Source organism: Gordonia sp. YY1, from assembly GCF_009872315.1.
Taxonomy (GTDB): domain Bacteria; phylum Actinomycetota; class Actinomycetes; order Mycobacteriales; family Mycobacteriaceae; genus Gordonia; species Gordonia amicalis.
Map to the genome: position 1 here is coordinate 1 of NZ_WXYI01000009.1, position 57,671 is coordinate 57,671.

45 protein-coding genes, 1 tRNA gene, 1 rRNA gene and 1 pseudogene (1 of these 48 running past the window's edge) are annotated in these 57,671 nt (G+C 68.2%); 11 read left to right on the top strand and 37 right to left on the bottom strand.

All coding sequences use genetic code 11. The features are described 5' to 3' along the window. Positions 1-73: ribosomal RNA gene (locus BPODLACK_RS13250) — 16S ribosomal RNA — on the bottom strand; the annotation flags it as partial. A 728-nt stretch (positions 74-801) separates the two neighbouring features. On the opposite strand from BPODLACK_RS13250, the gene mftM reads away from it, so the two are divergent. Continuing rightward, positions 802-1,677, top strand: a complete 876-nt coding sequence (gene mftM / locus BPODLACK_RS13255) for a mycofactocin oligosaccharide methyltransferase MftM (RefSeq protein ID WP_024497353.1) — start codon at positions 802-804, stop codon at positions 1,675-1,677. On the opposite strand, the gene BPODLACK_RS13260 is transcribed toward mftM, so the two are convergent. From BPODLACK_RS13260 to murA, 8 genes and pseudogenes are all read right to left on the bottom strand, one after another. Then, positions 1,670-2,341 (bottom strand): MadR family response regulator transcription factor, encoded by a 672-nt coding sequence (locus BPODLACK_RS13260; RefSeq protein ID WP_024497352.1) that lies wholly within the window; start codon positions 2,339-2,341, stop codon positions 1,670-1,672. The two genes, mftM and BPODLACK_RS13260, sit on opposite strands and share 8 nt — an antisense overlap. Beyond that, positions 2,338-3,723 carry a MadS family sensor histidine kinase gene (locus tag BPODLACK_RS13265; protein ID WP_024497351.1) on the bottom strand — a complete coding sequence of 462 codons (1,386 nt, stop codon included), beginning with the start codon at positions 3,721-3,723 and terminating at the stop codon, positions 2,338-2,340. Before BPODLACK_RS13265 ends, BPODLACK_RS13260 begins: the two co-directional genes overlap by 4 nt. Then, entirely contained in the window at positions 3,723-4,367 is a 645-nt protein-coding gene (locus tag BPODLACK_RS23915) for a hypothetical protein (protein WP_442903273.1), read from the bottom strand. The genes BPODLACK_RS13265 and BPODLACK_RS23915 overlap by 1 nt, the downstream gene beginning before the upstream one ends. A 33-nt stretch (positions 4,368-4,400) precedes the next feature. Further along, positions 4,401-4,802 (bottom strand): annotated as a pseudogene (locus BPODLACK_RS23920) (iron-containing alcohol dehydrogenase); the annotation flags it as partial. 166 nt (positions 4,803-4,968) lie between these two features. Continuing rightward, positions 4,969-6,510: a MadC family VWA domain-containing protein gene (gene madC, locus BPODLACK_RS13275; protein WP_159405452.1), complete on the bottom strand. Its 1,542-nt coding sequence runs from the start codon at positions 6,508-6,510 to the stop codon at positions 4,969-4,971. Then, positions 6,507-7,598: a MadB family AAA-type ATPase gene (locus tag BPODLACK_RS13280; RefSeq protein WP_024497348.1), complete on the bottom strand. Its 1,092-nt coding sequence runs from the start codon at positions 7,596-7,598 to the stop codon at positions 6,507-6,509. Before BPODLACK_RS13280 ends, madC begins: the two co-directional genes overlap by 4 nt. A gap of 99 nt (positions 7,599-7,697) precedes the next feature. Further along, positions 7,698-8,969, bottom strand: a complete 1,272-nt coding sequence (mdo, locus tag BPODLACK_RS13285; RefSeq protein ID WP_159405453.1) for an NDMA-dependent methanol dehydrogenase — start codon at positions 8,967-8,969, stop codon at positions 7,698-7,700. A gap of 150 nt (positions 8,970-9,119) precedes the next feature. Continuing rightward, positions 9,120-10,376 (bottom strand): UDP-N-acetylglucosamine 1-carboxyvinyltransferase, encoded by a 1,257-nt coding sequence (murA, locus tag BPODLACK_RS13290; protein WP_006437302.1) that lies wholly within the window; start codon positions 10,374-10,376, stop codon positions 9,120-9,122. A gap of 56 nt (positions 10,377-10,432) precedes the next feature. Between murA and BPODLACK_RS13295 the strand changes: the two genes are divergently transcribed. Beyond that, on the top strand, positions 10,433-11,047 hold the full coding sequence (locus BPODLACK_RS13295; RefSeq protein ID WP_024497346.1) for a cob(I)yrinic acid a,c-diamide adenosyltransferase: 615 nt from the start codon (positions 10,433-10,435) through the stop codon (positions 11,045-11,047). 37 nt (positions 11,048-11,084) lie between these two features. Here the strand turns inward: BPODLACK_RS13295 and BPODLACK_RS13300 are convergent, their stop codons facing one another. From BPODLACK_RS13300 to rpmE, 16 genes are all read right to left on the bottom strand, one after another. Continuing rightward, positions 11,085-11,543, bottom strand: a complete 459-nt coding sequence (locus tag BPODLACK_RS13300; protein ID WP_024497345.1) for a DUF2550 domain-containing protein — start codon at positions 11,541-11,543, stop codon at positions 11,085-11,087. Between the two features lie 206 nt (positions 11,544-11,749). Next, positions 11,750-12,130, bottom strand: coding sequence for a F0F1 ATP synthase subunit epsilon (locus BPODLACK_RS13305; RefSeq protein WP_024497344.1), 381 nt, complete (start codon positions 12,128-12,130; stop codon positions 11,750-11,752). A 9-nt stretch (positions 12,131-12,139) separates the two neighbouring features. Further along, positions 12,140-13,588 carry a F0F1 ATP synthase subunit beta gene (gene atpD / locus BPODLACK_RS13310; protein ID WP_006437298.1) on the bottom strand — a complete coding sequence of 483 codons (1,449 nt, stop codon included), beginning with the start codon at positions 13,586-13,588 and terminating at the stop codon, positions 12,140-12,142. A gap of 68 nt (positions 13,589-13,656) precedes the next feature. Continuing rightward, positions 13,657-14,580, bottom strand: a complete 924-nt coding sequence (locus BPODLACK_RS13315) for a F0F1 ATP synthase subunit gamma (protein WP_006437297.1) — start codon at positions 14,578-14,580, stop codon at positions 13,657-13,659. Between the two features lie 45 nt (positions 14,581-14,625). Beyond that, positions 14,626-16,254 (bottom strand): F0F1 ATP synthase subunit alpha, encoded by a 1,629-nt coding sequence (atpA, locus tag BPODLACK_RS13320; protein WP_006437296.1) that lies wholly within the window; start codon positions 16,252-16,254, stop codon positions 14,626-14,628. A gap of 70 nt (positions 16,255-16,324) precedes the next feature. Next, entirely contained in the window at positions 16,325-17,674 is a 1,350-nt protein-coding gene (locus tag BPODLACK_RS13325) for a F0F1 ATP synthase subunit B/delta (protein WP_024497343.1), read from the bottom strand. After that, a complete protein-coding gene (locus BPODLACK_RS13330) occupies positions 17,675-18,169 on the bottom strand; it encodes a F0F1 ATP synthase subunit B (protein WP_024497342.1) in 495 nt (164 codons plus the stop codon). It lies immediately after the preceding gene. A 46-nt stretch (positions 18,170-18,215) separates the two neighbouring features. Continuing rightward, the gene (locus BPODLACK_RS13335) at positions 18,216-18,473 is read right to left on the bottom strand and encodes a F0F1 ATP synthase subunit C (RefSeq protein ID WP_006437293.1); all 258 of its coding nucleotides are present in this window, start codon (positions 18,471-18,473) and stop codon (positions 18,216-18,218) included. Positions 18,474-18,556: 83 nt separating this feature from the next. Then, positions 18,557-19,330 (bottom strand): F0F1 ATP synthase subunit A, encoded by a 774-nt coding sequence (atpB, locus tag BPODLACK_RS13340; RefSeq protein ID WP_024497341.1) that lies wholly within the window; start codon positions 19,328-19,330, stop codon positions 18,557-18,559. Continuing rightward, positions 19,327-19,740, bottom strand: coding sequence for a hypothetical protein (locus BPODLACK_RS13345; RefSeq protein WP_024497340.1), 414 nt, complete (start codon positions 19,738-19,740; stop codon positions 19,327-19,329). The genes atpB and BPODLACK_RS13345 overlap by 4 nt, the downstream gene beginning before the upstream one ends. Before the next feature lie 319 nt (positions 19,741-20,059). Next, a complete protein-coding gene (locus BPODLACK_RS13350) occupies positions 20,060-21,259 on the bottom strand; it encodes an MraY family glycosyltransferase (RefSeq protein ID WP_006437290.1) in 1,200 nt (399 codons plus the stop codon). A gap of 57 nt (positions 21,260-21,316) precedes the next feature. Continuing rightward, positions 21,317-22,540 carry a serine hydroxymethyltransferase gene (gene glyA, locus BPODLACK_RS13355; RefSeq protein WP_159405501.1) on the bottom strand — a complete coding sequence of 408 codons (1,224 nt, stop codon included), beginning with the start codon at positions 22,538-22,540 and terminating at the stop codon, positions 21,317-21,319. Position 22,541: 1 nt separating this feature from the next. After that, complete coding sequence (locus BPODLACK_RS13360) at positions 22,542-23,195, bottom strand: L-threonylcarbamoyladenylate synthase (protein WP_159405454.1); 654 nt, start codon at positions 23,193-23,195, stop codon at positions 22,542-22,544. Between the two features lie 12 nt (positions 23,196-23,207). Further along, complete coding sequence (prmC, locus tag BPODLACK_RS13365) at positions 23,208-24,122, bottom strand: peptide chain release factor N(5)-glutamine methyltransferase (RefSeq protein ID WP_159405455.1); 915 nt, start codon at positions 24,120-24,122, stop codon at positions 23,208-23,210. A gap of 5 nt (positions 24,123-24,127) precedes the next feature. Further along, a complete protein-coding gene (prfA, locus tag BPODLACK_RS13370; RefSeq protein ID WP_024497337.1) occupies positions 24,128-25,204 on the bottom strand; it encodes a peptide chain release factor 1 in 1,077 nt (358 codons plus the stop codon). Positions 25,205-25,338: 134 nt separating this feature from the next. Beyond that, positions 25,339-25,551 (bottom strand): 50S ribosomal protein L31, encoded by a 213-nt coding sequence (rpmE, locus tag BPODLACK_RS13375; RefSeq protein ID WP_006360515.1) that lies wholly within the window; start codon positions 25,549-25,551, stop codon positions 25,339-25,341. Between the two features lie 287 nt (positions 25,552-25,838). Here rpmE and BPODLACK_RS13380 point away from each other — a divergent pair, with 287 nt between their 5' ends. Together BPODLACK_RS13380 and BPODLACK_RS13385 are read left to right on the top strand one after the other, a co-directional pair. Continuing rightward, entirely contained in the window at positions 25,839-27,062 is a 1,224-nt protein-coding gene (locus BPODLACK_RS13380; RefSeq protein WP_024497336.1) for a sulfite reductase subunit alpha, read from the top strand. Positions 27,063-27,084: 22 nt separating this feature from the next. Continuing rightward, the gene (locus BPODLACK_RS13385) at positions 27,085-28,026 is read left to right on the top strand and encodes a heme transporter (protein ID WP_024497335.1); all 942 of its coding nucleotides are present in this window, start codon (positions 27,085-27,087) and stop codon (positions 28,024-28,026) included. 250 nt (positions 28,027-28,276) lie between these two features. Here the strand turns inward: BPODLACK_RS13385 and rho are convergent, their stop codons facing one another. The 6 genes from rho to argS all read right to left on the bottom strand — a co-directional run bounded on the left by rho (position 28,277) and on the right by argS (position 37,200). Then, positions 28,277-30,280 (bottom strand): transcription termination factor Rho, encoded by a 2,004-nt coding sequence (rho, locus tag BPODLACK_RS13390; protein ID WP_159405456.1) that lies wholly within the window; start codon positions 30,278-30,280, stop codon positions 28,277-28,279. 446 nt (positions 30,281-30,726) lie between these two features. Next, positions 30,727-31,731 (bottom strand): homoserine kinase, encoded by a 1,005-nt coding sequence (gene thrB, locus BPODLACK_RS13395; RefSeq protein ID WP_024497333.1) that lies wholly within the window; start codon positions 31,729-31,731, stop codon positions 30,727-30,729. Next, complete coding sequence (gene thrC / locus BPODLACK_RS13400) at positions 31,712-32,797, bottom strand: threonine synthase (RefSeq protein ID WP_024497332.1); 1,086 nt, start codon at positions 32,795-32,797, stop codon at positions 31,712-31,714. Before thrC ends, thrB begins: the two co-directional genes overlap by 20 nt. Further along, positions 32,790-34,133: a homoserine dehydrogenase gene (locus BPODLACK_RS13405; RefSeq protein WP_024497331.1), complete on the bottom strand. Its 1,344-nt coding sequence runs from the start codon at positions 34,131-34,133 to the stop codon at positions 32,790-32,792. Before BPODLACK_RS13405 ends, thrC begins: the two co-directional genes overlap by 8 nt. After that, entirely contained in the window at positions 34,130-35,551 is a 1,422-nt protein-coding gene (gene lysA / locus BPODLACK_RS13410; RefSeq protein WP_024497330.1) for a diaminopimelate decarboxylase, read from the bottom strand. The genes BPODLACK_RS13405 and lysA overlap by 4 nt, the downstream gene beginning before the upstream one ends. Further along, positions 35,548-37,200: an arginine--tRNA ligase gene (gene argS / locus BPODLACK_RS13415; RefSeq protein WP_159405457.1), complete on the bottom strand. Its 1,653-nt coding sequence runs from the start codon at positions 37,198-37,200 to the stop codon at positions 35,548-35,550. Before argS ends, lysA begins: the two co-directional genes overlap by 4 nt. Before the next feature lie 155 nt (positions 37,201-37,355). Between argS and BPODLACK_RS13420 the strand changes: the two genes are divergently transcribed. From BPODLACK_RS13420 to BPODLACK_RS13430, 3 genes are all read left to right on the top strand, one after another. Further along, positions 37,356-38,180, top strand: a complete 825-nt coding sequence (locus BPODLACK_RS13420) for a DUF3105 domain-containing protein (RefSeq protein WP_024497328.1) — start codon at positions 37,356-37,358, stop codon at positions 38,178-38,180. Positions 38,181-38,197: 17 nt separating this feature from the next. Then, entirely contained in the window at positions 38,198-38,953 is a 756-nt protein-coding gene (locus BPODLACK_RS13425; RefSeq protein ID WP_024497327.1) for a DUF305 domain-containing protein, read from the top strand. Positions 38,954-39,122: 169 nt separating this feature from the next. After that, positions 39,123-39,491, top strand: a complete 369-nt coding sequence (locus tag BPODLACK_RS13430; RefSeq protein WP_024497326.1) for a VOC family protein — start codon at positions 39,123-39,125, stop codon at positions 39,489-39,491. A 15-nt stretch (positions 39,492-39,506) separates the two neighbouring features. Here the strand turns inward: BPODLACK_RS13430 and BPODLACK_RS13435 are convergent. The 5 genes from BPODLACK_RS13435 to BPODLACK_RS13455 all read right to left on the bottom strand — a co-directional run bounded on the left by BPODLACK_RS13435 (position 39,507) and on the right by BPODLACK_RS13455 (position 46,090). Beyond that, a tRNA-Arg gene (locus tag BPODLACK_RS13435) sits at positions 39,507-39,582 on the bottom strand. Between the two features lie 56 nt (positions 39,583-39,638). After that, entirely contained in the window at positions 39,639-42,614 is a 2,976-nt protein-coding gene (locus tag BPODLACK_RS13440; protein WP_159405458.1) for an AAA family ATPase, read from the bottom strand. Positions 42,615-42,627: 13 nt separating this feature from the next. After that, positions 42,628-43,827, bottom strand: a complete 1,200-nt coding sequence (locus BPODLACK_RS13445; protein ID WP_159405459.1) for an exonuclease SbcCD subunit D — start codon at positions 43,825-43,827, stop codon at positions 42,628-42,630. A gap of 47 nt (positions 43,828-43,874) precedes the next feature. Then, positions 43,875-45,422 (bottom strand): DHA2 family efflux MFS transporter permease subunit, encoded by a 1,548-nt coding sequence (locus BPODLACK_RS13450; RefSeq protein ID WP_159405460.1) that lies wholly within the window; start codon positions 45,420-45,422, stop codon positions 43,875-43,877. Between the two features lie 2 nt (positions 45,423-45,424). Further along, positions 45,425-46,090, bottom strand: a complete 666-nt coding sequence (locus BPODLACK_RS13455; RefSeq protein ID WP_159405461.1) for a PadR family transcriptional regulator — start codon at positions 46,088-46,090, stop codon at positions 45,425-45,427. Between the two features lie 121 nt (positions 46,091-46,211). On the opposite strand from BPODLACK_RS13455, the gene BPODLACK_RS13460 reads away from it, so the two are divergent. The 4 genes from BPODLACK_RS13460 to BPODLACK_RS13475 all read left to right on the top strand — a co-directional run bounded on the left by BPODLACK_RS13460 (position 46,212) and on the right by BPODLACK_RS13475 (position 55,920). Continuing rightward, positions 46,212-47,288 (top strand): glutathione S-transferase family protein, encoded by a 1,077-nt coding sequence (locus BPODLACK_RS13460; RefSeq protein ID WP_024497321.1) that lies wholly within the window; start codon positions 46,212-46,214, stop codon positions 47,286-47,288. Next, positions 47,285-48,010, top strand: coding sequence for a hypothetical protein (locus BPODLACK_RS13465; protein WP_024497320.1), 726 nt, complete (start codon positions 47,285-47,287; stop codon positions 48,008-48,010). The genes BPODLACK_RS13460 and BPODLACK_RS13465 overlap by 4 nt, the downstream gene beginning before the upstream one ends. After that, entirely contained in the window at positions 48,007-51,963 is a 3,957-nt protein-coding gene (locus tag BPODLACK_RS13470; protein WP_024497319.1) for an ABC transporter ATP-binding protein, read from the top strand. The genes BPODLACK_RS13465 and BPODLACK_RS13470 overlap by 4 nt, the downstream gene beginning before the upstream one ends. A gap of 192 nt (positions 51,964-52,155) precedes the next feature. Continuing rightward, a complete protein-coding gene (locus BPODLACK_RS13475; RefSeq protein WP_051349544.1) occupies positions 52,156-55,920 on the top strand; it encodes a multifunctional oxoglutarate decarboxylase/oxoglutarate dehydrogenase thiamine pyrophosphate-binding subunit/dihydrolipoyllysine-residue succinyltransferase subunit in 3,765 nt (1,254 codons plus the stop codon). A gap of 74 nt (positions 55,921-55,994) precedes the next feature. On the opposite strand, the gene BPODLACK_RS13480 is transcribed toward BPODLACK_RS13475, so the two are convergent. Then, a protein-coding gene (locus BPODLACK_RS13480) for a glycosyltransferase (RefSeq protein WP_159405462.1) crosses the window boundary here: on the bottom strand, positions 55,995-57,671 show its 3' portion. The gene runs 1,056 nt beyond the window's last position; the window shows 1,677 of its 2,733 coding nt (coding positions 1,057-2,733); the start codon falls outside the window, past its right edge; its stop codon occupies positions 55,995-55,997.

A 57,671-nucleotide genomic window follows, 5' to 3' on the forward strand; every position in this document is an offset into this window, starting at 1 on the left:
CTTTCCGTTCGACTTGCATGTGTTAAGCACGCCGCCAGCGTTCGTCCTGAGCCAGGATCAAACTCTCCATGAAAAAATAGCGAAACAAAACCAACACCCAAAAAGTGTCAGCGTTTCAACACAATCAGGAAAGCAAAACCTGACCAATCCAAAACTAGCAAAAACATGTGACACCCAGACGGGGCCGAGCGCCACACACAATAAACATCTACATCCATAAAGAATGCACGATGCCAAAATGGCATCAGACAATTCATCATCACACTATCGAGTTCTCAAAGAACACACACCCACCAGATACTCACCCCCACAAGGGCTTTCACCAGCAGACTTTGTCCTGACTTTCCGCGTCAACCCCGTCTCCGGGGCAACTCTTCCATCCTACCAGACCCGATCCTCAGTCCGCAAATCCGAAGTTTTTCGAACTCAGGGGATCTGGCAACCCCGCACACCTCGTCCAAGACACGAAGTCTCGAACTCGAAGTTCGGGGGCGGTCTGCGCAAAGCCCGGTCTCCACTCCCCGGCCGGACCCTCTCAGGTCTTCCGGGGCGGCGCCGTGGCGCGCTGACTTGAAGAAAGTTACGCAACCGAATCGTCAGGGTCAAATCGCCTGGTCACGCTTCCCCGAGTCGGACATCGCCGCAGGTCACGGGTTGCCGGGCGACACCGAAACGCTCTGTCGCGTGCAGATTCTCGCCGGGCCGGTCACTGTGACGTGCGCCGCAAACCGTCCGTTCGGACAGGTACTCACCCCCGCTCGGACAGTTATGCGCAGGTCAGGATGTTTCTACGGTCGGTCCATGACGACCATCGATCAGTCGACGACCTTCCCGGCTGCGCTTCTCGACCCATCACCCGTACGCGGGCGTGTGCCTCGGGTACTCCGATCCGGGCTCGTCCCCAGGGGGTTCGCCCGCTGCGGGCTCCTGTCGTGGCGTCGAGTGGCCGGCGTCCTCCAGATCGCTCATCCCTTCGACGAGGAGACGATCTCCGACTCGGTGGTCGTCGACGGGCTGGTCTCGCTGGTGGAGGCCGGCGTGTTGTCGGGTCAGGAGAACTTCGAATCCGCGGCGGTGGGCATCATCCGGACCTCCGCAGCCACCTCGGCGGACGCGTGGTCGGCGTTCTACGACAACTCGATCCGCGAACTTCGTTGCGGGGCTTCGGCCTTCGCTCCCGTGCACCGGCGCGCACGCTCACTCGCCACCGGTTCGTCGATCCTCGAGGTGGGCTCCTGCTTCGGATTCTTCGCGCTGGCCTGCGCGATGGACGGGTACGACGTGTCGGCCTGCGACATCTCACCGGGCGCGGTGTCGCTGCTCGCGTGCGCGTCGCGGCGACTCGGTGTACCCGTCGACGCCGTGGTCGGCGACGCGACCGCGCTCCCCTTTGACGACGATTCCGTGGACATGGTCTCGCTCATCCACCTGCTCGAGCATCTCGACGCCCGCGGTGTGGAGGCAGCGCTGTCCGAGGCGCTGCGGGTGGCGAGGCGCCGGGTGGTCGTCGCGGTGCCCTTCGAAGAGGAGCCCAGCCCCCACTTCGGTCACCGTCTCCGGCTGACCGAGAAAGATCTGCACAGCTGGGCGAACAGCGTCGCCCACTCCGGGGCCGAGGTGTTCGTCGACCACGGCGGCTGGCTGGTCCTCACCCCCTCGGACCCGCCGGTCAGATGAGCCCCCGTTTGCTCGCCGTGTAGACCGCATCGGTGCGCTTGGTGACCCCGAGCTTGCGGATGATGTTGCGGATGTGGAACTTCACCGTCGACTCGGAGATGTACAGCGTTTCCCCGATCCGCTTGTTGGACATGCCATCGGCGAGCAGTCGCAAGACCTCACGTTCTCGGTCGCTGAGGGTTTCGGTGGTCTCGGCCTCCCCGGAGACGGTCCGCAACACCACCGCCGCGCTGCGCGGATCGAAGGCACTGCCACCCGTCGAGACGGCCTGGATCGCGCGCACCAGTTCGGTGGTGTCGACATCCTTGACGACGTATCCCCGCGCGCCGGCGCGAACAGCCCGCACCACCAGGTCGTCGTCGAGGAATGTGGTGAGCACCAGCGCCGCGACCTCCGGGTGACGCTGTGCGATGTCCTTGATCACGCGCAGTCCCTCGTATTCGGTACCCGCGGACAGTTTGAGATCGACGACCACCACATCCGGTCGGCACGCATTGACCTCCGCGAGCGCGGCGTCGTGCGAGTCGGCTTCGCCGACCACCTCGACGACGTCCTCGCGTTCGAGGAGCGAGCGCATCCCCTCCCGGAGCAGGGCGTGGTCGTCGACCAGCAGTGTGCGGATGGGCCTGGCCTGCTTACCGGTGCTCGTCTTGTCGGTGCTCACGGCAACTCCCTGGTCGTGGCTCCGGAATCGGACGCGGATGGCGATCCCGCACCCGTCGGCAGGGTCGCGGTCACTCGGATGCCACCCGCCCGTGACCGGCGGATTCGGATCTCGCCGTCGAGCTCGGCGGCCCGCGAGGCCATGTTCGCCAGGCCGCGGTGGCGGCCGGCGGCGAGGTCGCCGAGCGACGCGGTCCGCAGGACGCGCCGCAGATGTTCGGGGTCGCCGACCCCGTCGTCGTCGACCGACAGCGACACCTGCTCCGGCGCATAGGTGAGGGTCACCGTGACCTCGTCGGCCCGCGCATGGATCGCGGCGTTGAACAGTGCTTCCCCCGCGATCCGGAGCAGCGCGTGCTGGACGTCGCCGGTCAGGTCGCGGGAGCGTCCCCGGATGCGGACCGCGGTGGTCAGGTCGGGCGGCATGTGTAGGGAGCACAATTCGGTCAAGACCTCCCGGACACTCGGCGACGGGACGCTCGCGGCGTTGTTGAGCGTGTAGATGAACGCCCGCAGCTGCTCGACCGCTTCTTTCGTGAGACGGCCGGCCATCTGCAGCCGTTCGAGTGCCGCACCGTCGACGAGGTCGCGACACAGCTCGATCTGCACGCCCGCCGAGAGCACCGACTGGGTGACCGAATCGTGCAACTCGCGCGCGATCCGCGACCGCTCCTCGTTGAGGACGGTGGTGCGCATCGCGGCGGACAACTCACGCTGGGCACGCTCGAGCTCATCGTTTCGTTCGGCCAATTCCGCGGCGTGCCGATGTGTTTCGGAGAACAGCTCGGCGTTGAGCAGGGCGACGATCGCCTGGCTGGCCAGGATCCGCAGGACCACGACGTCCGTCGGGTCGACGACGCGCTCGGACGGGGTCCACGCCGACAGGCCGCCGACGACGCTGCCGTCGAGTTCGACCGGGACATGGACGTGGTCGGTGGACAGGATCGGGCGGTGCAACAGCGGCTCGTGGCCGCGCAGGATGTCGTTGAGCCGGTTCAGCACCTGGTCGGGCAGCCCGTCGGGCGGAGAGGCGGTCGACGACCCCTCGAAGGCGTACAACCTGCCGCTGCCGGAGCTGATCAGGTGACGCGGGGCGGATCGCTCCAGGCGTCCGTCGGCGAGCCCGAACACCACCCACTCCGCACCCAGATGGTCACGCGCGGCCTCGACCACCGAGATGACCAGCGCCTCGGGCCCTTCGGCGGTGCGGACCAGCGCCCGCGAGATCCGTTCGAGAGCGCCGACCACCCGGCTCAGCCGGGCCTCTACCCCGCGGTACTGCGCGTAATGACTGCCCTTGACGCTGCGCAGACCGACGAGGCTGTCGAGATCGGACCGGTCGGGCTCCCGTTCGGGGTCGGGCCCCCGCGCGGCGCCGACCATCACAGTGCCGCCGCGTACAGGTCACGAATCCCCGCCGCCTGCGGACGGCGCGGATTCGTGGTCATGCACGAGTCCGCGAGAGCGTGCGTGGTGAGACGATCGAGATCGCCGAGGCGAACGCCCAACGGCTCCAGGGACTCCGGCATCCCGACCCGTGCACCCAGGCCCGCCACGGCATCGGCCAGACGGTCGGCGACCATGCGCGCATTCCCGTCGGTGGACAGGCCGATCGCCCCGGCGAGGTCGACGAATCCGTCGGCGCACACCTCCGCGTTGTAGCGGATGACATGCGGCAGCAGCACCGCGTTGATCGCACCGTGGGGGGCGTCGCAATGCCCGCCGACCGGGTGGCTCATCGCATGGGTCGCGCCGAGGATCGCGTTGGTGAACGCCATCCCGGCCCGCAGCGACGCCAGCGACATCTCCTCCGCCGCGACCTTGTCGAGCGGGTCGTCGACCAGTCGCTCGAGATGCGTCCAGACACCGCTGATCGATTCCAGTGCAAGCGAATCCGTCATCCGGCCGTGCGCGAGCGAGACGTAGGCCTCGACGCAGTGGGTCAGCACGTCCATCCCGACCTGTGCGGTGACCTCGGCCGGCACCGTGGTGAGCAGTTCCGGATCGCTCACCGACAGGTCCGGCACCAGCGACCGGCCGATGATGGTGACCTTGGTGCGGCGCTGGCCGTCGTTGATGATGCAGAACTGCGAGACGTCGGCACCGCTCCCGGCGGTGGTCGGCACGGCGACGAGCGGCGGCAACGGCCGGCGGGCACGATCGATTCCCTCGTATTCCAGGATGTGACCGCCGTTGGCGGCGAGCACCGCGACCCCCTTCGCCGCGTCGATGACCGATCCCCCGCCGAGCGCCACGAGCCCGTCCGCATCGTGCGCCTTGTAGGCCAGGAACGCCGCGGTGACCTCGCCGGCACGCGGGTTGGGCGACACGTCCACGAACGAGGTGGCGTCCAGCCCCGCCGCGGCCAGACCCGACATCAGCTGCGCGTACCAGCGGGTGCCCTCGAGACCGCGATCGCTCACCACCAGCGGGCGGCGCATCCCGAGGCCCGACGTGGCGAGCGGCACCTCGCCGAATGCGCCCGGGCCGAGCACGATCTCGGGGGCGTGGAACTTGGCGACATGACCGGGGCTGCGTCGGCGCGTGCCACCCTGCATCCGTTGACCTCCGATCACCGCGGGCCGATGATGTCGTCGTGCGCCACCGGCATTTTCGACGCTACCCACCTCACCTGAGCGCTGCACCCAGTTCATCACAGCGCGCAAGCATCTCGGCCCCGTCCCGGACGCTGACGACACCGCTGCAGTGTTCGGCGTAGTCGGCCATCGCGCACCCCGTCTGCGACCAGTAGCGCGACGGTTCGGGGGTCACCCAGGCGAGGCGGTGTGCGCGCCGGCCGATCTCGGCGACCAGGTCGGTGCGTGCGTCGAATCCGTTGCTGCGCGCGTCGCCGACGACGAGCACCGAGGTACGCGGAGTGACGAGGTCGCCGAACTCGCCGAGTAGTCCGGCGAACATCCGTCCGTAGTCGCTCGTCGCGGCCAGGTCGAGGCCGTCGGCGGCGAGCACAGCGGCCAGCGCGGCGTCGGCGGACGCCGCCCGGAGCGCGGCGGTGACGCGCACCGGCCGGTCGACGAAGGCGACGACCTCGCACCGGTCGCCGAAACGGTGCAGCGTCTGCGCGAGCCGCAGGATGAACCCGGTGACCGGCCGGACCGACAACGAGACGTCGACCAGGACCAGCAACCGCACGGGGCCGGGCCGCGGACGTCGACGCCACAGTTCGGCCGGCACCCCGTCGGTGGCGACCGCCGCGCGCATCGTGGCGCGGATGTCGAGGGTCCCGCGATCTCCGCGGCCGATCACCCGTCGCGGTGCTCCGCGCATGCGCTGGACGAGCCGGTGGCAGGCACGGTCGATGTCGGCTTGTTCGGTCCGCACCGGGGCCGATCGACCGGGTGCGTCGCCCTCGGTGAGCCCGGCCGCCTCGAGGCGCGCGGTGAACACGTCGACGAACGCGGCCAGGGCACGTTCGAGCTCGATGCGACGCGCGTCGTCGAGGTCGGCGTTCCCCTCCGTTCCGTACGCTCCCCGGGGGTCGTAGGCGTCGAGAGCCGCCAGGATCGCGGCGGCGCCGGTCACCCCCAGGGGTGTGCTCTCCACCCGGGCGGCGGCGCCGGTCAGCTCGCCGACCGACGCCGAATCGGCGGAGTCGATCTCGACCGTGTACGTCACTCCGCCGCTGACCGATCCGCTGTCCGGGTCGACGCCGAGCTGTTCGGCGCCGGCCGACACGGTGAAGTCGTTCTCTTCGCGATGGGCGCTCTCCCCGTGTCGCTCGCCGGCATCGGGGTTGGGTGCCATCAGATCGCCGATCTCGTCGGTGTGCTCGTCGGCGCCGATTCGGCGGGCCGCCCCGTCGAACTCGTCGTCCCAGACGACGTCGTCGGGCAGGTCCGCGGCGGCACCCCGCGGGCGGGGCAGGTCCTCCTCGCGGTCGGGCCCCGTGTCGGCACCCAGGAAGAAGACGTCGAAGGCGTGCTCGAAACCTGCTGTCTCGTAACCGTATTTGACGGAGACACTGCGCAGCGCGGCCCGCAGCACCGCGAGGTCGGCGGCCCCGACGATCGCCAGTGTCCGCCGCACCTCGATCACCTCCGCGGGCGACGCGGCGATCCCTGCACCGCGCAGGACCTGCCCGAACAGAACCGCGACCAGGTCGAGGATCTCGTCGCGGACGGCCCCCGTCGGCGGCGTGCGCACGGTCATCGGCCCGCGCGTACCCCGGCACTGCGGGCCCGCCCGGCCCCGAACGCCCGGGCCGTGACCGACCCTGACGGCGTCGACCCGTCGACACCGACCTCCGCGGCGGCGGTGTCTGCGGGGGGCGTCGACAGCGCATGACGGGCGAGGTCGAGGTCGGTGCCGAACTTGACCAGCACGGAGAGCAACGCGGCGTCGGCCGGACCGGATCCGGGACGGGCGTTCCGTGCCGGTTCGGTGGTCCTGAGATACGACGCCGCACGAGCAGCGTCGATGACCTCCGCGATCGAGGGACTCTTGCGCAGCGGCAGATCGCGGAGTCGCCGGGCGAGGTCGACGACCTCGCCGATGACCTCGTCCTCGATGTCGGGAGCCCGCACCGCGACGATGGCGCGCTCGGTGTCCGGGTCGGGGTAGCCGACCTGGAAGTGCAGGCACCTGCGCTTGAGGGCCGGCGAGAGCTCACGGGTGTCGTTGGAGGTCAGGATCACCCACGGCGACGACCGTGCGGTGAACGTCCCGAGTTCGGGTACCGACACCTGGCGTTCGGCGAGCACCTCGAGCATGACCGCCTCCATCGCCTCGTCCGTACGGTCGATCTCGTCGACGAGGAGCACGGTGGGGGTGGTCGAAGTGATCGCGGCCAGCAGCGGCCGGGCCACCAGGAAGTCCTCGGTGTACACGCCCACCTCGGTACGCGCCAGGGCCGCCGATGCCTCCGAAAGACTTGCCTCCGAGGCCAATTCGATACTGATGCGGTCTCGCAGCATCTGCACGTGGAGCAGTTGGCGGGCGTAGTCCCACTCGTAGAGGGCACGCGAGTCGTCGAGCCCCTCGTAACACTGCAGGCGGATGAGCTCACGCCCCGACGCCGCGGCCAGCGCCTTGGCCAGTTCGGTCTTGCCGACACCCGCCGGCCCCTCGAGAAGCAGCGGCCGGTCCAGCAGCGTGGCGAGGTGCACGACGATCGCCAGTTCCGGTCCGATGAGGTATCCCTGCTCCCCGAGCGCAGCGGTCAGTTCCTCTGCGGAGGCGAAGCGGGCGGTCTCGTCGGCATCCGTGAGGCGGGCGAGGGCGGTGGAGGTGTGCGTCATCGGATCGTCAGACCTTCCGTCGACGGGGCGGTGGACTGGGGCGGAACCCGCGCGTCCGCGAGGGATTCCCCTCCCGGGCACGGGGTTCCGGCCGGGTGATCAGTAGCTGCCGGTGAAGGCGTGCGTCACCGTGGGGATCAGCGATTCCACGGTGCTCTCCCGGGGGTTGCCCGGGGTGCACCAGTCGCCCATCATGTGCTCGGCGATGGCGCGGATCTGCTTCTCGGAGGTGTCGATGCTCTCGCCGCGCCCCTCGTACTTACCGGTGTTCATCCGGTTCTTCTCGTAGCTGTTGGTCGACAGCTGTCCGAAGTTGTCCGGGATGCCGAGGTCCTTCGAGAGGCGGATGGCCTCCTCGACCGCGGCGTCGGCGGCCTGGACGGTGGTCATCGTGGAGGTGTCGACGCCGAGCAACGCGGCGATCTCCGCGTAGCGCTCGAAGCGGGACGGCAGGTTGTACTCCCACACGCGCGGCAGCGCGATGGCGTTGTTGAGTCCGTGGTGGCTGTCGTAGAAGGCGCTCACCGCATGGGACAGGCTGTGCACCAGCCCGAGACCACCCGAGTTGAATGCCTGCGCGGAGATGTACTGGGCGTACATCATGCCGGTACGGGCCGCGAGGTTACGCGGGTCGTAGACCGCGGTGCGGAGGTGATCGCGGATGAGCTCGATCGAGTACTTGGCGTTGCCGAGCGACGGGGCGAAGTCCAGGCGCGAGACGTACGGCTCGCTGGCGTGGGCGAGCACGTCGAAGCCGCAGAAGGCGGTGAAGTGCTCGGGGCACGAGTAGTAGAGCAGCGGATCGTCCATCGCGAGGTCCACAAGACAGGTGTCGTCGAACGCCACCCACTTGTGCGGATTGTTCATGTCCGAGGTGTCGGTGATGACGTAGGCCCAGGAGGTCTCCGAGCCGGTGCCCGCGGTGGTGGAGACCGCGATGTGCTTCGGGTTCTCCTTGTTGGTGGCCTTGGAGAAGCCCTCGAACTCGTTGATGTTGCGGCCGTCGTGGGCGATCACCATCCGGGCGCCCTTGGCGGCGTCGTGGCTCGACCCGCCGCCCACCGAGATGATGCCGTCGCACTTCTCCGACTGGTACAGCGCCGCGGCATCCATGACGTTGTAGTCCTTGGGATTGGACTCCACCTGGTCGTAGAGCACCACGTCGACGCCCTGGTACTCGATCTTGCCGATCAATTCCTCGATGATGCCCGAACCGCGGAGGCCGGTGGTCATCAGCAGGGCACGCGTGATGCCCAGTTCCTTGGCCTCGACACCGAGCATGTCGTGCGCACCGACACCCAGCTTCGCCTTCGGGAACGGGTGGAACTCCTTGATCGGGAAATCCCAGATCTGGTTCAGCTCAATGGCCATGGGGTGAACTCCTTGTGACGGTTGGGTCTGTCACAACGAGAATGTCGCTCAGATCACAACGCCCACAAGGGGTCCTGACCCTCGGCGGGCAGGGTCGGTCCATCAGGACGGGGGTACCACCTGTCCGATCGGACAGGTGGGGCCGACATGTCAGTCGGTGACGCGCTCGATCTCGCCGCCGAGGCTGCGGAGGATCTCGACGAAATGCGGGTAGCCGCGATCGATGTGTTCGACGTCGTGCACCTCGGTGACGCCGTCGGCGACGAGGCCGGCGAGCACGAGGCCGGCGCCGGCACGGATGTCCGAACACCAGACCGGTGCGCTCGAGAGTCGCTCGATACCGCGGATGACGGCGTGGTGGCCGTCGGTGCGGGCGTCCGCGCCCAGGCGCACCATCTCCTCGACGAAGCGGAAACGGGCCTCGAAGACGTTCTCGGTGATGACGGACATGCCCTCGGAGATGGCGGCGAGTCCGATCGCCATCGGCTGCAGATCGGTCGGGAAACCGGGGAACGGCAGCGTCGAGACGTTCACCGCGACCGGCCGGCTGTCGTGGCGCACCCGGAAGCCGTCGCTGAAGGTGTCCACGCGGGCACCGGTGTCGACCAGCTTGTTGAGGACCAGCTGCAGGTGTTCGGGCTGCACACCGCGAACCGTGACGTCACCGCGCGTCATCGCGGCAGCGATACCCCAGGTCGCACCGACGATGCGGTCCCCCACCACCCGGTGGGTCGTCGGATGCAGCCGGTCGACGCCGTTCACCGTCAGCGTCGACGTGCCGGCGCCCTCGATCTGGGCACCCATCTGCTGCAGCATCACGCAGAGGTCGACGATCTCCGGTTCGCGGGCCGCGTTGTCGATCGTCGTCTGGCCCTCGGCCAGGACGGCAGCCATCAGGATGTTCTCGGTGGCCCCGACGGAGGGGAACTCGAGCGCGATGGGAGCACCGACGAGGGCGTCGGCTTCGGCCACCACGCAGCCGTGCTCGATCGAGCTCGTCGCTCCGAGAGCACGCAGGCCCGCCTGATGCATGTCCAGGGGTCGCGAACCGATCGCGTCACCACCCGGCAACGCCACCACCGCTCGATGACACCGGGCCATCAGCGGTCCGAGAACACACACCGAGGCGCGGAACTGACGGACGGCGGCGAAGTCCGCATGGAACTTCGGTTCGGCGGGGGCCGTGATCGTCACGGTGTCGCCGTCCATCTCCACGACGGCACCCAGACCACGTACGACATCGGCCATCAGCGGGACGTCTGCGATCTCCGGCGCGTTGGTCAGCACCGTCGTGCCCTCGGCCAGCAACGCTGCCGCCATCAGCTTCAGCACGCTGTTCTTGGCGCCACCGACAGACACCTCACCGGACAAACGTGCCCCGCCCGACACCAGAAACCGATCGCTCACGCCTGCCACCTTATCCGCCGCCCCCCGGCGCTCATCGCACGCAGTACATTCAACGCATGGCCGTTCATCTGACGAGGATCTACACCCGCACCGGCGACGACGGTTCGACCGGTCTGAGTGACTTCTCGCGCGTCCCCAAGACCGATCCGCGCGTGGTCGCCTACGCCGACTGCGACGAGGCCAACGCCGCGATCGGCATGGCACTGGCCCTCGGCGGCGACGTACCCGAGGACATCGCCGCCGTGCTGGCCACGGTGCAGAACGACCTGTTCGACGCCGGTGCCGACCTGTCCACCCCGATCGTCGACGACCCCGAATACCCGCCGCTGCGCATCGCCCAGGAGTACATCGACGCCCTCGAGGGCTGGTGTGACGACTTCGGCGCCGACCTACCGCCCCTGGACTCGTTCATCCTGCCCGGCGGAACACCGCTGGCGGCCCTGCTCCACCAGGCGCGGACGGTGACCCGCCGCGCGGAGCGTTCGGCGTGGGCCGCGGTGACCGCCCACCCCGACGACACGAGCGTCCTGCCGGCGAGATACCTCAACCGGCTGTCCGACCTGCTGTTCATCCTGTCGCGGGTGGCCAATCGGGCACCCGACGGCACACTCGGCGACGTGAAGTGGGTTCCGGGCGGCAACCGAGCACGACCAGCCACTCCGGAGAACTGATAGCCCGGAACGGGAAATCCCGCTCCGACCGGCGGGATCAGGCGCTCTTGCGCCGTTCTGAACGCGCGGACTGCCGAGACTCCAGCCACGACTGGAACGCGGTGACCGCACCCGGGCCCATCGCGAGCTCGTAGCCGTCCTTGCCCTTACCGGTGATCGGGTTCTTGCCGGAGGGCTTCACCTGCAGAATCAGCATGCCCTCGAGGATCTCGGTCTCCGTCCCCTCCGGGCGGCGTCGGCCGGTGATCTCGATGCCCTGCCGGACAAGGGTGACGTTCGGTCCGGGACGCAGGGACGCCAGGCGGTAGTAGCGCAGCGAGTCATCGCTGTAATGCGCCGTCCCGTGACGCCAGCCGTGGTCGACCTCCGCCGGGATGGTGCGCAACAGGATGGGGGTGCCGACGCGCCTGAGCTGCGCCAGGCGGACCGCGAGCAACACGCACACGATGACGGCGACCGCCAGCAGCACACTGAGCAAGACGACCGGCAGCGACATCACCTACTCCTTCGTGCAGTCTCCGCGTATGTCCGGACGACCGTCGGATTTCCAACGAGGAGGACCGACGCCGTGACACGACTTGCGAGACAGGGGCTGTGGAACACAGCATGCCAGATCGCCCACACCCGACGCGAAACGACCTCGGCCGGCCACCGGATGGAAATCCGATGACCGGCCGAGATGACCGCCGCGAATGCGGGGTGTTACTTCGAAAGCTGCTGTGCCGCAGTCAGACGCGCGTGAGCACGGTGGTACTCCGGCGAATCCGCCTCAGCCCGCTCGAGCGCGGTCTTCTCCGCATTGATGTCGACGTCGTCGGCCCAGTCGGCCGACTCCGCCAGCACCGTGACGGTCTCGCCGGTGACGGACAGGAATCCGCCCTCGACCGCCGCCGCGCGGCGATTGCCGTTCTCTTCGACGATCACCACGTAGCCACCCGGGACCAGTTGGCCCAGCAGCGGCTCGTGATTGGCCAGGACTCCCAGCTCGCCGACGGTCGTCTGCGCGATCAGGAACGTGGCCTCGCCCGAGTACAGGCTCGAATCCGCGGAGACAACCTCCACGTGGAAGGACTTCTCAGCCATGGATTACCGCTACTTTCCGGCGATCTTGGCGGCGGCGGCCTCCACGTCGTCGAGTCCACCGCAGCTGTTGAACGCCTGCTCGGGCAGGTGGTCGAACTCGCCCTTGGCGACACGGTCGAATGCCTCGATGGTGTCCGCGAGCGGGACGACCGAGCCCTTCTGACCGGTGAACTTCTCGGCGACCAGGAAGTTCTGGCCGAGGAACTTCTGGATACGGCGAGCACGCTGCACCGTGACCTTGTCCTCTTCGGAGAGCTCGTCCATACCGAGGATGGCGATGATGTCCTGCAGCTCCTTGTACTTCTGCAGGATTCGCTTCACCTCGTTGGCGACGCGGAAGTGCTCGTCGCCCACGATCGAGGCCTCGAGGATGCGCGAGGTCGACGTCAGCGGGTCCACAGCGGGGTAGATACCCAGCTGCGAGATCGGACGCGAGAGCTCGGTGGTCGCATCGAGGTGCGCGAAGGTGGTCGCCGGAGCCGGGTCGGTGTAGTCGTCGGCGGGGACGTAGATCGCCTGCAGCGAGGTGATCGAGCGGCCCTTGGTCGAGGTGATGCGCTCCTGGAGCTCGCCCATCTCGTCGGCCAGGGTCGGCTGGTAACCCACCGCGGACGGCATACGGCCGAGGAGGGTCGAGACCTCCGAGCCCGCCTGCGTGAAGCGGAAGATGTTGTCGATGAACAGCAGCACGTCCTGGTGCTTCACATCGCGGAAGTACTCCGCCATGGTCAGCGCCGACAGAGCCACGCGCATACGCGTGCCCGGCGGCTCGTCCATCTGGCCGAACACCAAGGCGGTGTCCTGGAGAACGCCCATCTCCTCCATCTCGAGGTGGAGGTCGGTGCCCTCACGGGTGCGCTCACCGACGCCGGCGAACACCGAGGTGCCGGAGAACTCACGCGCGATACGCGTGATCATCTCCTGGATGAGGACGGTCTTGCCGACGCCCGCACCACCGAACAGACCGATCTTGCCGCCCTTCACGTACGGGGTCAGCAGGTCGATGACCTTGATGCCGGTCTCGAGGATCTCGGTCTTGCCCTCGAGCTCGTCGAAGGCCGGCGGCTTGCGGTGGATGCTCCACTGCTCGCCGTCGCGACCCAGGCCGGGGCTGTCGAGGCAGTCGCCGAGGGCGTTGAAGACGTGGCCCTTCACGACGTCGCCGACCGGCACGACGATCGACTTGCCGGTGTCGGAGACGGACGCGCCGCGGACCAGGCCGTCGGTGGGCTGCATCGAGATGGTGCGCACCAGGTTGTCACCGAGGTGCTGAGCGACCTCGAGGGTCAGGGTCTTGGCGACCGAGGAGAGAGTGACCTCGGCGTGCAGGGCGTTGAACAGTTCGGGGATCGAGCCCCGCGGGAACTCCACGTCGACCACGGGGCCGATGATGCGGACAACCCGCCCATCGGCGGAACCCGCCGACTGCGCGGAGGGGGTTTCTACTGCTGCGGTCATGGTGCTTGGGTCACTTCCTCTTGATCGAAGTATTGGGTCTCGTCGTCGTGCTTGGTCGGCGCATCCGGCTAGTTCGCCAGGGCGCTCGAACCGCCGACGATCTCGCTGATTTCCTGGGTGATCTGAGCCTGGCGGAGCTGGTTGGCCTCACGCGACAGCGTCTTGGCCAATTCCTCGGCGTTGTCGGTGGCCGCCTTCATGGCGGTACGGCGAGCCGCAGACTCCGACGCGGCCGAATCCAGCAGCGCCGCGTAGACCCGCGTGGTCACATACTTCGGCAGCAGAGCGTCGAGAAGGGTCTCGGCGCCCGGCTCGAAGGTGTAGTTGCGCGACGGCTTGTCGTCGGAGGAATCGGTGTCCTCCGAGACGACCAGAGGCGCCACGCGACGAACCTCCGGCACCTGCGACAGCATCGACTGGAACCGGGTGTACACCAGGTGCAGTTCGTCGACACCCTCGAGGCTGCCGTCCCCACCGGGACGCTCGACCTCGACACCCGAACCCGCCACGAACAGGTCCACGAGGAACCCGGTCGCGGTGGAGGCGTCGGAGTACTTCGGCGACTCGGAGAAGCCGGTCCAGGAATCCTCGACGGTGAGGCCGCGGAAGTTGAAGAATCCGACGCCCTTTCGGCCCATCACGAACAGGACGGCTTCTTTGCCCTCGTCGCGCAGCAGCGAGATGAGTTCCCGCGTCGCCTTGAGGACGTTCGCGTTGTAACCACCGCACATGCCGCGGTCGCTGGTGACCACCAGGATCGCCGCACGCTTGGGGTTTTCACGCTCGGTCAGCAGCGGGTTGTCCAGTGTCCCCGCGTGACTCGCCAACTCGGAGAGGACCGTGGTCATCTCTTCCGAGTACGGCTTGGCCGCGGCGACACGACCCTGGGCCTTGGTGATGCGCGAGGTCGCGATCAGTTCCTGAGCCTTGGTGATCTTCTTGGTCGACTGGACCGACCGGATGCGTGAGCGCAGCTCACGAATGCTGGCCACGAGCCCTCACCCCTTCCTTAGCGCAATGTCCGTTGACGTCTGAGATCACTTGCGGATCTTGATCTCTTCGTTCTCGACGTCCTCGGCATCCATTGCCTCGGCCTCGGCCTCGTTGACCACGCGCTTGCCGTCGTGGGTGAGGTAGCTGTTCTTGAACTTGTTGGTCTCGGCGACGAGGGACTCCGCCTGGTCGTCGGACAGCACCTTGCCGCCGGCGATCGAGTCGTAGACACCCTTGGCTGCGTGATGCAGGTGGCTGAGCAGCTGCGTCTCGAAGTTGCGGACGTCGTCGACCGGGACCGAGTCGTAGTGACCCTCACCGCAGAGGTAGATCGAGACGATCTCGTCCTCGACGGAGAAGGGGCTGTACTGGTCCTGCTTGAGCATCTCGACCCAGCGGGCGCCGCGCTCGAGCTGAGCCTTGGACGCATCGTCGAGGTCGGAGGCGAAGGCCGAGAAGGCTTCCAGCTCACGGAACTGTGCGAGCTCCAGACGCAGCGAACCCGAGACCTTCTTCAGGCCCTTGGTCTGAGCGGCACCACCGACACGCGACACCGAGGTACCGACGTTGATGGCGGGACGGACACCCTTGTTGAAGAGGTCCGACTCGAGGAAGACCTGACCGTCGGTGATCGAGATGACGTTGGTCGGGATGAACGCCGAGACGTCGTTGGCCTTGGTCTCGATGATCGGCAGACCGGTCATCGAACCGCCGCCCATCTCCTCGGAGAGCTTGGCGCAACGCTCCAGCAGACGCGAGTGCAAGTAGAAGACGTCACCGGGGTATGCCTCACGACCCGGCGGACGACGCAGCAGCAGCGAGATGGCGCGGTAGGCCTCGGCCTGCTTGGTCAGGTCGTCGAACACGATGAGGACGTGCTTGCCCTGGTACATCCAGTGCTGGCCGATGGCCGAACCGGTGTACGGAGCCAGCCACTTGAAGCCGGCCGAGTCAGAGGCCGGGGCCGCGACGATGGTGGTGTACTCCATCGCGCCGGCCTCTTCGAGAGCGGTCTTGACGCCGGCGATGGTCGAGCCCTTCTGACCGATCGCGACGTAGATGCAGCGAACCTGCTTGCTCGGGTCGCCGGTCTCCCAGTTGGCCTTCTGGTTCAGGATGGCGTCGATGCAGACCGCGGTCTTTCCGGTCTTGCGGTCGCCGATGACCAGCTGGCGCTGGCCGCGGCCGATGGCGGTCATCGCGTCGATGGCCTTGATACCGGTGGCGAGGGACTCCTCGACCGGCTGGCGCTCGAGCACCGAGGCGGCCTGGAGCTCGAGGACGCGCTGCTCCTCGGCCTCGATGTCACCGAGGCCGTCGATCGGCGCACCCAGCGGGTCGACGACGCGGCCCAGGAACTTGTCGCCGACGGGGACCGAGAGCACGTCGCCGGTACGGCTGACCTGCTGGCCCTCTTCCAGCGACTCGTAGTCACCGAGGATGACGGCGCCGATCTCGTCCTCGTCGAGGTTCAGGGCCACGCCGAGCACGCCGCCCTCGAACTGCAGCAGCTCGTTGGCCATCGCGCCGGGCAGTCCGCTGACGTGCGCGATACCGTCCGATGTGTCGGTGACGATGCCCACCTCCTCGCGGGAGGCATCGGCATCGAACGATGAGACATACTGCTCGATCGCTCCCTTAATCTCGTCTGGTGAGATCGTCAACTCCGCCATTGGTACTCGTCTTTCTTGCTCAGTCCGGCTGGTGTTTGGGGGGTATTCGCTGGATGTGGTCGGGCAGGGTCTAGCTGGGCAGGCTCTCGGCCGCCTTCGCCAGGCGTGTGGCCACATCGGCCTCGATCACCTCGTCGCCGACGGCGATCCGGAGGCCGCCGAGGATGTCGGGATCGATCTCGGTCTGCACCGAGATGGTGCGTCCGTAGATGGTGCCGAGCACGGAGGCCAGACGCGTGGTCTGGGACTCCGACACCGGGGCTGCCGAGACCACGTGGGCCACGGACTCGCCACGGCGTGCCGCCGCCAGCTCGGCGAGCTGATCGAAAGCCACATCGGCCGGCTGGCCCTGTAGCAGTTCGACGGAGTGGGCCAGCAGGATCCAGGACAGTTTCCCGACCTTCTCCCCCACCAGCGAGCGCAGCAGCTCCGCGCGCTTTCCACCATCATGGCTGTGGTCGGAGAGCAGCGAGGCCAACTGCGGGTTCTGGTCGATCAGTCGAGCAACGGAGAACAGTTCGTTCTCGGTCTGCTCGATGACTCCGTCACGCTCGGCGGCGGCCAGCACGATCAGTGCGTTCTGACGACGCAGAGCGGCGGAGAAGTCGGCCGACGACGACCAACGCTGTTTCACCGCGGCACTCAGGACCTCGACCACGATCGGCGAGACCTTGCCGCCGAAGAGGTTCTCGACCAGCTTGACCTGGCCGGTGGTGTTGTCCTCGTCCTCGGTGAGTCGCTTGCGCAGCACCGGGTTGGTGTCGAGCAGGCGGATGACCTCGGTCAGCTCGTCGCTGGCCTTCACCAGGGCGTCGCTGTCGAGCGACGACGCCGAGGAGTCGAACGCCGACGAGACGGCGAGAGCGGCCTCCCGGCTCGTGGCGCGCATCGAGTGCAGGCCGATCAGGTCCACGCGGCGGGTGACCAGGTCCGAGGGCCCGCCGGCCGACATGGACTCCAGTTCCTCGATGACCCGGTCGATGCTCTCCGACTGTGCCTTCGAGTCCGCGAGGTGGGACCGGACGAGCTTGGACGCCCCGTCGATCGCGGTCAGACCGAGATCGTTGCGCAGCGACCGCACCAGCGAGGCGCGGTTGAGCTCGGTCTGCGAACGACCGTGCTCGGTGATCCGCTTCACCTCGGAATCGATCTGGGCGACGAGATCCTGCTTGATGTTCTCGGCGTCCCGGACCGCGCCCTTGTGCAGCTCCTCGGCCTCGGCCTTGGCCTCTGCCAGCGCTCGCTCATGAGCGGCCTGTGCATCGGCGACCCGGGCCTTGGCTGCCTCGCTCTCGGTGACCTGCTCAGCGATGGCTTCCTTCTGCGCGGTCACCGCCTTCGAGAGCACGGGTCGCACGAACTTCCAGAAGAGGAAGACGATGATCGCGAGCCCGATCAGGTTTCCAATGACGATGTCCACTTACTTCACCGTTCCTGTCGACTCGTACGCCGCCGACTGCGAGGACGGCGACACATTGGTACCGAGCACACGGCTCGCGAGCACGGCCGACAACGAGTCGACGTCGCGACGAGCGGTCTCCGCGGCCCGCTCTCCTTCCGCCTTCAACTGCTCGGCGGTCTTGGCGATCGCAGCGTCGGCTTCTGCCGTGGCACGCTTCCTTGCCTCGGACAACTGCTCGTTGCCCTCGGCACGTGCCTGATCCCGAATACCGGTGGCGTCCGCCCGCGCCTCCTTGAGAGCGGCCCGGTATCCGGTGTCGGCATCCTCGTAGCTCGCCGCAGCGGCCCGGTTGTCCTCGGCGGTCTTCGCGACCAGGGCCTCACGGTCCTCGAGCACCTTGAGGATCGGCGGCACGACCATCGTCCGAATCACGAGGAAGACGATGACGAAGATGGCCAGGCACACGAAGAACGTGCCATTGGGGATGAGGAAGTTTCCTGCGGCGAGATTCATTGTGCGGATGTTCCCTTGATCCTTGGGACCCGGTCAGCGACCGGGATTAAGACTGGCCGGTGATCGGGGTGGCGAAGACGAAGAGCGCCATGAACGCCAGGTTGATGAAGTACGCAGCCTCGACCAGACCCACAGTGATGAAGAACGGGGTGAACAGGCGGCCCTGTGCCTCGGGCTGACGTGCGATGCCCGCGATCAACTGAGCGCCGGCGAGGCCGTCACCGATACCGGCACCGATCGCGCCGCCACCCATGATGAGGCCGCCACCGATCAACGCACCCAGACCAATCAGATTGGGATCCATTGAGAACTTTCCTTTCGGGTGAAACTGACACTGCACGTGTCAGGTCTTTGCTCCCGGCGCGGCAGACACCGGCCGGGTTCGTACTAGTGGTGGTCTTCGTCCAGCTCCATGGCCTGACTGAAGTACAGGACCGTCAGCAGCGAGAAGATGAACGCCTGGATCAGGCCGACGAACAGGTCGAAGGACTTCCAGAGTGCATTCGGCGCCCACATGATGTAGGCGGGCATCAGCGCGATGAGCGCAACCATGATGCCGCCGGCGAACATGTTGCCGAAAAGACGGAGGGAGAGCGAGACGGGCTTGGCGATCTCCTCGATGATGTTCACCGGGGCGATGGCGACCGAGTGTCCCTTCACCAGCTTCACCGGGTGACCGATGAGACCGCGTCGCTTGACGCCTGCCGCGTGGTACCAGACGAAGACGAAGAGTGCGAGCGCGTAGACGAAGTTCGCATCGCTGGCCGGCGGCTTGAGCCATTCACTGGTGCCGTGCTCGGTCCCGTACTGCGACGGGATGATCGACAGCCAGTTGGCGACCAGGATGTAGGTGAACAGCGTGACGGCCAGCGGCAGGACGAAGCCCGCGATCTTCATGCCGATCGCGCTCTCGATCTGGTTGCGCATCTGGACAGTGATGACCTCGAAGTACAGCTGAACAGAGTTCGGCTTGTTCGAGGTCATCTTGAAGCGCACGAAGAAAGCGAGGGCGATGACGATGACCGCCGCAACGGCACTGCCGATGACCGTGTCGAGGTTGACGGTCATCCCGAACCACTCGACCTCGATGTGGTGGCCGACCTCGATCGCCGACTCTGACGACTCCTCTGCCGACTCGGCCAGGTAAGACAAGACGGTCATAGCTGCTTACGAAGTCCTTTCATCACCGGAATCACCGTGCTCAGCACCAGGATGACCTGGCCGATGGCGAGTCCGAACATCGCGCCCAGCCCGTCGGGCCGGACCAGGAAGGCCGCCACCAATGCGAGGAGCGTGATAGCCCCGAGGCGGTATGCCGAATTGAGAGCGAGCAGTTTTTTACGGGGGTTCTCTGCGGTCGCCACGTTGTCGACCGCGCGGATGACCAGCTTGGTGTTGACGAACACCAGCACGACACCGGCGAGGAAGAACACGGCGAACCAGGGGTGGCCCAGAACGACGGCGAGCACACCCACCACGACGGTCGCAACCGCCGCGATGATCCCGGGCCGGACGAGACCGGTCGGGGCAGCGGGATAGTACGACGTCGAGTCGGGGACGGTGGTGCTCATTCGCCTCTCCTCAACTAGGGGATCCTCTAACCCGCAGGCACAGGGCAACGCGCGTGCGATCAGCTGGTATGGCCGAACGTAAGCTCGCGGTTTTCTGTGACACTACCAACACCGGATGACGCGCAGCCCAGGGGGTGTGCACCTCGCCGGGGAGGTGGAGCGCCGACGGCGTCACGGCGTTCGCCCTCCGGAGCTCCGAAGTGCCACCCGCCAGACCGACGTCGACCTACTACACGAGATAGTACACGAGTTTTACTGTCCCCTTACCAAGGGGCTGTCAGTGCTGGATGCGCCTCGCGCACAGCGGCATACGCGCACGTCAGCGGAAGGCTTTCGTCGCGGTGCGCAGCTCCGCGAACCGGCGATGCAGACGAGGCGCCATGGTCACCAGCAGCGCCACCACCAGACCCGCCCCGAACATCGGCGCGACCACCGAGAGGGGGAACAGCGTGCTCGCCGCGGCGGAGAACGCCAGGACGCCCACCCAGAGATAGATGATCAGCGCGACGCGCCGCTGGGAGTGTCCGAGCTCGAGCAGCCGGTGGTGCAGGTGCATCTTGTCGGGGGTGTAGAAACCGACGCCCGCCCGCGTCCGTCGGATCACCGCGAGGAGCATGTCGAGCATCGGGATGAAAACCACGGCCGCCACCAGGATCAGCGGTGACAGCAGGGTGAAGATGTCCGCCGGTCCGTAGGCGTTCACCGCGATGCGACCCGACGCGCTCGTCGACGCGGCGGCCAGCATCAGCCCGATCAGCATCGCACCCGAGTCGCCCATGAAGATGCGGGCGGGCGAGAAGTTGTGCGGCAGGAATCCGAGGCAGGCGCCGGCGAGGGCGACGGCGATGAGCGCCGGCGGATAGTAACTGACGTCACCGCCCTGGTCGCGGAGCAGACCGAGGGAGAACATGCAGATCGCCGACGCGGCGATGAGTCCCAGCCCGGCAGCCAGACCATCCAGGCCGTCGACGAAGTTGATCGCGTTGATCGTCGCCACCGTGACGGCGACCGTGAGCAGGCCAGCCTGCAGTGGATCCAGCACGAGGGTCCCGATGTCGGCGAACGGCACCGGCACCTGGATCCAGGAGATGCCGAGGAGCACCAGGACCCCGGCGGCGGTCAGCTGTCCGACGAACTTCGTCAGGGCGTCCAGACCCCACCGGTCGTCGACGACACCGACGAGGACGATCACGGTCCCCGCGGTGATGACCGCGGTCAGGTCCGTGGTGTAGGCGAAGCCCCGATTGAGTGCGGGCAGGTTGGCGGCGAGCGCGATACCGGCCACCACCCCGCCGAACATGCCGAGGCCTCCGAGTCGCGGGGTCGGGATGACATGGACGTCGCGCACACGCGGCACGGCGACCGCACCGGCCTTGATCGCGAACACCCGCACTGCCGAGGTCAGCAGATACGTCATCGCGGCGGCGGTGAGACCGACGAGCAGCAACTCGCGCAGCGGGACACCGGCCCCTCCCCCGTCGGTCGCGGCCGCGAGCACCACCGGGGCGGCCTCGATCATCGGCTCACCACCCGGTCTGTGGAGGTCGCTCGGGACGTCTCGGACACGCGGACAACGCTACCCGCATGCGAGGTCGCTGATCTCACGGTGGATCCGATCGTGCGTCGAGAGGTCCTCGGTCGACAACGCTGCCAGCATCGCGTCGGCGACGGCCGGGATCATGTCCGCCGTCAGGCCCCGGGAGGTGGCCGCGGGGGTCCCGATCCGGATGCCCGATCCCTCTGAGACGGAACGTTCGTCGAACGGCAGGACCGCTTTGTCGACCACGATCCCGGACCTGTTGAGCCGATCCTGCGCCGCCGACCCCGAGATGCCGAGCGCGGACACGTCGACCACCGCAAGATGGGTGTCGGTGCCCCCGGAGACGACGCGCAGCCCTCGTTCCGTCAGGGCGTCGGCGAGCCTGCGCGCGTTGTCGGCGGTCGCCCTCACGTAGGACGCGAAGTCCGCGGTGCCCGCGTCGTGGAAGGTGACCGCCTTGGCGGCGATCGCGTGCATGGACGGACCGCCCTGGACGAACGGGTGAACGGCCTTGAGCAGCGCGTCGGAGTGCTCGGCGCGGCCCAGGATGACGCCGCCGCGCGGTCCGCGGAACACCTTGTTGGTGGAGAAGGTGACGACGTCGGCGTACGGAACCGGCGACGGGAGGAGACCGGCGGCCACGTGACCGGCGAGATGCGCCGCGTCGACCAGCAGGATGCACTCGGCCTCGTCGGCGATCGCCCGCAGGAGCGGGTAGTCGAAGGACCGCGAATACGACGTGGCGCCCGCGACGAGGATCCGCGGGCGGTGCACCAGGGCGAGTTCCCTGACCTGGTCGTAGTCGATGTACTCGTCCTCGCGGCGGACCTCGTAGTGCAGGGGCGAGAACCATCGTCCGGAGAAGTTGGCGCGCGAACCGTGGGTCTGATGACCGCCGTGCTCGAGCCGGAGGGCGAGCACCGGATCGCCGGGCTGGGCGAACGCGGCGTAGACGGCGAGATTCGCCGCACTCCCCGACAGCGGCTGGACATCGACGTGACCGGCCCCGAAGAGGTCCCGTGCCCGGCCGATCGCGAGTTCCTCGAGTTCGTCGGCGACCTCGCATCCGCCGTGATAGCGCGAGCCGGGCCGTCCCTCGGCGTACTTGGCGTCGAAGGCCGAGGCCATCGCGGCACGTACGCCCGGCGTGGGCTCGGTCTCGCTCGCGAGCAACTGCAGCCACGAGCGCCGCCGCGTCGACTCTCGGTCGATCAGAGCGTCGACCTGCGGGTCACCCGTCGATCCGGTGCCCGGCAGCATCTCACCCACGCAGCGAGGCGGGATCGACGTCGAGGACCTCGGCCACGGCCTCGGCCGTGATGGCACCCTCGCGCAGGATGCGCGGCTGTGCCCCCGAGACGTCGACGATCGTCGACGCCTGTGCGACCGGCGCGGGTCCGCCGTCGAGGTAGACCGAGATCTCGTCGCCGAGTTGTTCACGGGCCTCGTCGACGGTGGTGGCGGGCGGACGGCCCGACACGTTCGCGCTCGAGACCGCCATCGGTCCGACCTCGCGCAACAGCTCGATCGCGACCGGATGCAGCGGCATGCGCAGCATCACTGTGCCATCGGTGTCACCGAGATCCCAGGCCAGCGAAGGAGCTTGTCGGACAACGAGACTCAGACCGCCCGGCCAGAACGCCTCGATCAGGTCGCGGGCGGCCTGCGGGACGGACAGCACGAGCCCGTCGATCGAGTGCCAGGAACCCACGAGGACCGGCACGGGCATGTCCCGGCCACGGTTTTTGGCCGCGAGCAGCGAGCCGACGGCGTCGGAATCGAAGGCGTCGCAACCGACTCCGTACAGGGTGTCGGTGGGGACCACCACCAGGCGTCCCGCCTTCGCCGCTCCGACGGCCGCGCGAATGCCCGCCGAACGGCTCTGCGGATCGTTGCAGTCGAAAACAATGCTCACCCGACCATCCTGTCATGCCGACGGTCGGGTTCCCCCGCGAGACGCGCCTGCGCCGATCCGGCGCGCGGTCACGAAGCGAGGACGGCCCGCCAGATCGGTGTGGGCGGTCACCTCGTCGAATGCGCCATGGGCGCGCAGACAGTCGACGACGGCGTCGGAGGTCGTGTCGTCGTGTTCGATCCCGACGACACCACCCGCGGTGAGCATGGTCGCGATGACCGGCACCATCGGGACGATCACGCTCATGCCGTCGTCGCCGGCGAAGACGGCGCGCTCCGGATCGTGGTCCACCTCGGGACCGACCGCCGACCGCCGCGGCACGTAGGGCGGATTGGTCACCACGACCGAGACACTCCCCGCCGGTATGACCCGGCCGATCTGCGCAGCGTCGGTGACGTCCGCGGCGAACACGTCGATCCGCTCCCGGACCGCCTCCGGCGCATCGGACACGTTGCGCCGCAGCCACTTCAGGGCGTCATGGGACATCTCGACGGCCGCCACTCGGGCGGACCCGACCATCGTCGCCACGGCGATGGCCAGGGCACCGCTACCGCTGCACAGATCGACGATCCGCAGCGGAGCCGGCATTGTCGCGGCGGCCGACACCGCCCACTCGAGCAGGAACTCGGTCTCCGGCCGCGGGATGAACACCCCCGGCCCGACGGCGAGCTCGACCGGACCGAAGGCCGCGGTACCGACGATGTGCTGCAACGGGATTCGCCGCGCCCGCTGATCGATTGCCGCCCGGAACTCGCGCACGTGCGCGTCGTCGATCGTGTCGATGACGATCAGCCGCCCCGGGTCACACGCGAGGACGTGCGCCATCAGCCATTCGGCGTCCCGCCGCGCCGAGTCGATCCCGGCCGCCGCCAGTTGTGCGGTGGCGCCGCGGATTTCGTCGGCCACCCGGACCGGCGCGGGCGACATCGGGGTTATTCGGCTTCCATGCGGGCCTGGCGCTCGGCGGTGACGAGCGCGTCGAGCAGGTTGTCCATGTCCCCGGCGAGTACGGCATCGAGATTGTTCGCCTTGTATCCGATGCGGTGATCGGTGATGCGGTTCTCGGGAAAGTTGTAGGTACGGATGCGCTCGGAACGGTCGACGGTGCGGATCTGCGCGGCGCGACCCTCGGCGGCCGCGGCCTCGGCCTCCTCCTCCGCCGCCGACTGGAGACGGGCGGCGAGGACCTGCATCGCGCGGGCCTTGTTCTGGAGCTGCGACCGCTCGTTCTGACAGGTCACGACGATGCCGGTGGGCAGGTGGGTGATTCGCACCGCCGAGTCGGTGGTGTTGACGCCCTGACCGCCCTTGCCCGACGATCGGTAGACGTCGATGCGCAGGTCGGATTCGTCGATCGCGACCTCGGCCACCTCTTCGGGCTCGGGATAGATGAGCACCCCGGCCGCCGAGGTGTGGATACGTCCCTGGGACTCGGTCACGGGCACTCGCTGCACGCGGTGCACGCCGCCCTCGAACTTGAGGCGCGACCACACGCCGTCCCGGACCGTCTCCTTGGACTTGATCGACAGGGTCGCCTCTTTGTAGCCGCCCAGGTCGGATTCGGTGACGCCGAGGATCTGCACCTTCCAGCCGTGCCGCTCGCAGTACTTGAGGTACATGCGTGCGAGGTCGGAGGCGAACAGCGCCGATTCCTCGCCGCCGGCGCCGGACTTGATCTCGAGCACCACGTCGTCGCTGTCGTGCGGATCCCGGGGGGCGAGGAGATCGGTGAGCGTCGCGTCGAGCTCCTCGACGGTCGCCTCGAGGGCGGGGACCTCGGCGGCGAACGACGCATCATCCGCGGCGAGTTCACGCGCCGCCTCGAGGTCCTCGCGGGCCGCCTTGAGCTTGTTGTAGGTCGCCATCACCGGGGCGAGCTCGGCGAACCGCTTCCCGACACGGCGAGCGGCGGCCGGGTCGTCGTGCAGCGAGGGGTCGGACAGCTGACGCTCGAGACCGGAGTGCTCGGCCAGGATGTCATCGATGGCCGACGGACTCTGCGTACTCACTGCGAACCTCACTTGTAGAGACGGAACTCACCGCCGAAGACTGCTTCGGCCCGAGACCTGGAAATCGGGTGATGACGACCAAACACAAACGACGCCCGTCCCGACTGGGCGTCGGGCGGGCGTCGCAGCGTGGTCTACTTGGCGCGCTTGCCGTAGCGCTTCTCGAACCGGGCGACACGGCCGCCGGTGTCGAGGATCTTCTGCTTGCCCGTGTAGAACGGGTGGCACTGCGAGCAGACTTCGACGTTGATACGACCGTTGGCAGCGGTGCTGCGGGTCTCGAACGTGTTGCCGCAGCCGCAGACGACGGTGGTCGCCGCGTACTCGGGGTGGATTCCCTGCTTCATGTCTGGCTGTCCCTTTCTATGGTCGCCGGGTCACCGTCGCCTGTCGACGGTGTGAACCGGAACCGGACTCGACCGCTCAGTATGCCATGTGCGCCGTTCACGACGGAAATCGTGGACGCAGCGGCCGCAGGTTGGTCAACGGCATGGCCACCCGATTGATTCCCGGGCGAATATCACATCCCGAGGGGGTCGTGAGGGTGCCCTGAAGATAGTACGGTGGCCGACGGCCAGCCCTGTGCGCCCCACCCCTCTGCGCCCCACCCCTCTGCGACCACGAAGGATCCTCGATGTACGACGCCGCTCCGGCCGGTACCGGCACGCCACTGCGCACCACCCCGGATGAGTCGTCGACGTCGCGGACCGCGCCCGCACGGCGCAAGCCGGCCCGGTCGCCGTGGAACCGCCGGAACCCGTACCCCGCGACGATCCTGACCAACACCCTGCTGTCGGGTCCGGGATCGGCCAAGGAGGTGCGGCACCTCGAGATCTCCCTCGGTGACAGCGGGATCACCTACGAGCCGGGCGACGGCATCGGCATCACCCCGGTCAACGACCCCGCCCTGGTGGATCTCCTCCTCGAGCGCCTCGGCGCGGCCGGCGACGAGATCATCGCTGACCGCAAGGGCACCTACAGCCTGCGTGAGTCCCTCGCCACGCGCTACGAGATCGGCTGCCCGTCGAAGTATCTCGCCAAGGCGGTGGCCGAACGCACTGGCCATGAGGAGCTGACCCGTCTGATCGAGGGCGGTGACGCACAGGCGCTCGACACGTGGCTCCGCGGCCGCGACGTCCTCGACCTGCTGAACATCGATCCCACTCTGACGTTCGCACCCGAGGAACTCCTGGAGGAGCTCAGCCCCCTCGCCCACCGCGAGTACTCGATCTCCTCCAGCCCGACGGTCCATGCGGGAACCGTGCACATCACGATGGCGACCGTGCGCTACGTCGCCGACGATCGCGAGCGCGGCGGCGTGTGCTCGACGCACCTCGCCGACCGCTGCGCCCCCGGCGACACGGTGAACGTCTTCATCACCCCCAACAAAACCTTCCGCCTCCCCGAGGACGAGGCGCCGGCGATCATGATCGGCCCGGGGACCGGCATCGCGCCGTTCCGTGGCTTCCTCCACCACCGTGCGGCCAGTGGTTCGACCGGACAGAACTGGCTCTTCTTCGGTGACCAGCACCGCGACACCGACTACCTCTACGCCGACGAGATCGATCGGTTCGTCACCGACGGTCTGCTGGACCGCCTGGACCTGGCGTTCTCCCGGGACCAGGACCACAAGGTCTACGTGCAGGACCGGATGCGCCAGAACGGTGCGGATCTGTTCGCCTGGCTCGAGAAGGGCGCCCACGTGTACGTGTGCGGTGATGCCGCCACGATGGCCGGCGACGTCGACGCCGCCCTGCACGAGATCGTCGCCCAACACGGCGGTGTCGACTCCGACGGCGCTCGGGACTACGTCGACGCGCTCCGCGCCGCGGGTCGCTACGCTCGCGACGTCTACTGAGCCGACGCGAGATCGACGCACAGTGCCCGACCCCACCGACCCGACACGACCGAGCGACCTCGAAACCCTGCTCGGCACACCTGGTTTCGGCAACTCCTCGATCAGTTCAGACATCGACGGGATCGCCGGCCGACTCCCTTCGCTCGCCGAGGTCGTCGGTGTCACCGTCGCCGGACCGGTGATCATGAACGCGATCGGGGTGCACGGGGTGCCGACGTCGCTGGGCGGGCCACTCCACGTCGGTGACGAGCAGATCTCCTTGCGACTCAACCCCTCCCGGTTGTCCTCGACCCTTCGGACCGACCCGTCTGCGCTTGTGCCGCCCACGCTGCGACTGTTCGACTCGCTCGGCAACACCGCGCACGCGACGTACCTGACCGAGAACTCCGACCGTCTCGCCTTCGAGTCGTTGTCCCTGTCCACATCGGTATCGGCCGGCCACCGCCCGGAACCCGCTGCCGCGCCGGCGTTCGTGGGGCCGGAGTACATCCCGGCCGCCCTGCCCGACCGCCACGACGACCAGATCGGGCTCTTCGACTCGATTCTGCTCGACGGCGGCACCACCCGGCTTCGTTCGCTGACGCAGGGACATGGCGCGCACGGCATCCGTGTCGACACCCGCCGCGTCATCGGCGCGCTGGAACACGCCGCCCTGCTCGGGATGACGGTCACCGTCGCAGCCGCGGCTCCGGGATGCATGCAGATGCGCCAGGACCGGCTCGACGGCGCTCGCGAACACCGCGGGCAGATGGTGCTCGCGTCCGGCAGGTCTCGGGTGATGGTCAACTTCAACCACGTCGAGCAGTGCTGGGTCACTCGGTCGCAGGGCGCGTGCGGCCCGACCGCAGCAGTCGAGATCTACGACCGGCGCGCACACTGCTGCCTGGTCGTCACGCACACGGGAGCCGTTCCCCGCGCAGCGTCGGAATCATGGGATCACCTGACCGGCGACCTGGCCTCCTGACCCTTCGATACGCTCGCTACTCAGGGAGCAAGCACACGCTCGCACGCTCGCTACTCAGGGAACAAGCACACGCTCGCACGCTCGCCACTCAGGGAACAAGCACACGCTCGCACGCTCGCCACTCAGGGAACAAGCACACGCTCGCACGCTCGCCACTCAGGGAGCAAGCACACACAAACCAGACGGGCCCCGTCCCGCGTGATGCGAGACGGGGCCCGTCGGTCGGTTGCTGTTCGCCGACTGCTCGTCGTCAGTCGTCGTTGCCACCGGCTCCCGGCGCGGTCTTCTGGACCGACATCAGGAACTCGATGTTCGTCTTGGTCTTCTTGAGCTGACTTATCAGAAGGTCGATCGCCTGCTGCGAATCGAGCCCGGACAGCAGACGACGCAGCTTGTGCACGATCGCGAACTCATCCGGCGAGAGCAGGAGTTCGTCCTTGCGGGTACCCGACGGATTGACGTCGACCGCGGGGAACACACGACGCTCGGAGATCTTGCGATCGAGCTTGAGCTCGGCATTGCCGGTGCCCTTGAACTCCTCGAAGATGACCGTGTCACCGGTCGAACCGGTCTCGACCATCGCGGTGGCGATGATGGTCAGCGACCCGCCGTTCTCGATGTTGCGCGCCGCACCGAGGAACCGCTTCGGGGGATACAGGGCGGTCGAATCGACACCACCGGAGAGGATTCGGCCCGACGCCGGCGACGCATTGTTGTACGCGCGACCCAAACGGGTGATCGAGTCCAGAAGAACCACAACGTCTTTGCCGCTCTCGACGAGACGCTTGGCGCGCTCGATGGCGAGCTCGGCGACCGAGGTGTGGTCTGACGGCGGACGATCGAAGGTCGAGGCGATGACCTCACCCTTGACCGAGCGCTGCATGTCGGTGACCTCTTCGGGACGCTCGTCGACGAGGACCACCATCAGGTGACATTCCGGATTGTTCACCGTGATCGCGTTGGCGATGTCCTGGAGGATCGTCGTCTTACCGGCCTTGGGCGGCGAGACGATCAGTGCGCGCTGGCCCTTGCCGATCGGCATGATCAGATCGATCACACGCGTCGACAGCCGATCCGGGGTCGTCTCGAGGCGCAGTCGCTGATTGGGGTACAGCGGGGTCAGCTTGTTGAACTCCGGACGGCGCTTGGCGGTCTCGACGTCACCGCCGTTGACGGTGTCGAGGCGCACGAGCGGGTTGAACTTCTGGCGCTGGTTCTGCTGGTCACCCTCCCGCGGCACCTTGACCGCGCCGGTGATGGCGTCGCCGCGTCGAAGTCCGTTCTTGCGCACCAGGTTCATCGACACATAGACGTCGTTGGAGCCGGCGAGGTAACCCGAGGTCCGGACGAACGCGTAGTTGTCGAGCACGTCGAGGATGCCGGCGACGGGCTGCAACACATCGTCTTCGGAGACCTGCGGTTCGTTCTGGGTGTCGCGGTCGCGCCCACGACGACGCTCGCGGAAACGGCGTCCGCGGCGTCGACCGCCGCCTTCGCCGTCGTCATCGCGATCGTCACGGTTCGGACCGCCGCCGCGGTTCTGGCCGCCATCGCGATTCTGGTTGTCGCGGTTCTGGCCACCTTCGCGGGTCAGGCCACCTTCGCGGTTCTGGCCACCTTCGCGGTTCTGGCCACCTTCGCGGTTCTGGTTGTCCCGGTTCTGGTTCCGGTTGCGGCGGTTGCGCTGCTCACCGCCTTCCGAGTCGCCGGCCTTGGCTGATTCACCCGTGGCGTCGGCCTTCTGCTCGCCGCCCTTGGGCTGTTCGGCGTTCTGCTCACCCGCCTCCGGAGCCGTGGTCTTCTTGCCCGCGGAGCGGGGTGCCCGACCGGAATCGCCGTCACCGGCGGACTCGGCGATCGACAGCTGCCCGTCCTCGGACGAGACCTTGGCGCTGCGGCGCCTGGTCTCGGTGGCTTTGGTTTCCGCCTTGGCGTCGGCTGCCTTGACGTCGGCCGCCTTGGCGTCGACGTTCTTGACTTCGGGGCTCTTGGCCTCGGCCTTGGCGCCTGCACTCTTGCCGGCGGCACCGGACTGGCGCTCCTTGATGGCGGCGATCAAGTCGCCCTTGCGCATGCCGGACGTGCCCTTGATGCCGAGTTCACCGGCTACGGTCCGCAGTTCGCTGAGCACCATGCCGGACAGGCCGGTACGGGCTGCGCGAGCGCGTGTCTTGGCCGGTTGCCCCGAGTCAGGGCCGGCCGAACCCGCGGATTCCTGCTCGGCAGGTGCGGTGATCAGGTCCGTATCTGTCACGGAAGTCCTTTCGTTCCTCCCGCAGACGGAAGCTGCGTGAGGTCTACGTTTCCCTGCTGTCTACGCGAGGGAGTCCGTCCGCGTTGGACGGTGGAGGGTGAACGGTCAGAGAGATGTTCGGTCCCGCTGCGAGCGTGCTCGGGAGCCACCCGCGCTTCGGCACCGTCGACAGAGACCCACGACCCCGGCCGGATACGATCGGCGTCACCGATCGGTGATGGATGAGAAGCACGGCAGGACAAGCCCGCGCGGCTAGACCAGAATATGTTAACCCCGTTCGCATGATAGGGGCAACACGCCGAAAGCGCCAAATGAGGCTCCGAATCGGAGGCTGTGGTCCTCGGCGAGACACCGCTGAACACCTCGTTCCCAACGCGCGTTGCCCGTCAGGTATTCCCCTCGGTCCCCGGAATGAAACGCGTCGGCGTGTGATGAGCGCCGCGACCTCAGCCCGCGCTGATGTCCACGCCGCCGGCGATGGCCACCGAGTGGGTGGTGAAGCCGAGTCCCTGCGCGAGTACCCGGATGTCGGCCGGGATCGGCGCCGTACCCAGCACCAGGACCGTGGGACCGGCGCCGGAGACCGTCGCGGCGTGGCCGCGTGCGCGCAGTTCGGCGACGAGGTCGCTGGTCGGCACCATCGCCGACGCACGATAGGGCTGGTGCAACCGGTCGGCGGAGGCGGCCATGAGATTGCGCGGGTCCGAGGTCAGGGCCACGACGGCGAGCGCGGCGCGGCTCAGGTTGAAGACCGCGTCGGCGCGCGGCACCGCGTCCGGCAGAAGTCCACGGGTGAATGACGTCGACGACTCGGTGTCGGGGACGAAGACGGTCGCGCACACATCGGGGTGCACCGACAGCCGGTGGGCGTGATACGAGTTCACCTCGTCGGCGGTGTCCGTCCAGGTGACGACGGCCGAACCGAGGACGCTCGCGGCGGCGTTGTCGGGGTGTCCCTCGAACTCACTGGACAACTGAACCAGTTCGTCGGCGGACAGGCCCACGCCGAATCCCGCGGCGGAGATCAGGCCGGACGCGGCGGCGAGGCCGGAGACCGCGGCCGCGGCCGAGGAACCGAGGCCCCGCGAATGCGGGATCTGGTTGATGCAGCGCAACTTCAGGCCCGGGGCGGACACTCCGGCATGCGCGAGACCGTGATTGAGGGCACGCACCACGAGATGGGACTCGTCGCGGGGGACGTCGGCGGAGCCCTCCCCCTCGACGTCGAGAACGACCCCGGCCTCGACGGTTTCCACGATCACTTCGTCGTAGATGCCCAAAGCGATGCCCAGACAGTCGAATCCCGGTCCGAGGTTGGCACTCGACGCCGGTACCCGGACGCGCGTCGAGAGACCCACGGGTAGCTGTCGCGTCGCCACCCCGGGATCGGTCATCTCGCCGTTCTGCGTCATCTCCTCGACCCCGGCGGTCTCAGCCGACACCGAGGGCATTCGCCACTGCCACCGGATCGACCGGGATCGCCTCGACCTCGGGGATGCCGGCCAGAGCCGTGTCCGGGTCCTTGAGGCCGTTGCCCGTCACGGTGCACACCACGGTCGAGCCGGCCTCGATCCAGCCGTCGGCGCGTGCTGCGAGGAGCCCGGCCACGCTCGCTGCGGACGCCGGCTCCACGAAGACGCCTTCCTTGCCCGCGATCAGGCGGTAGGCCTCGAGCAGCTTCTCGTCGGTGGCCGCGCGGAACTGCCCGTTCGACTCCTCCTTGGCCGCGACGGCCTGGTTCCAGCTCGCGGGCGACCCGATGCGGATCGCGGTCGCGATGGTCTCCGGCTCCTTGACGGGAGCGCCGTTCACCAGCGGAGCCGCCCCGGCGGCCTGCACACCGAGCATGCGGGGCAGCGAGGACGACACGCCGTCGGCGTGGTACTCGGTGTAGCCCTTCCAGTAGGCCGTGATGTTGCCGGCGTTGCCGACCGGCAACGCGTGCACGTCGGGTGCGCGACCGAGGACGTCGACGATCTCGAAGGCGGCCGTCTTCTGCCCCTCGATGCGGGCCGGGTTGACCGAGTTCACGAGCTCGATCTCGTCGAACTCCGCGGTGGCCTTGCGCGCGAGCTCGAGGCAGTCGTCGAAGTTGCCCTGCACCTGGATGATCTTGGCGCCGTGCATGACCGCCTGCGCGAGCTTGCCCATCGCGATCTTGCCCTGCGGGATCAGGACGGCGCAGGTGATCCCGGCGCGGGTCGCATAAGCCGCCGCCGAGGCGGAGGTGTTGCCCGTCGAGGCGCACAGCACCGCGGTCTTGCCGTTGTTGACCGCGTTGCTCACGGCCATCGTCATGCCGCGGTCCTTGAACGAACCGGTCGGGTTGAGACCCTCGACCTTGAGATAGACCTCACAACCGGTCAGCGACGACAGATGCGGGGCGCTGATCAGCGGGGTGCCACCCTCGAGCAGGGTGACGACCTTCCAGTCGTCGGCGACGGGCAGCCGCGAACGGTATGCCTCGATCAGGCCGGGCCACGCGCGGTGCACGGGCGCAGAAGTCGCTTCAGTCATCGGTACCTTCCAATCGCAACACACTCGACACCTTGATGACGGCGTCCATGTCTTCTAGCGCCGCAACGCAATCCGACTGCGCGCGGTCGGGGGCCCGATGGGTCACCACGATCAGGCGGGCATCGTCACCTGCGCCTTCCTGGCGCACGGCGGCAATGCTCACCGACCGCTTCGTGAACTCACCGGCGACCTGGGCGAGCACGCCCGGACGGTCGGACACGCGCATCGAGATGTAGTAGCGGGTGAACACGTCGTCGATCGGTGCGATCGGCAACGACGCATAGGTCGATTCGAGGGGGCCACGACCGCCGTGGACGCGGTTGCGCGCCGCCATCACCATGTCACCGAGCACGGCCGAGGCGGTGGGCGAACCACCGGCGCCCTGACCGTAGAACATCAGCCGGCCGGCGTTCTCCGCCTCGACCACGACCGCGTTGAAGGCCCCGTTGACAGTGGCCAGCGGATGGGTCAGCGGGATCAGCGCCGGGTACACACGCGCCGAGATCCGCTGCGAGCCATCGATGTCGCGGACGCGCTCGCAGATCGAGAGCAGCTTGATCGTGCAGTCGAACTTCTTGGCGGCGAGCAGGTCGGCCGCGGTGACCGAGGAGATGCCCTGACGGTGCACGTCGGCAGCGGTGACCCGGGTGTGGAAGGCGATCGACGCGAGGATCGCGGCCTTGGCCGCCGCGTCGTAACCCTCGACGTCGGCCGTCGGATCGGCCTCGGCGTATCCGAGACGACCGGCCTCGGCGAGCGCATCGGCGTAGTCGGCGCCGGTCTCGTCCATCGCCGAGAGGATGAAGTTGGTGGTGCCGTTGACGATCCCGGCGACGCGCTCCACCGTGTCGCCGGCCAGCGACTGCATGAGCGGGCGGACGACCGGGATGGCACCGGCGACCGCCGCCTCGAAGTACAGGTCGACCTTCGCCTCGGCGGCCGCGGTCGCGAGCTCGCCGGTGTACTCGGCGAGCAGCGCCTTGTTGGCGGTCACGACCGACTTGCCGCTCTGGAGCGCGGAACGGATCAGCTCGCGGGCCGGGTCGATGCCACCCATGAGTTCGACGACGATGTCGACGTCGTCGCGCGCGACGAGCGCCGCGGGATCGTCGGTCAGCAACTCCTGCCCGATCTTGCGCGGCCGGTTGAGATCTCGCACCGCGACGCCGCGGATCTCCACGGGCGCGCCCACGCGCGATCGCAGGTCGTCGGCGTTCTCGGTGATGATCCGCACCACCTCGGCACCGACATTGCCCATTCCGAGTACCGCCACCCCGATGGGCCGCACCGCATTCACCTCGCTTGTGTCACTTGCGTTCTGGACAGATCCGGTCACGAGCCCACCTCCAGGCTGAGGAAGTCTTCGATGGTCTCGCGCCGCAGCATCAGGCGGGCCTTTCCATCGGACACGGCCACGACCGGCGGCCGCATGGTCATGTTGTAGCGGCTCGACATCGAGTAACAGTAGGCACCGGTGGCGGCGACCGCGATGAGGTCACCGGGGCCCAGATCCTCCGGCAGCCAGCAATCCTTGATCACGATATCGCCACTCTCACAGTGCTTTCCGACGACGCGACAGACCACCGCGCGCGCGTCGGAGACCCGCGAGACCAGACGGACGTCGTATTCGGCGTCGTAGAGCACCGTGCGGATGTTGTCGCTCATGCCGCCGTCGACGGAGATGTAGCGGCGCACCGCGCCGCCGCCGATCTCCACGTCCTTGACCGTGCCCACCCGATACAGCGTGATGGTGCCCGGCCCGGCGATCGCCCGGCCGGGTTCGACGGCGATGACCGGCATCGGCAGACCCACGGCGGCGGACTCGCGGCGGACGATGTCGGCAAGGGTCTCCGCAACCTCCTGAACCGGCAGCGGACGCTCCTCCTCGAGGTACGAGATACCGAGTCCCCCACCGAGATCCACGATCGAGATCTGCGAGGTCTTCTCGACGCCGAACTCGTCGACGACATCGTGCAGCAGCCCGAGGACGCGATGGGCGGCGAGCTCGAAGCCGTCCATGTCGAAGATCTGCGAGCCGATGTGGCTGTGCAGACCGACGAGGCGCAGGTTGTCGGCGGCGAAGACCCGGCGGATCGCCTCCATCGCGACGCCGCCGGCGAGGGAGAAGCCGAACTTCTGGTCCTCGTGGGCGGTCGAGATGAACTCGTGGGTGTGCGCCTCGACACCGACGGTGACGCGGACGAGCACGTCGGTGACGGTGCCCCGCTCACCCGAGATGGCATCGAGCCGGTCGATCTCGATCATCGAGTCGAGCACCACGTGGCCGACACCGGCGTCGACCGCAGCGGCCAGCTCCTCGGGGCTCTTGTTGTTGCCGTGCAACGCGATTCGTTCGGCGGGGAAACCGGCGCGCAGCGCGATGGCGAGTTCGCCGCCGGTGCACACGTCCAGCGACAACCCCTCGTCGGCGACCCAACGGGCCACCTCGCTGCACAGGAAGGCCTTCGACGCGTAGTGCACCCGGCCGTAGGGGCCGAACGCCGCCATCATGTCGCGGCACCGGGACCGGAAGTCCGCCTCGTCGACGATGAACGCCGGCGTCCCGAACTCGGCGGCCAGCTCGCTCACCGGCACGCCGGCGATGCGCAGCTCACCCGAGTCGTCGCGGGCGGCGTTGCGAGGCCACACCTGGGGCGGGATGGCGGCGAGGACGGCCGGATCGTTCGGCCGCTGCGCGAGATGCGGCGCGGCCAGCAGTTCGGCGTGCCGGGGTCCGGCCGGGTGCGCGCTCACATCTGCTCCGGAGCACTGACGCCGACGAGCCCGAGACCGTTGGCCAGGACCTGACGGGTGGCCTCACACAGGGCGAGCCGGGCGCGGTGGATGTCGGCCACCTCCTCGTCGCCCTGGGGCAGGACGCGGCACTTGGCGTAGAAGCGGTGGTAGGTGCCGGCGAGGACCTCGAGGTAACGGCACACGCGGTGCGGTTCGCGCAGGGCGGCCGCGGTGGCGACCACTTCGTCGAAATCGCCGATGGTACGGATCAATTCACCCTCGGCCGGGTCGTCGAGCAGGTCGAGGTGGTCGAGCGAGGACACCACGCCCAGGTCGGCGGCGTTGCGCGCCAGCGCCGACATCCGGGCGTGCGCGTACTGCACGTAGTACACCGGGTTGTCGTTGGACTGTTTGGTCAGCAGGTCCAGGTCGATGTCGATGTTCACGTCCACCGACGAACGGATCAGCGAGTACCGCGCGCCGTCGACACCGACCGCGTCGACGAGGTCGTCGAGCGTGATGACGGTGCCCGCACGCTTGGACATGCGCACCGGCTTGCCGTCGCGGACGAGGTTGACCATCTGGCCGATGAGGACCTCGACGGTGGCCGGGTCGTCGCCGAGCGCGGCCGCGGCGGCCTTGAGGCGGCTGATGTATCCGTGGTGGTCGGCACCGAGCATGTAGATGCACAGGTTGAAGCCGCGGTTGCGCTTGTCGCGGTAGTAGGCGATGTCGCCGGCGATGTAGGCGGCGTTGCCGTCGCTCTTGATGACGACACGGTCCTTGTCGTCACCGAAATCGGTGGACTTCAGCCACCAGGCGCCGTCGCTCTCGTACAGGTTGCCGTTGCCCTTGAGCTCCTCGATGCACTCGTCGACGAGACCCGTCGCGAACATCTTGTCCTCGTGCGTGTAGACGTCGAAGTCCGTGCCGAAGGCGTGCAGGCTCTGCTTGATGTGGTCGAACATCAGGTCCACGCCGACGGCGCGGAAGGTCTCGACCCGGTCGGCCTCGGGCTTCAACAGCACGTCGGGCACCTTCTCGGTGACCTTGGCCGCGATGTCGGCGATGTAGTCGCCGGCGTAGCCGTCCTCCGGGGTCGGTTCGCCCAGCGCCGCGGCCTCGAGCGAACGCGCGAAGCGATCGATCTGGGCGCCGTGGTCGTTGAAGTAGTACTCGCGCGTCACGTCGGCGCCCCGAGCCGCCAGGACACGACCGAGTGCGTCACCGACGGCGGCCCAGCGGGTGCCGCCCAGGTGGATCGGTCCGGTCGGGTTCGCCGAGACGAACTCCAGGTTGATGATCGAGCCGGCCAGCTCCTTGCCGCGGCCGTAGCTCTCGCCCCGCTCCATCACGGTCGCGACGACGGTGTTCTGGGCGGCTGCACCGAGCCAGATGTTGACGAAGCCGGGACCCGCGACCTCGGTCTTGGCGATGCCCTCGGCGCCGGCGAAGGCATCGGCGAGCCATCCGGCCAGCTCACGGGGCGCCACACCGAGTCGTTTGCCGAGCTGCAGGGCGACATTGGTGGAGTAATCGCCGTGGTCAGCGTGACGGGGGCGCTCGACGACGATCAAGTCGGGCACCAGGTTCTCGTCCAGTCCGCGGTCACGGACCACGGTCAGGGTCACGGCGCGCAGCAGCGCGGCCAGGTCGGCGGGAGTCACGGGACACCATCCTATTGGCCGAGGGCCGCTCATCGATAATCGCACCCTCCCGGGGCCGGTGCCGTCCATCAGTAGACTCGTGTGCGCCGAGCGCGCGCCGGGGGGTACGACCGCCCGCGCGCATGGCGACCCCCGTCGTACGAGGAAAGAAGTCAATGGCGCGCAAACCAGGGGCGAACGTCCCCAAGGCTCGTAAGAAGTCCGGGTCCGTACCCACGGCGACCGGCCGGCAGGTCGACTGGATGCTGATCGGCGCGGTCGTCGTGGTCATCGGCCTCCTCGCGGGGCTCGCGATCTACCTCGTGCCCAAGTTCAACGACAAGCGCGCCAATGAGAAGGACGACGTGGCGGTCCAGTCGGTCTCCGAGTTCGTCCCGTCACCGCAGAACCCCGACCCGTCGAAGGACATCGACGGCGTGACGAAGATCTACTACCAGGCCGGCAAGCACGTGAACGCGTCCCAGCGCGTCGCCTACGACCAGTCGCCGCCCTTCGGCGGACCGCATGACGAGATCTGGGCCACCTGTACCGGCGTCGTCTACCCGAACCCGCTGCGCTCGGAGAACGCCGTCCATGCACTCGAGCACGGCGCCGTCTGGATCACCTACAACCCCGACACGGCCTCGCCTGAGGACGTCGACTACCTCAAGCGGCTCGTGCGCGGTGAACAGTACCTGTTCTTGTCGCCCTACCCCGGGCAGGACAAGCCGGTCTCGGTGCAGAGCTGGGGGCATCAGCTGAAGCTGGACTCGGCGAGCGACCCGCGGCTCGATCAGTTCATCACCTCGCTGCGCCGCAACATGATGCCCGGCGTCTACCAGGAGAACCCGCAGACCGCGGCATACCCGGAGACGCAGGCCACCTGCACCGCCATCCCGGGCTTCGATCCGTCGAATCCCCCGCCGGCCGACGAGGGCGCGCCCGGCGCCGGCGCCGTGCCCATGGACGGCGGCGGCAACAACCCGATGCCCGCGGGCTGATCGGACGGGAAACGAACATGAGCGAGACACCTGAGGGCACCGAGCCGACCACCGGCAGCGCCCCGTCACGTCGACGTCCGGCCATCCTCGCGCTCGCCGCGGTCGCGGTGCTGCTCGTCGGCGTCGGCCTCGGGCTGCTGATCCAGGCGAGCCTGGCCGACGACTCCTCCGGCGAGGACTCCCCCGCGGCGAACTCGGCCGCGGTCGGTTTCGCGCAGGACATGACGCGTCACCACGAGCAGGGCGTCGAGATGGCCGCGATCGAACTCGAGCACGGCACCGATCCCCAGGTGCGGAGCATGGCCTTCGACATCCTCACCGCCCAGAGCAACGAGATCGGGCAGATGCAGTCCTGGCTGACCCGCTGGGGTCAACCCGTCACCAACCCCGGCGAGGCGATGGGCTGGATGGGCCACGGATCGTCGACGGAGACGTCCGGTGACGATCACGGCGACATGGACCATGGCGATCACGAGTCCACCCCGGCCGCCGGCGCCGAGCAGCCGGCCATGCCGGGCATGGCGACGTCGGCGGAGATGGAGCGGTTCCGCGCGATGCGCGGGCCCGAGGTCGACACGACCTTCCTGCAGCTGATGCTCCGCCACCACGAGGGCGGGCTCCACATGATGGAGTACGCCGCGAACCCGGCCAACGTCTCGCAGCCCTACGTCCGCGACCTCGCGTCGGCGATGCAGCGCACGCAGGACAAAGAGATCGGCATCATCGAGGCCATGCTGGCCGAGCGCAACGCGCAGCCGCTGCCGATGAACTGACCTCCCCCTACCGGACGAGAATCGCCACCTCCGCCCGGAATCGCCAGCTGTAGCCGGCGATTCTGTAGCGGAGGTGGCGATTCTCGTTTGGTGGTAGCTTCTGGCACAGCGTCGCGTGCCGGTGGCGGACCGCGTCAGGCATGGAGGCGCCGGAGCGAAAGTCTCGCCCATGCCAGTCAGTTTCAACCACATCATCATCGGTGCCCACGAACCGACCGTCTCCGCGCAGTTCTATGTCGAGGTCCTCGGCGCCCGGCCGACGACCAACTGGGGCCCGTTCGTCAACATCCTGCTCGACGACGACACGCTGTTGCAGTTCGCGCCGGCTCCCGTGAACGAGCCGATCCATCTCGCGTTCCTGATGAACGACGACGAGTTCGATCGCGGGTATGCCGCCCTACGACGCCGCGGCGTCGAACACTGGGCGGATCCGCAGATGCGGCGCCCGGACGCGATCTCCATCGAGGAGGGACGCCGCGTGTACTTCAAGGACCCGTCGGGGCAGCTGTTGGAGATGCTCACCGAGCCGTACGTGTGATCCGCAAAACGGTTGTGGTGCCCCCGGCAGGATTCGAACCTGCGGCCTTCTGCTCCGGAGGCAGACGCTCTATCCCCTGAGCTACGGGGGCTCATCGGGCGGAACCCAGACTAGCGCACGCTCACCGGCACATCACAATCGGGCAGCTCACGACACGCCGAGTGGACTCTGCACCCGTAGCGTCGAGCCGTGTTCGCCCCGCAGGACGTGCAGTTGGGCCGGGATTCGGGCCCGCAGCTCGTCGACGTGGCTGACGACGCCGACGACCCGCCCGCCGGAGCGGAGGTCGTCGAGGACGCCCATGACGAGGTCGAGGGCCTCCGGGTCGAGGGTGCCGAAACCCTCGTCGATGAAGATCGTGTCGAGGACGCGACCCCCGGATTCGGCCGACACGACGTCGGCGAGGCCCAGCGCGAGGGCCAGCGACGCGAAGAAGGTCTCCCCACCCGACAGCGTGGTGGTGGCACGCAGCACGCCGGTGTACTCGTCGCGTACCTCGATCCCCAGACCGCCGCGCCGGCCACGCACGCCGGCGGCGTCGGAATGGACGAATTCGTATCGCCCTGAAGACATCTCGCGCAGGCGGCCCGATGCCGCGACCAGCACCTCGTCGAGCCGCGCGGCCAGCACATAGGACCGCAGCGACATACGACGAGAGTTCTGTCCGCGTCCGCTCACGAGCTCGGCGAGACCCTGCAACTCGTCATGCCGCGCCTTGAGCGGCGCCAGCGCATCGAGAGCCGCCCAGAATCCCGCCACATACTCTTCGAGGTCGGTACGGCGTTGTGCCGCCACCGCATTCACGCGGGCGGCATCGTCGCGACGGGCCCGTGCGGTCACCAGATCCGCGGTGAGACGGGCGACGTCGACCTCCGGTGCCTCCAGCGCTGCGCATACGTCGGGATCGGCGAGGGTCTCCTCGGCGCCGGCGCGTATCGCCGCCGCCTCTTCGAGCAGCTTCTCCCAGTGACGGATCTGAGTGTGCGACGCGGCGGCAGCCCGCACCTCGTCCGCGCCGACGAATCCGGCGTCCGCACAGGCGGCGGCGAGCCGCTCGGCGATCTCGGTGCGACGGCCACGCGCCCGGTCGAGTTCGCGCCGGGCCTCCCGCAGAGTCCTTGTGCGGCGACAGAGTTCGGCGAGCTCGCGACGGCGCTGGGCGATCCCCATCCGCCCGCCGGTCGCCTCCTGGACCTCGGCGTCGAGGGCCTTCAGGTTCTCGCGCAGAGCCGTCAGACGTTCACGACGCCCCGCTTGCGCGGTCTCGTGGTCGGCCAGAGTCCGGCGCCGGTCGGCGATCTCGGCGTCGATCCGTTCGACGGCGTCCTGCAGAGCGGGCGTGCGCGCGGCCGCTCGCTCGGCGGACGCGAGGTCGGCGACCAGCCGGGCGTGACCGGCCTCGGTCGCGGCGCGCTCGGCGCCGGCGATGACGGCGTCGAGATTGGCCTGCCGTTCCCGCAGTGCGGCTACCGCGGACTGCGCGATGGCCTTGATCGCACTCGCACGTTCCTCGGCGGCCGCAGCTTCCTTCTCTTCGGCCTCTCCCACGGAGGCGTCGGCGTCGCCGGCAGCCGGCGCGGGATGCCCCACCGAGCCGCAGACGACACACGGCTCCCCGTCCACGAGGGCGCCGGCCAGTTCGACGGCCATCCCGGTGAGGCGTCGTTCGCGGATGTCGAGCTGGTGTTCTCTTGCGGCAGAATGCTTCTCCCGCGCGTCGAGGAGGTCCTGCTCGGCGTCGGCCAGTTGCGCGAGCACCTCGTCGCGATCGGTGAAGGCCTGGAGGACCCGCCAGGCGTGGTCGCGTTCGGCACGCAGCTTCGGCGCCTGGACACGCAACTCGTCGGCGGACCGAAGCGCGGCGACCGCCTCGTCGCGGCGAGCGGGCGCGGACTCGAGCCGTGTACGTGTCTCCGCGGCCTGCTCTTCCGCGGCCGCGATCGTCTTCTCGAGTCCGTCGACGTCGGCGACGAGCCGGGGACGCTCCGCGACGCGTTTCGCGAGTGGCTCCCAGCGGCCCGATTCCTCGGTCCAGCGGTCCACGGCCGCGACGAGCGCCGAATCGTCACAGTCGGTTTCGCACAGGGCCCGGCCCTCGGCGAGTTCGGCGAGGGCCGCGCGTGCGCCATCGGCCGCGGCGGACGCGGCGGCGACCTCGGCGTCAGAGCGCTCGTGGTCGTCGGCGAGCGGCGCGATGGGTGCGGCGCGCAGGGCGAGCCGACGCGACTGCTCGGCGGCCGTCAGCGTCGTCTCTCCGTCGGCGAGCCGGGCGAGTCGTTCACGCGCCTGCAGCCCACGACGACGCAACTCGTCGACGCGCCGGCCGTGCTCGTGGGCGGCTTCCGCCTGCTCGACCGCCGCCTGCGCGGCGGTCGATTCCGCCAGTGCGTGTTCCGCGGCCTGCCGGGCCGAGTCGAGACACCCCTGGGCCCAGTCGAAGTCGGGTTCCGCGGGCGCCTGGGTGCCGCTGATCGCGACGATCTGCCCGGCGATGCGGTCGAGGGTGCCGGCGTGCTCGGCCAGTGTGGCCGCGCTCTCACGGGCCCGGTCGCGGAGCCACTCCTCGAGGTCGCCGAAGCGCTCGGTGTCGAAGAGCCGCTCCAGCAACTCCTCCCGTTCGTCGGAGTGTGCCCGGAGGAATCGGGCGAAGTCGCCCTGCGGCAGCAGCACGACCTGGAAGAACTGCTCGGCACTCATGCCGAGCAGACGAACGACCGCTTCGCCGATCTCGGGGATACGGGTGAGGTCCGGACCCGAACCGTCCACCCAGACCAGCGACGCGCAGGCATTGATCTTCCGCTTCCCGTCGCCGCGCTTCTTGGGGCGTTCGTGTTCGGGCGAGCGGGTGATGCGCATCCGGCGGGAACCGATGGTGGCCTCGAGTTCGACCTCCGGAACCGTCTCGGGGGCAGCATGATCCGAGTGCAGGCGACGATTGGTGTCCCGCGCGCCGGGGACCCGTCCGAACAACGCGAACGCCACCGCGTCGAGGACCGTGGTCTTGCCCGCGCCCGTCTGTCCGTGCAGGAGGAACAGGCCGTCCGCGCCGAGCTCGTCGAAGTCGACGGTGACCTCGTCGGCGAAGGGGCCGAACGCACGAATCCGAATCCGGTGCAGTCTCATACGGTTTCCGTGCTCATGCGGTCTCCGCCCGGAACGCGTCGAGGGCGAACAGCGCCAGCTCGCCGTTGGCGCCGGCGTCCGCCCCGGGTTCGCCGACGACGGCGCGCAGCGCGCGTTCGATGAGTACCCGCTCCCCCTTGGTCGGGGTGTCGCGGACGTCCTCGACGAAGGAGTTGATGATCTCGGCATCGCTCCGGCCGCGGACCCGCGAGCGATAGTCGACCCCGGAACCGGTGTGCGGACGATCCCACTGCACGTGCACCGCGAACGGGAATCGCTCCCGCAGGCGGCGCATCGCGTCGAGCGGACGCACCGTATCGGTCAGCGTCGCCTCGACGTAGTGGTCCTCGACGGCGAGGAACTGTTCCGCGGTCAGCAATTCGTCGAGAGTTCCACGCAGTGAACTCAATTGGCGCACGACGGGTAGTTCGTTGCGGCGGATCTCGGTGACGCCGTCGGCGTCGAGTTCGATGATCCAGACCGCCTTGCGGTGGGTGCGCTCGCCGAAGGAGTACGGCAGCAGCGAGCCGCTGTAGCGCACCGTGTCGGTGACGCGCTGCGGAGAGTGAAGGTGACCGAGGGCGACGTAGTCGACGCCGGAGAAGGTCTCGGCGGGAACGGTTTCCACTCCCCCGACACTGATCGAACGCTCCGATCCGGAGGCCGCCGCGCCGCTGACGAAGGCATGGGCGACGACGACCGATCGCGACTGTCGGGTTTCGAGGTCGGCCCGGATGCGGCTCATCGCGGCGTCGAGCACCGCGGTGTGGCCGCACACCTCGTCGACGCCGAGGTGGCGTCGGGCGGTGTCGGGTTCGAGGTATGGGATGCCGTACACCGCGACCTCGCCGTGCGCGTCGGACAGGACGACCGGATCGGCGATCGCGTCGATCGAGGTCCGCAGGTGCAACCCGCCCGCAGCGGCGAACGACGAACCCGCACCCAGGCGCGTGGCCGAGTCGTGGTTGCCCGACGTCACGACGATCTGCGCCCCCGCGGCCGCGATCTCGGCCAGACCGTCGTCGTAGACACGGACCGCGTCTGCCGAGGGCACCGAGCGGTCGTAGACGTCACCGGCGACGATGACTACGTCGGCCGATTCGGCCGCCACCAACGCGGCGAGGTGGCTCAGCGCGCGACGCTGGTCGGCGAGCAGGTCGACACCGTGGAACGTCCGGCCCAGGTGCCAGTCGGAGGTGTGCACGATCCGCATGATGACAAACCATACGGTCGGGCCCCGACAGATCGGGGGACGCGCGCTCAGGCCCCGGTCACGGGGACGGTGTGAGTCGCGCTACCCGTCGCGGCATCCGCCGGGCCGGCGGGCGCGCGCGACGGCAACTGGTGCGCCGGCCGGACGAAGAAGAACGTCGCCACGACACCGACCAGCAACGCGGCCGCCGGCAGGTAGAGCGACTGGCCCATCGCGGTGGCGAAGCCCTCACGGAGAAACTCCGGCAACTGGTTCGCGCCGGTGCTGTCCTGCGCCGCGGCGGCGTCGATCCCGGGCAACTCGGCCGCGAGGCGGGACTGCAGAAGGGCCCCGATCATCGCCGAACCCAGCACCGAGCCGATCACGCGCAGCGTGTTGTAGACACCCGCACCCGCACCCGCCTGATGCCACGGCAGGTTGCGCGTGGCGGTGGCCGCCAGCGGTGCCCAGATCCCGGCGGACGCGATACCCATCAGACAGAGCGGCAGGATGATCATCCAGACCGGCGTCTCCGGGCGCGCGACCACGCCCAGCCAGCCGATCGCGATGGCGTTGAGCAGCAACGCGATGGAGACGATGGCGCGTGGGTGCACGCGGTCGACGATGCGCCCGACGATCGGCGCGAGGACACCGGTCAGGATCGCCATCGGGACCAGCACGACCGCCGATCGGGTGGGTGTCATACCGCCCACGAGCTGCAGGAAGAAGGTCAGCGGGATCATCATGGCCGACACCGCGAAACCCATCGAGGAGATACCGACGGTGGCCAGCGAGAAATTGCGGTCGCGGAACAGCGAGAGCGGGAGCAGCGGCTCGGTGCGGATGCGCGACTGCCACCAGACGAAGACCGCCAAGAACACCAGACCGCCGACGATCAGCGCCCAGATCCACGCCGCCCAGTCGAAGCTCTCGCCCTCCTGGATGCCGAACACGAGCGCGGACAGACCGATCGCCGACAGGACCACGCCGATCCAGTCGAACTGGTGGTCCTTTGTCTCGACCTTCGGAACGAGGGTCGCGGCGAGCACCAGTCCTGCGATGCCGACCGGCAGGTTGATGAAGAAGATCCATTCCCAGCCGAGAGCGTCGGTCAGAATGCCGCCGAGCAGCGGGCCCACCAGAGTGGCCACACCGGCGACCGTGCCCCAGACACCCATGGCCGCACCGCGTTTCTCCGGCGGGAAGATACGCGTGATCAGCGACATCGTCTGCGGGGTGATGAGCGCGGCGCCGATGCCCTGCAGGCCGCGTGCGGCGATGAGCTCACCGATCGACGACGACAGGCCGCACCACACGCTCGCGAGGGTGAAGACGATCAGGCCGAGCTGATACATCGTCTTCGGGCCGTACTTGTCCCCGAGACGGCCGGTGATGAGCAGCGGCACCGCATACGTCAGGAGATAGGCACTGGTGACCCAGACGACGCCGTTGACATCGGTGTCGAGATCGGCCTGGATACGCGGCTGGGCGACCGCCACGATCGTCATGTCGACGAGGATCATGAAGAAGCCCACGCACAGCGCCATCAGCGCAGCCCAGGGCCTCGTCGTCACCTCGGAGCCGGCGACCCCGGCGGCGGGGGTGGAACGGGTCATCTCTACTCGACCTTCTGTGTCAGGCGTTCGGTGTCGGGGGAGGTGTTCGGAGCCGGGGAGGTATTCGGCCCGGCGGGAACGCGATACGGCGAATCCGGGTCGTCGAGCCATGCGATGCGGTACGTGCGGAGGCGGTCGACGAGGTCGTCGAGCCATGCGATCTGGGCGGTGAGTGTCGCGATCCGGCAACCCTCGTCCAGGAAGAACATCTCCGGTTTGCCGCGGGACCGGATCTCCGCAACGGCGACCTCGACGTCGGCGAGGTCGGCCCGCATGGTCGCGATCCTCCGGTCGAGGAGTTCGACGACCCGGTTCCGGGGCAGCCCGTGCGCCTCGGACAGCGCGAGGTACAGCTCGGGGTATTCCTCGGGTCTCGTCTCGAGGATGCGTTCGAGATTGTCGGTGAGCGCTCCCCGACCCTGCTCGGTGATCGCGTACACGGTCCGTTCGGGACGGTTGCCCTCGCGACGGACCTCGTGGACCTCGATCAGTCCGTTCTCGAAGAGCCGGTCCACCGCGTGGTACAGCGTGCCGGCCCGGAACTTCGCCAGGCGGTCCTCGCGGCGCGCGACAGTCGTCTGCACCATCTCGTAGGGGTGCATCGGACGTTCGTGGAGGAGGCCGAGCACCAGGATCGCCACCGGTCCGAGCGGGGTGGAACACGCCATGCGCGAACCTCCTGGTCCGACGACCCCGAGGTCGTGTGATCGGCGTCGAATATTCCAGTCGGAATATACGCACATGTCCGGACCCTGCCAACTGTCACCGGCCATCACTACTGTGGTGAGCATGACTCGTGCGCCCGAGGATTCCACCGCCAGCGACCACACCGCGACAAGCGATTCCGGCGAACAGGGCAGTTATGTGATGTCCGGCCAGGAATTCGTGCGGGACACCAAGTACATCGAAACCCGCATCACCGCAGACGGTCGCGACGGTTACCCCGTCGAGGCGGGTCGTTATCGTCTCGTCGCCGCGCGCGCCTGCCCCTGGGCCAACCGGACGCTGATCGTCCGTCGGCTCCTCGGGCTCGAAGACGCCATCTCTCTCGGACTCTGCGGGCCCACCCACGACAAGAACTCGTGGACCTTCGATCTCGACCCGGGCGGCCTCGACCCCGTCCTGCAGATCCCACGACTCAAGGACGCCTACGAGAAGCGGTTCCCCCGCTATCCCAAGGGAATCACCGTGCCCGCGATCGTCGACGTCCCCACCGGCGAGGTCGTGACCAACGATTTCCCCCAGATCACCATCGACTTCTCGCTCGAGTGGACGGCGTTCCACCGCGACGGCGCACCCGAGCTCTACCCCGAGCACCTGCGCGACGAGATCGACGAGGTGAGTCGAGGCGTCTACACCGAGGTCAACAACGGCGTCTACCGATGCGGGTTCGCCGGCAGTCAGGAGTCCTACGACGCCGCCTACGACCGCCTGTTCACCAAGCTCGACGAGCTCTCCGCGCGGCTGTCGACGCAGCGATACCTGGTCGGCGACACCATCACCGAGGCCGACGTCCGCCTGTTCACCACCCTGGCCCGCTTCGACCCCGTCTACCACGGCCATTTCAAGTGCAATCGCAGCAAGCTCAGCGAGATGCCGGTGCTGTGGGCGTACGCGCGTGACCTGTTCCAGACCCCGGGCTTCGGCGACACCACCGATTTCACCCAGATCAAGCAGCACTACTACATCGTGCACACCGACGTGAACCCCACCCAGATCGTGCCGAAAGGCCCCGACCTGCGGGGATGGCTCACCCCCCACCATCGTGAGGAACTCGGCGGACGCCCCTTCGGCGACGGCACACCACCCGGCCCCCCACGACCCGCCGAGGTCGTCCCCGAAGAGAATTGGGTACCGAAGTCATGACCGACACCGCTCGCAACCAGCCCGGCAAAGCCGTCGAGGTCACCGGCGGAATCCTCGACCGCGCGCAGAGGCTCCAAGGCCCCGCGGTGAAGAAGTACGTCGCCTCATTGCGCCGCAAATACCCCGACGACTCCCCCGCGCAGATCATCGAGCGGCTCGAGAAGCGCTACCTGAACGCCGTCACCGGCTCGGGTGGGGCCGTCGGTGCGGCCGCGGCCGTGCCCGGTGTGGGAACCATGACAGCCTTCGGCGCGATGACCGGCGACACCGCCTTCTTCCTCGAGGCCTCGGCGTTGCTCGCCCTGTCCGTCGCCGAGGTTCACGGCATCGGCGTCCACGAGACCGAACGACGCAAGGCACTGGTCCTGGCGGTCGCACTCGGCGAGGAGGGCGTGCTCGCGCTCGGCCGGGTCGTCGGTACGCGAGGCGGCCCCCTTCGCCGACTCGGCGGTGCGGCCCTACCGTCGGGCGCCATCACCAGATTGAACAAGACCCTGGTCAACAAACTCGTGCGCAAGTACGCGATCCGGCGCGCACCGTTGATCTTCGGCAAGCTGATGCCGGCCGGCATCGGTGCGGTGATCGGTGGCGCGGGAAGCCGCGCACTCGGTCGCAAGATCGTGCACAACGCGCGTGAGGCGTTCGGTCCCGCGCCTGTCTTCTGGGTACTCGACGCCGAGGTGGTGGGCGAGACGAGCCCGTTGCCGCCCGGCTCGCGGTGATCCCGGGACCCTTCGCGCCTCCCGCCACCGGGAGCACCCCGACCACCTCACCGGGCTGGATCCGGAAGCTGGTCGGAGAGACGTGGCGTTACCGTCGCATCGTCGTCGTGACCCTGACCGTCACGATGATCGCGGTGGCCGTCGACGTCGTGATGCCCCTGCTGGCCAAAGGGGCGGTGGACCGGGCCACCGGCGTGATCGACGACGATCTCGCCCTGTCCACCATCATCACCGGGCTGGTCGTCCTGGCTCTCGTGCGCTACGTCTGCCATTTCGGGCGGCGCGTGTTCGCGGGCCGACTCGCGATCAACGTGCAGAACAACCTGCGCCGACGCCTGCTGGACACCCTGCTCCATCTCGACGGCCGCAGTCAGCACCAGATCCGGACGGGGCAGATCGTCTCCCGCTCCATCTCCGACATCCAGGTGGTCCAGGGACTGCTCGCGATGGCTCCGCTGTCGATGGGCGCCGCGGTCCAGATGGTCGTGGCCCTCGGGATCATGGCCTATCTCTCGCCGATGCTCACCGCCGTCGCGCTGGTGATCGCGCCACTCATCGCCCTCGAGGTCTTCCGTACCCGCCGGAAGCTGTTCGCCGCGACGTGGTCCGCCCAGCAATCCGCGGCCGACGTCGCCCAGCACGTGGAAGAGACGGTCACCGGCGTACGCGTCGTCAAGGGCTTCGGCCAGGAGGACCGCGCCGTCGACGGACTGGTGACGCGCTGCCGCACGCTGTTCGCCCGGCGTCTGCGCGCGGCGCGGATCAACGCCCGGTTCGGCCCGACCCTGGGCGCCATCCCCCAGCTGGGAATGGTCGGGGTGATCGTCGTCGGCGGCTACCTGACGATGACGGACGCGATCACCGCCGGCACGTTCCTCGCCTTCACCACCTACGTCACCGCGATGACGGGCATCGCCCGCCTCCTCACCAACCTCATCGTCAACGCCCAGCTGGCCCGCGCCGCGGTCGAACGCGTCTACGACGTCATCGATCACCCGCGCGACCCCGGCGAAACCGCCACCGGCACGCTGCCCGACGGGCAGCTCGGCGTCGAACTGGACCATGTCTCCTTCGCCCATCACACCCATGAGGCGGATGACCCGCCTGCCGTGCTCACCGGCATCGACCTGCGGATCGAACCGGGTGAATGCGTGGCGATCGTCGGCCCGCCCGGCTCCGGGAAGTCCACCGTCGCCGATCTGGTCAGCCGCTTCGAGCGGCCCGACGCGGGCACCATCTCCCTCATCGGCTCCGACGGGCCGCACCCGGTGGACTCGCTGACGCCCGGCGCGCTGCACGGCGCCGTGGCCGTCGTCTTCGACGAGCCCTTCCTGTTCTCCGACACGATCACCGCGAACATCGCGATGGGGCCCGCCGCCGCCGTCGATCCCGACTCCCTCGCCGACCGGGTCGCGGCAGCCGCCGCGGCGGCCGATGCGGCGGAGTTCATCGAGGCACTGCCCGACGGCTATGAGACCGTCGTCGGCGAGCGCGGCCTGACCCTCTCGGGCGGACAGCGCCAGCGGGTCGCCCTGGCGCGCGCCCTCTTCGCCGATCCGCGCGTCCTGGTGCTCGACGACGCGACGTCGGCGGTCGACGCGACCACCGAGGCCCGGATCCTCGGCCGCCTGCGCGATGAGAACCGCACCATGCTGGTCCTGGCCCATCGGCGGTCGACGCTCGTGCTCGCCGATCGGGTGGCCGTGCTCGACGACGGCCGGATCACCGCGATCGGCACACTGGCCGAACTCGAGGCCGGGTCGGCGAGGTTCCGCGAGCTGATGACCGACGCCGTGGGAGACCTCGATGGCCCGTCGACACCCGCGCCGCCGAACGTCTCCGCAGACGACATCGAGAACCTCTGGCCCACAACTGATCTCCCGGCCGGGCAGCCACCTGCCCGGCCCGGCACAGCGGTCGGCGCCGGACCACGGGCCGGGCGTCGCGGCGGCGGCGGTGTCGCCGGCGCCCTGGGTTCGATGCCCGCGACGCCCGAACTCCAGGCGAGGGTCGACGCACTGCCGCCGGCCGTCGAGGACCCCGAGGTGGACGTCGCCGACGTCCGGCGCGAGAACCCGCACTTCACGCTCCGCGGACTGCTGAGACCGGTCCGATGGCTACTCGCCTTCGCGTTGGCGGCCATCGCCGTCGACACCCTCATCGGCCTGGTGTTCCCCAGCATCGCCCGCGCCGTCATCGACGCCGCCGGAGACCACGACCAGCGCACCCTGTGGTGGGCGGCGGTCGGCGGTGTGGTGCTCGTCGGGGTCGGGTGGGTCGCCGCGTCGTTGTTGACGCTGACCTCCACACGCGCCGGCGAACGTGTGCTGTTCGGGCTGCGCATCCGCAGCTACGCCCACATCCAGCGGCTCGGGCTGGACTATTACGAACGCGAACTGTCGGGTCGCATCATGACGCGGATGACGACCGACATCGACGCGTTGTCGACCTTCCTGCAGACCGGGCTCACCTCGGCGATCGTCGCGCTCCTGACCCTGGTCGGGGTCACGATCGCGTTGCTGGTCACCGGCCCGTTGCTCGCACTGCTGGTCCTTCCGGTCTTCCCGCTCCTCGTCGCCGCCACGATCGTCTTCCGTCGGGTCGCGAGCGCCGCCTACACGCGGTCCCGCGAACTGATCAGCACCGTGAACGCCGACTTCCAGGAGAACATCGCCGGGATCAAGACCACTCAGAGCTACCTCCGCACCGCGGGTGCACAGGAACGATTCGCGCAGCGGTCCGCGGCGTGGGTCGAGGCGCGGATGGTGTCGCAGCGAGCGATCGCGTCGTACTTCCCGCTCATCATGCTGATGTCGGACATCGCCACCGCGATCGCGCTCGGCGTCGGCGCCGGCCAGGTGGCGGCCGGGTCGCTGTCCGCGGGCACCCTGGTCGCATTCGTCCTCTATCTCACGATGCTGTTCGGTCCCGTCCAGCAACTGTCGCAGGTCTTCGACGGTTACCAGCAGGCGGCGGTCGGCCTGCGCCGGATCGGCGACCTGCTGCGGACCCCGAGTTCGCTGCGGGTCAACCCGGACGCCGCGGCACCGCCGGCGACCGGCTTCGACGGCGAGGTCGAGTTCGACCGGGTCGGCTTCCGCTATCAGGGTGCGGAGTCCGACGCGCTGCACGACGTCGACCTGCACATCCCGGCCGGAACCTCGCTCGCACTCGTCGGCCGGACCGGCGCGGGCAAGTCGACGATCGTCAAACTGCTCGCCCGCTTCTACGACCCGACGACCGGACGCGTCCTCGTGGACGGCACCGACATCGGCGATCTCGTCCTCTCCGGATATCGTCGCCGCCTGGGTCTGGTCCCGCAGGAACCGCACCTGTTCACCGGGACCGTCGCGGACAACATCGCCTACGGGCGGCCGGATGCCGACCGGGCGACGATCGTCGAGGCCGCTGCCGCGGTGGGTGCTCTTCCGATGATCGCGGCTCTGCCCGGGCGCATGAATCACCCCATCGGCGAACGCGGTCAGGGTCTCAGCTCCGGCCAGCGTCAGCTGATCGCGCTGGCCCGGGCCGAACTCGTCGACCCCGATCTGCTCCTGCTCGACGAGGCCACCGCCACGCTCGACCAGGCGACCGAGGCGCAGGTCCTGGTGGCCGGCCGCGAGATGACGCGGCGCCGGACCTCGGTCATCGTCGCCCACCGGCTGGCCACCGCTGCCCGTGCCGACCTCATCGCGGTGGTCGACGGCGGCCGGATCGTCGAACTCGGAACACATGACGAACTACTGGCGTTGGACACTCTGTATCGCGGCTTCTGGGAAGCCGGTGTGGACCCCGACGAGGCCGCGGTGACGGAGCCCGACGCGACGGTGCACGCCGTGAGGAAGAATGCGGTGGGTGCCGACCTCACGGGCTCGGGACAGGACGCGCAACGAGGCGCATCGCACACCGACAACCGAACCATCCGCGCCGGATCACCCGAGATGACGATCTGACTCCGTAGTAGCAGGTCGGTGGGTGTGACGCAGCCGACGACGCGTAGCATCGGCACTTGGTTCACCGATAGTCTCCACAAGGGACGACAGCGTGGCAGAGAACCCGGCACCTTAAGGGAATTGAGGCGAGATACCGCTGTGAGCAGCAGTTCGATTTCTGACTTCGGACAGAACACCTGGCTGGTCGAGGAAATGTACCAGCAGTTCAAAGAGGACCCGAGCTCGGTGGACCCGAGTTGGCACGAGCTCTTGAAGAGTTACAAGCCCGGAGACAACGGTGGCCCAGTGTCCACCGAACCGGCCTCCACCCCGTCCGCCAACGGCAGCGCCTCCGGCTCCGGCCGTGGCAGCGCCCCGGCGACACCCGCCGGCGAGACCGCACCGCGTAAGCAGGTCACCCTCGACCAGACACCGACGCGGACCGCCGCAGCTCGCAAGCCCTCCCCTGCCAAGGAGTCGACCGCGACGAAGGCCGCATCCGGCCACAGCCTCGCGAGCCGCGACGGCTCCGCCCGTTCCCAGCCGAAGCCTGCTGCCACGGCCGGCGCCGCCAAGTCCGCCCCGTCGGACGCCAAGGACAACGCAGACGCCAACAAGGTCCTGCGCGGTCCCGCCGCCGCCATCGCGAAGAACATGGCCCTGTCGTTGGAGATCCCGACGGCCACCAGTGTTCGCGCGGTTCCCGCCAAGGCGATGATCGACAACCGCATCGTCGTCAACAACCACCTCGCCCGTACCCGCGGCGGCAAGATCAGCTTCACCCACATCCTGGGTTACGCGATCGTCCAGGCCATCAAGGCCTTCCCGAACATGAACCGGCACTACGCGGAGATCGACGGCAAACCCAACGTCGTCACCCCCGCGCACACCAACCTCGGTCTGGCCATCGATCTGGTCGGCAAGGATGGCAACCGCACACTCGTCGTCGCCGCGATCAAAGAGTGCGAGACGATGGGGTTCGCCGAGTTCTACACCGCATACCAGGACATCGTCCGACGCGCGCGTGACGGCAAGCTCGGCGCCGACGACTTCTCCGGCGTCACCATCTCGCTGACCAACCCCGGCACCATCGGCACCGTGCACTCCGTGCCCCGCCTGATGAAGGGGCAGGGCGCGATCATCGGCGCCGGTGCGATGGAGTACCCGGCCGAGTTCCAGGGTGCCAGCGACGAGCAGATCGCCGAACTCGGCGTCGGCAAGTTGATGACGCTGACCTCGACCTACGATCACCGCATCATCCAGGGCGCGGAGTCGGGCGACTTCCTGCGCACCATCCACCAGCTGCTGATCGACGACGCGTTCTACGACGAGATCTTCACCGCGTTCCATGTGCCCTACGAGCCGGTCCGCTGGCGTCGGGACATCCCGGCCGGTCTGGTCGACAAGAGCACCCGCGTGCTCGAACTCATCGCGGCCTATCGCAGCCGCGGTCACCTGATGGCCGACATCGATCCGCTGATGATGGACAGTGATGCGCGCAGCAGCCATCCGGATCTGGACATCGCGACCTACGGCCTGACCCTCTGGGATCTCGACCGCTCCTTCAAGGTCGGCGGTTTCCACGGCCAGGAGAAGATGAAGCTGCGCGATGTGCTGTCGATCCTGCGCGACGCGTATTGCCGGCACGTCGGTGTGGAGTACACCCACATCCTGGAACCGGAACAGCAGAAGTGGCTGCAGGAACGTGTGGAGGTCAAGCACGTCAAGCCCCCGGTCGGCGAGCAGAAGTACATCCTGAGCAAGCTGAACGCGGCCGAGGCCTTCGAGACCTTCCTGCAGACCAAGTACGTCGGTCAGAAGCGCTTCTCGCTCGAGGGTGCCGAGTCGGTCATCCCGATGATGGACGCGGTCATCGACCAGAGCGCCGAGCACAGCCTCACCGAGGTCGTCATCGGCATGCCGCACCGCGGCCGCCTGAACGTGCTCGCCAACATCGTCGGCAAGCCGTACTCGAAGATCTTCAGCGAGTTCGAGGGCAACCTGAACCCGTCGCAGGCCCACGGTTCGGGCGACGTGAAGTACCACCTCGGAGCCGAGGGCAAGTACTACCAGATGTTCGGCGACAACGAGATCAACGTGTCGCTGACCGCCAACCCCAGCCATCTCGAGGCCGTCGACCCGGTCCTCGAAGGTCTGGTGCGCGCCAAGCAGGATCTCCTCGACGAGGACGATCGCTTCCCGATCCTGCCGCTCATGCTGCACGGCGACGCGGCGTTCGCCGGACAGGGTGTGGTCGCCGAGACGCTGAACATGGCGATGCTGCCCGGTTACCGGACCGGCGGCACCGTACACATCGTGGTCAACAACCAGGTCGGTTTCACCACCGCACCGGAGCACTCGCGTTCCACCGAGTACTGCACCGATGTCGCGAAGATGATCGGTGCGCCGATCTTCCACGTGAACGGCGACGACCCCGAGGCATCCGTGTGGGTCGCCAAGCTCGCCGTCGACTACCGCCAGGCGTTCAACAAGGACGTCGTCATCGACCTGGTGTGCTTCCGCCGCCGCGGCCACAACGAGGGCGACGACCCCTCGATGACGCAGCCGGCGATGTACGAGGTCATCGACACCAAGCGCGGCGTCCGCAAGAGCTACACCGAGGCCCTGATCGGTCGTGGTGACATCTCGACCAAGGAGGCCGAGGACGCTCTGCGCGACTACCAGGGACAGCTCGAGAGAGTCTTCAACGAGGTCAAGGAACTCGAGAAGTACCACGCCGAGCCGTCGCCGTCGATCCAGTCCGACCAGACCCTGCCGACCAAGCTGGTGACCGCCGTCGACAAGGAGGTCCTGCAGACGATCGGCGACGCCTTCGTCAACGTCCCGGAGGGATTCAATCCGCATCCGCGCGTCAAGCCGGTTCTGGAGCGTCGCGCCGAGGCCGCCCGTAACGGCAACATCGACTGGGCGTTCGCCGAACTCCTCGCCTTCGGTTCGCTGGTGATGGAGGGTCGCACCGTCCGTCTGTCCGGTCAGGATTCGCGCCGCGGCACGTTCACGCAGCGTCACTCGGTGCTCATCGACCGTCAGAACGGTTCGGAGTACACCCCGCTGAACCACCTGCAGCCTGCCGACGAAGAGAACAACGGCGGCCGATTCATGGTCTACGACTCGCCGCTGTCGGAGTTCGGGGTCGTCGGCTTCGAGTACGGCTACTCCGTGGGCAACCCGGACGCACTCGTGCTGTGGGAGGCGCAGTTCGGCGACTTCGTCAACGGCGCCCAGTCGATCATCGACGAGTTCATCTCCTCCGGTGAGGCCAAGTGGGGTCAGCTCTCCGATGTCGTGCTGCTCCTGCCGCACGGTCACGAGGGTCAGGGTCCGGACCACACCTCCGGCCGCATCGAGCGTTTCCTGCAGCTGTGCGCCGAGGGCTCGATGACGGTGGCACTGCCGTCGACCCCGGCGAGCTACTTCCATCTGCTCCGCCGTCACGTGCTCGACGGCATCAGCCGTCCGCTCATCGTCTTCACCCCGAAGTCGATGCTGCGCAACAAGGCCGCCGTCAGCCCGGTGTCGGACTTCACCGACGACAAGTTCCGGTCGGTCATCGACGATCCGAAGTTCGCCAAGGGCGACGCCGACCGCAACAAGGTCAAGCGCGTCCTGCTGGTGAGCGGCAAGCTCTACTACGAACTCGCCGCCCGCCGCGACAAGGAGGATCGCGACGACATCGCGATCGTCCGTATCGAGCAACTCTACCCGGTGCCGCACCGCCGCCTGCGCAACACACTGGAGCAGTACGGCAACGCCAGCGAGTTCCGCTGGGTCCAGGAGGAGCCGGCCAACCAGGGTCCGTGGCCGTTCCTCGGCCTGTGGCTGCCCGAGGTGCTCCCGGACGTCCTCGGTGGCCTGCGCCGCGTCTCGCGTCGCCCGATGTCGGCCCCGTCCTCGGGTTCGAGCAAGGTGCACGCGGTCGAGCAGCAGGAGATCCTCGACGAGGCGTTCGGCGAGTAGGTCCACGCCGCCCGATTACCAACAGCAGGAGGCCCCTGCCGGAATCATCCGGCAGGGGCCTCCTGCGTGCAGACTCACCAGATATGGTGCGGGATGTCCCAGGAATCGAGTTCGCGGTCGAGCAGGTCGCGCAGCGTCCCGTCGTCCGGGAAGTGGGACTCGTCGCAGCCGAGGACGGAGAAGGTGACCTGCTCCGGGCTCCGGAGCAGCCACGACTGGACACCGTCGCCGAACCTCAGTTCCGTGGTCGGGTCGACTCCCTGCGCCATCCCGCGGAGTGCGATGCGACGCACAGGCCGGCCACCGATCTCCATCGCCTCGGCCGGGACATCGCCGAGGTTGGAGACCATCGCGTCGGGTGTCCGGCCGGCTGCGCCGGCACCGGCCACCTTCAACAGCAGAGAGGTCGGCAGGAACCAGATCAGCGGGTTCAGGTGGATGTGCGGGGCGCGCCTGCCTTCGGACAGTCGCACAAAAGCTGCCTTGCAGGCGGCGCGAATGCCGCCGAGATCTCCGCCCGCGACCGGTTCGTCGGCCAGATACACCGAGACCCCGGCAATCGCGTTGCGTCGCTCATCGTCGCCCTCACGCTGGTCGACCGGCACCCCCACCTTGATCGGCACTCCGCGGGGCGCGAAACCGCTGGACCTCAGCAGCCCGCTGACCGCGGCGATGAACATCGTGTTCGACGTCCCGCCGTGTTCGGCCGCGACCCGCTCCCACACGTCCGTCGGGACGGTCGCGGTCGCATAAGTGAAACGGGCGTTGGGTGATCGCTCGAACAACGGCGGCCGGTCCGGCCGCGGATCCGGTTCGACGTCGACGCTCCTTCGCTGTTCGACGACCGCTCGTACGAGACCGCGCGCGACTTCACCGACTTGCACGCACGCGTCCGCCACATCGGCGAGTCGCCGGCGGCTGCGCGAGGCCGTGTCGGCATCCGGGACGTTGAGGGGGCGCGGTGTGACACCGCCCGTCGCCGAATCGAGCGGAGCACCAGAAGCCGCCGCCGCCTCGGCTGCCGCGGCGAGCATTCCCCGACCGTCGGTGGCCACGTGGAGCGCGCACAGGGACAGCACCGTGCCGCCCGACTCGGTGCGCGCCGCACGAAGCCGCCAGCATCGACCGTTCTCGACGTCGAGTGGAACCGTGGCCATCTCTTCGGCAGCCCAGGTGTCGATGTCGGACTCCGCGATCGGAAAGTCGTCGATGGCCGGCGGCGGCGCGTCCGGTGCCCGTTCCCATCGCGGCCGGGCTCCGTACACATCGGTCGTCTTCAGAATCCGGTGCAGTGGCCCCCGGACGAGGGCGGTGTTCATGGCGGTCAGCGCCTCCGGTGAGATCTCGTCGTCGAGGACCCAGACGATCTGCAGCACCACTGACCATCCCAGTGCCGGCGTCATGATCCAGTAGAGCGCATCGTCGGTCGCGAGACGTTCGAGTCGCGTGACCGACGATCCCGCACTCGCGCCACCGGCACCGCGCTCAGCCGCGTCACCGACCTGGCGTTCGATCTCGTCGACCGCGTACGTCACGGTGTCGCCGGCGCTGGTGAGTTTCTCGCTGACCCGTCGCGCCCGCTCGGCCACCCCCGGGTCGAGCAGCGAGGTGATCGCCTCCTCGATCCGGTCGGGGTCGAGGACGCCGTCGCTCGTCATCGGCATGGAGGCCCCGATGCCTAGCCGTTCGAGCTCTTCTCCCCAGAACGGTTGGTCGACCATGTACCAGCAGATCAACGACGGCGTGGCCGA

Excerpts from the sequence above, each read along its gene's own strand:
- BPODLACK_RS13380 (WP_024497336.1), top strand. The coding sequence starts at position 25,839 with ATGTACGACGCCGCTCCGGCCGGTACCGGCACGCCACTGCGCACCACC.
- BPODLACK_RS13465 (WP_024497320.1), top strand. The coding sequence starts at position 47,285 with ATGACCGACACCGCTCGCAACCAGCCCGGCAAAGCCGTCGAGGTCACC.
- BPODLACK_RS13335 (WP_006437293.1), bottom strand. The coding sequence starts at position 18,473 with ATGGATCCCAATCTGATTGGTCTGGGTGCGTTGATCGGTGGCGGCCTC.
- atpB (WP_024497341.1), bottom strand. The coding sequence starts at position 19,330 with ATGACCGTCTTGTCTTACCTGGCCGAGTCGGCAGAGGAGTCGTCAGAG.
- BPODLACK_RS13425 (WP_024497327.1), top strand. The coding sequence starts at position 38,198 with ATGAGCGAGACACCTGAGGGCACCGAGCCGACCACCGGCAGCGCCCCG.
- thrC (WP_024497332.1), bottom strand. The coding sequence starts at position 32,797 with ATGACTGAAGCGACTTCTGCGCCCGTGCACCGCGCGTGGCCCGGCCTG.
- BPODLACK_RS13280 (WP_024497348.1), bottom strand. The coding sequence starts at position 7,598 with ATGACGCACACCTCCACCGCCCTCGCCCGCCTCACGGATGCCGACGAG.
- mdo (WP_159405453.1), bottom strand. The coding sequence starts at position 8,969 with ATGGCCATTGAGCTGAACCAGATCTGGGATTTCCCGATCAAGGAGTTC.
- BPODLACK_RS13460 (WP_024497321.1), top strand. The coding sequence starts at position 46,212 with ATGACTCGTGCGCCCGAGGATTCCACCGCCAGCGACCACACCGCGACA.
- atpA (WP_006437296.1), bottom strand. The coding sequence starts at position 16,254 with ATGGCGGAGTTGACGATCTCACCAGACGAGATTAAGGGAGCGATCGAG.
- BPODLACK_RS13420 (WP_024497328.1), top strand. The coding sequence starts at position 37,356 with ATGGCGCGCAAACCAGGGGCGAACGTCCCCAAGGCTCGTAAGAAGTCC.
- thrB (WP_024497333.1), bottom strand. The coding sequence starts at position 31,731 with ATGCCCTCGGTGTCGGCTGAGACCGCCGGGGTCGAGGAGATGACGCAG.
- BPODLACK_RS13300 (WP_024497345.1), bottom strand. The coding sequence starts at position 11,543 with ATGTCGCTGCCGGTCGTCTTGCTCAGTGTGCTGCTGGCGGTCGCCGTC.
- BPODLACK_RS13265 (WP_024497351.1), bottom strand. The coding sequence starts at position 3,723 with ATGGTCGGCGCCGCGCGGGGGCCCGACCCCGAACGGGAGCCCGACCGG.
- BPODLACK_RS13430 (WP_024497326.1), top strand. The coding sequence starts at position 39,123 with ATGCCAGTCAGTTTCAACCACATCATCATCGGTGCCCACGAACCGACC.
- rpmE (WP_006360515.1), bottom strand. The coding sequence starts at position 25,551 with ATGAAGCAGGGAATCCACCCCGAGTACGCGGCGACCACCGTCGTCTGC.
- prmC (WP_159405455.1), bottom strand. The coding sequence starts at position 24,122 with ATGTCGCCCGCGCCGGTCCGGGTGGCCGACGAAATCCGCGGCGCCACC.
- glyA (WP_159405501.1), bottom strand. The coding sequence starts at position 22,540 with ATGCTGCCGGGCACCGGATCGACGGGTGACCCGCAGGTCGACGCTCTG.
- BPODLACK_RS13350 (WP_006437290.1), bottom strand. The coding sequence starts at position 21,259 with ATGATCGAGGCCGCCCCGGTGGTGCTCGCGGCCGCGACCGACGGGGGA.
- BPODLACK_RS13445 (WP_159405459.1), bottom strand. The coding sequence starts at position 43,827 with ATGCGGATCGTGCACACCTCCGACTGGCACCTGGGCCGGACGTTCCAC.
- madC (WP_159405452.1), bottom strand. The coding sequence starts at position 6,510 with ATGACCGTGCGCACGCCGCCGACGGGGGCCGTCCGCGACGAGATCCTC.
- BPODLACK_RS13440 (WP_159405458.1), bottom strand. The coding sequence starts at position 42,614 with ATGAGACTGCACCGGATTCGGATTCGTGCGTTCGGCCCCTTCGCCGAC.
- BPODLACK_RS13450 (WP_159405460.1), bottom strand. The coding sequence starts at position 45,422 with ATGACCCGTTCCACCCCCGCCGCCGGGGTCGCCGGCTCCGAGGTGACG.
- BPODLACK_RS13330 (WP_024497342.1), bottom strand. The coding sequence starts at position 18,169 with ATGAATCTCGCCGCAGGAAACTTCCTCATCCCCAATGGCACGTTCTTC.
- mftM (WP_024497353.1), top strand. The coding sequence starts at position 802 with ATGACGACCATCGATCAGTCGACGACCTTCCCGGCTGCGCTTCTCGAC.
- BPODLACK_RS13345 (WP_024497340.1), bottom strand. The coding sequence starts at position 19,740 with ATGAGCACCACCGTCCCCGACTCGACGTCGTACTATCCCGCTGCCCCG.
- BPODLACK_RS13475 (WP_051349544.1), top strand. The coding sequence starts at position 52,156 with ATGTACCAGCAGTTCAAAGAGGACCCGAGCTCGGTGGACCCGAGTTGG.
- BPODLACK_RS13455 (WP_159405461.1), bottom strand. The coding sequence starts at position 46,090 with ATGGCGTGTTCCACCCCGCTCGGACCGGTGGCGATCCTGGTGCTCGGC.
- BPODLACK_RS13295 (WP_024497346.1), top strand. The coding sequence starts at position 10,433 with ATGGCCGTTCATCTGACGAGGATCTACACCCGCACCGGCGACGACGGT.
- BPODLACK_RS13305 (WP_024497344.1), bottom strand. The coding sequence starts at position 12,130 with ATGGCTGAGAAGTCCTTCCACGTGGAGGTTGTCTCCGCGGATTCGAGC.
- atpD (WP_006437298.1), bottom strand. The coding sequence starts at position 13,588 with ATGACCGCAGCAGTAGAAACCCCCTCCGCGCAGTCGGCGGGTTCCGCC.